53 protein-coding genes and 1 tRNA gene (1 of these 54 only partly in view) are annotated in these 55,218 nt (G+C 64.2%); 23 read left to right on the forward strand and 31 right to left on the reverse strand.

The window, feature by feature from the left end; all coding sequences use genetic code 11:
• Window positions 1–693 precede the first annotated feature (693 nt).
• Genes ACKI1H_RS14215 through ACKI1H_RS14225 form a run of 3 tightly spaced genes read left to right on the forward strand, consistent with a single transcriptional unit; the run spans window position 694 to window position 3,584 of the window.
• On the forward strand, window positions 694–1,398 hold the full coding sequence (locus ACKI1H_RS14215) for a response regulator (RefSeq protein ID WP_138526090.1): 705 nt from the start codon (window positions 694–696) through the stop codon (window positions 1,396–1,398).
• 3 nt (window positions 1,399–1,401) lie between these two features.
• A complete protein-coding gene (locus ACKI1H_RS14220) occupies window positions 1,402–1,962 on the forward strand; it encodes a GNAT family N-acetyltransferase (RefSeq protein WP_440468661.1) in 561 nt (186 codons plus the stop codon).
• Window positions 1,959–3,584 (forward strand): ATP-binding protein, encoded by a 1,626-nt coding sequence (locus ACKI1H_RS14225; protein ID WP_440468662.1) that lies wholly within the window; start codon window positions 1,959–1,961, stop codon window positions 3,582–3,584. Before ACKI1H_RS14220 ends, ACKI1H_RS14225 begins: the two co-directional genes overlap by 4 nt.
• 202 nt (window positions 3,585–3,786) lie before the next feature.
• Here the strand turns inward: ACKI1H_RS14225 and ACKI1H_RS14230 are convergent, their stop codons facing one another.
• The gene (locus ACKI1H_RS14230; protein WP_440468663.1) at window positions 3,787–4,215 is read right to left on the reverse strand and encodes a TOBE domain-containing protein; all 429 of its coding nucleotides are present in this window, start codon (window positions 4,213–4,215) and stop codon (window positions 3,787–3,789) included.
• Window positions 4,216–4,342: 127 nt separating this feature from the next.
• On the opposite strand from ACKI1H_RS14230, the gene modA reads away from it, so the two are divergent.
• The 3 genes from modA to modC are packed head-to-tail and all read left to right on the forward strand — an operon-like array spanning window position 4,343 to window position 6,909.
• Complete coding sequence (modA, locus tag ACKI1H_RS14235; protein WP_440468664.1) at window positions 4,343–5,098, forward strand: molybdate ABC transporter substrate-binding protein; 756 nt, start codon at window positions 4,343–4,345, stop codon at window positions 5,096–5,098.
• Window positions 5,099–5,117: 19 nt separating this feature from the next.
• Complete coding sequence (gene modB, locus ACKI1H_RS14240; RefSeq protein WP_138526086.1) at window positions 5,118–5,798, forward strand: molybdate ABC transporter permease subunit; 681 nt, start codon at window positions 5,118–5,120, stop codon at window positions 5,796–5,798.
• 7 nt (window positions 5,799–5,805) lie between these two features.
• Window positions 5,806–6,909 (forward strand): molybdenum ABC transporter ATP-binding protein, encoded by a 1,104-nt coding sequence (modC, locus tag ACKI1H_RS14245; RefSeq protein ID WP_440468665.1) that lies wholly within the window; start codon window positions 5,806–5,808, stop codon window positions 6,907–6,909.
• Window positions 6,910–7,100: 191 nt separating this feature from the next.
• Here modC and ACKI1H_RS14250 read toward each other — a convergent pair whose 3' ends face one another.
• The 3 genes from ACKI1H_RS14250 to ACKI1H_RS14260 all read right to left on the reverse strand — a co-directional run bounded on the left by ACKI1H_RS14250 (window position 7,101) and on the right by ACKI1H_RS14260 (window position 10,456).
• Window positions 7,101–8,474, reverse strand: a complete 1,374-nt coding sequence (locus tag ACKI1H_RS14250) for an OprD family porin (protein WP_138526084.1) — start codon at window positions 8,472–8,474, stop codon at window positions 7,101–7,103.
• A 220-nt stretch (window positions 8,475–8,694) separates the two neighbouring features.
• Complete coding sequence (locus ACKI1H_RS14255; RefSeq protein ID WP_440468666.1) at window positions 8,695–9,417, reverse strand: 4'-phosphopantetheinyl transferase family protein; 723 nt, start codon at window positions 9,415–9,417, stop codon at window positions 8,695–8,697.
• Window positions 9,418–9,655: 238 nt separating this feature from the next.
• Complete coding sequence (locus ACKI1H_RS14260; RefSeq protein WP_138526082.1) at window positions 9,656–10,456, reverse strand: dienelactone hydrolase family protein; 801 nt, start codon at window positions 10,454–10,456, stop codon at window positions 9,656–9,658.
• Between the two features lie 182 nt (window positions 10,457–10,638).
• On the opposite strand from ACKI1H_RS14260, the gene ACKI1H_RS14265 reads away from it, so the two are divergent.
• Together ACKI1H_RS14265 and ACKI1H_RS14270 are read left to right on the forward strand one after the other, a co-directional pair.
• Window positions 10,639–11,310: a polysaccharide lyase family 7 protein gene (locus ACKI1H_RS14265; protein WP_440468667.1), complete on the forward strand. Its 672-nt coding sequence runs from the start codon at window positions 10,639–10,641 to the stop codon at window positions 11,308–11,310.
• Window positions 11,307–12,515: a lytic murein transglycosylase gene (locus tag ACKI1H_RS14270; RefSeq protein WP_440468668.1), complete on the forward strand. Its 1,209-nt coding sequence runs from the start codon at window positions 11,307–11,309 to the stop codon at window positions 12,513–12,515. Before ACKI1H_RS14265 ends, ACKI1H_RS14270 begins: the two co-directional genes overlap by 4 nt.
• 352 nt (window positions 12,516–12,867) lie before the next feature.
• On the opposite strand, the gene ACKI1H_RS14275 is transcribed toward ACKI1H_RS14270, so the two are convergent.
• From ACKI1H_RS14275 to napE, 6 genes are read right to left on the reverse strand one after another with little or no spacing between them, the layout of a single operon-like run.
• Window positions 12,868–13,467 carry a cytochrome c3 family protein gene (locus ACKI1H_RS14275; protein ID WP_138526079.1) on the reverse strand — a complete coding sequence of 200 codons (600 nt, stop codon included), beginning with the start codon at window positions 13,465–13,467 and terminating at the stop codon, window positions 12,868–12,870.
• A 9-nt stretch (window positions 13,468–13,476) separates the two neighbouring features.
• The gene (locus tag ACKI1H_RS14280) at window positions 13,477–13,995 is read right to left on the reverse strand and encodes a nitrate reductase cytochrome c-type subunit (RefSeq protein WP_138526078.1); all 519 of its coding nucleotides are present in this window, start codon (window positions 13,993–13,995) and stop codon (window positions 13,477–13,479) included.
• 10 nt (window positions 13,996–14,005) lie between these two features.
• Complete coding sequence (napA, locus tag ACKI1H_RS14285) at window positions 14,006–16,510, reverse strand: nitrate reductase catalytic subunit NapA (protein ID WP_440468669.1); 2,505 nt, start codon at window positions 16,508–16,510, stop codon at window positions 14,006–14,008.
• Window positions 16,507–16,824 (reverse strand): chaperone NapD, encoded by a 318-nt coding sequence (locus ACKI1H_RS14290; RefSeq protein ID WP_280056143.1) that lies wholly within the window; start codon window positions 16,822–16,824, stop codon window positions 16,507–16,509. Before ACKI1H_RS14290 ends, napA begins: the two co-directional genes overlap by 4 nt.
• Window positions 16,817–17,299, reverse strand: a complete 483-nt coding sequence (gene napF / locus ACKI1H_RS14295; protein WP_138526075.1) for a ferredoxin-type protein NapF — start codon at window positions 17,297–17,299, stop codon at window positions 16,817–16,819. The genes ACKI1H_RS14290 and napF overlap by 8 nt, the downstream gene beginning before the upstream one ends.
• A gap of 9 nt (window positions 17,300–17,308) precedes the next feature.
• Window positions 17,309–17,476 (reverse strand): periplasmic nitrate reductase, NapE protein, encoded by a 168-nt coding sequence (napE, locus tag ACKI1H_RS14300; protein ID WP_138526074.1) that lies wholly within the window; start codon window positions 17,474–17,476, stop codon window positions 17,309–17,311.
• A 197-nt stretch (window positions 17,477–17,673) separates the two neighbouring features.
• On the opposite strand from napE, the gene ACKI1H_RS14305 reads away from it, so the two are divergent.
• From ACKI1H_RS14305 to ACKI1H_RS14315, 3 genes are read left to right on the forward strand one after another with little or no spacing between them, the layout of a single operon-like run.
• Window positions 17,674–18,285 (forward strand): outer membrane beta-barrel protein, encoded by a 612-nt coding sequence (locus ACKI1H_RS14305; protein WP_138526073.1) that lies wholly within the window; start codon window positions 17,674–17,676, stop codon window positions 18,283–18,285.
• A gap of 55 nt (window positions 18,286–18,340) precedes the next feature.
• Entirely contained in the window at window positions 18,341–19,018 is a 678-nt protein-coding gene (locus ACKI1H_RS14310; protein WP_138526072.1) for a response regulator, read from the forward strand.
• Entirely contained in the window at window positions 19,015–20,358 is a 1,344-nt protein-coding gene (locus ACKI1H_RS14315) for an ATP-binding protein (RefSeq protein ID WP_440468670.1), read from the forward strand. Before ACKI1H_RS14310 ends, ACKI1H_RS14315 begins: the two co-directional genes overlap by 4 nt.
• Window positions 20,359–20,470: 112 nt before the next feature.
• Here the strand turns inward: ACKI1H_RS14315 and ACKI1H_RS14320 are convergent, their stop codons facing one another.
• Window positions 20,471–20,866: a hypothetical protein gene (locus tag ACKI1H_RS14320; RefSeq protein WP_440468671.1), complete on the reverse strand. Its 396-nt coding sequence runs from the start codon at window positions 20,864–20,866 to the stop codon at window positions 20,471–20,473.
• 15 nt (window positions 20,867–20,881) lie between these two features.
• A complete protein-coding gene (locus ACKI1H_RS14325) occupies window positions 20,882–21,880 on the reverse strand; it encodes an AraC family transcriptional regulator (protein ID WP_440468672.1) in 999 nt (332 codons plus the stop codon).
• A gap of 364 nt (window positions 21,881–22,244) precedes the next feature.
• Here ACKI1H_RS14325 and ACKI1H_RS14330 point away from each other — a divergent pair, with 364 nt between their 5' ends.
• Window positions 22,245–23,546, forward strand: coding sequence for a dicarboxylate/amino acid:cation symporter (locus ACKI1H_RS14330; protein WP_138526068.1), 1,302 nt, complete (start codon window positions 22,245–22,247; stop codon window positions 23,544–23,546).
• A gap of 355 nt (window positions 23,547–23,901) precedes the next feature.
• On the opposite strand, the gene ACKI1H_RS14335 is transcribed toward ACKI1H_RS14330, so the two are convergent.
• From ACKI1H_RS14335 to ACKI1H_RS14345, 3 genes are all read right to left on the reverse strand, one after another.
• Window positions 23,902–25,293, reverse strand: a complete 1,392-nt coding sequence (locus ACKI1H_RS14335; protein WP_138526067.1) for an adenylate/guanylate cyclase domain-containing protein — start codon at window positions 25,291–25,293, stop codon at window positions 23,902–23,904.
• Between the two features lie 141 nt (window positions 25,294–25,434).
• Complete coding sequence (locus tag ACKI1H_RS14340; protein ID WP_440468673.1) at window positions 25,435–26,019, reverse strand: HD domain-containing protein; 585 nt, start codon at window positions 26,017–26,019, stop codon at window positions 25,435–25,437.
• A 150-nt stretch (window positions 26,020–26,169) separates the two neighbouring features.
• On the reverse strand, window positions 26,170–26,973 hold the full coding sequence (locus ACKI1H_RS14345; protein WP_440468674.1) for a helix-turn-helix transcriptional regulator: 804 nt from the start codon (window positions 26,971–26,973) through the stop codon (window positions 26,170–26,172).
• Between the two features lie 211 nt (window positions 26,974–27,184).
• Here ACKI1H_RS14345 and ACKI1H_RS14350 point away from each other — a divergent pair, with 211 nt between their 5' ends.
• Entirely contained in the window at window positions 27,185–28,549 is a 1,365-nt protein-coding gene (locus ACKI1H_RS14350) for an APC family permease (protein ID WP_440468675.1), read from the forward strand.
• 28 nt (window positions 28,550–28,577) lie between these two features.
• Window positions 28,578–29,675, forward strand: coding sequence for a DmpA family aminopeptidase (locus ACKI1H_RS14355; RefSeq protein WP_440468676.1), 1,098 nt, complete (start codon window positions 28,578–28,580; stop codon window positions 29,673–29,675).
• A gap of 238 nt (window positions 29,676–29,913) precedes the next feature.
• Here ACKI1H_RS14355 and ACKI1H_RS14360 read toward each other — a convergent pair whose 3' ends face one another.
• The 11 genes from ACKI1H_RS14360 to gcl all read right to left on the reverse strand — a co-directional run bounded on the left by ACKI1H_RS14360 (window position 29,914) and on the right by gcl (window position 44,383).
• A complete protein-coding gene (locus tag ACKI1H_RS14360; RefSeq protein WP_440468677.1) occupies window positions 29,914–30,912 on the reverse strand; it encodes a sulfate ABC transporter substrate-binding protein in 999 nt (332 codons plus the stop codon).
• A 228-nt stretch (window positions 30,913–31,140) separates the two neighbouring features.
• Window positions 31,141–32,796, reverse strand: coding sequence for a mucoidy inhibitor MuiA family protein (locus ACKI1H_RS14365; RefSeq protein ID WP_440468678.1), 1,656 nt, complete (start codon window positions 32,794–32,796; stop codon window positions 31,141–31,143).
• Between the two features lie 145 nt (window positions 32,797–32,941).
• On the reverse strand, window positions 32,942–33,793 hold the full coding sequence (locus ACKI1H_RS14370; protein ID WP_440468679.1) for an ion transporter: 852 nt from the start codon (window positions 33,791–33,793) through the stop codon (window positions 32,942–32,944).
• Window positions 33,794–33,870: 77 nt separating this feature from the next.
• A complete protein-coding gene (sstT, locus tag ACKI1H_RS14375; RefSeq protein ID WP_138526060.1) occupies window positions 33,871–35,115 on the reverse strand; it encodes a serine/threonine transporter SstT in 1,245 nt (414 codons plus the stop codon).
• A 192-nt stretch (window positions 35,116–35,307) separates the two neighbouring features.
• Window positions 35,308–36,144, reverse strand: a complete 837-nt coding sequence (dapF, locus tag ACKI1H_RS14380) for a diaminopimelate epimerase (RefSeq protein ID WP_440468680.1) — start codon at window positions 36,142–36,144, stop codon at window positions 35,308–35,310.
• Between the two features lie 33 nt (window positions 36,145–36,177).
• A complete protein-coding gene (locus tag ACKI1H_RS14385) occupies window positions 36,178–37,095 on the reverse strand; it encodes an urea transporter (RefSeq protein ID WP_440468681.1) in 918 nt (305 codons plus the stop codon).
• Between the two features lie 531 nt (window positions 37,096–37,626).
• Window positions 37,627–39,057: a pyruvate kinase gene (gene pyk / locus ACKI1H_RS14390; RefSeq protein ID WP_138526057.1), complete on the reverse strand. Its 1,431-nt coding sequence runs from the start codon at window positions 39,055–39,057 to the stop codon at window positions 37,627–37,629.
• Window positions 39,054–40,325, reverse strand: a complete 1,272-nt coding sequence (locus tag ACKI1H_RS14395) for a glycerate kinase type-2 family protein (protein ID WP_440468682.1) — start codon at window positions 40,323–40,325, stop codon at window positions 39,054–39,056. The genes pyk and ACKI1H_RS14395 overlap by 4 nt, the downstream gene beginning before the upstream one ends.
• A gap of 308 nt (window positions 40,326–40,633) precedes the next feature.
• Window positions 40,634–41,524, reverse strand: coding sequence for a 2-hydroxy-3-oxopropionate reductase (locus ACKI1H_RS14400; protein ID WP_138526055.1), 891 nt, complete (start codon window positions 41,522–41,524; stop codon window positions 40,634–40,636).
• Window positions 41,525–41,688: 164 nt separating this feature from the next.
• On the reverse strand, window positions 41,689–42,471 hold the full coding sequence (gene hyi, locus ACKI1H_RS14405) for a hydroxypyruvate isomerase (protein ID WP_138526054.1): 783 nt from the start codon (window positions 42,469–42,471) through the stop codon (window positions 41,689–41,691).
• Between the two features lie 136 nt (window positions 42,472–42,607).
• Window positions 42,608–44,383: a glyoxylate carboligase gene (gene gcl, locus ACKI1H_RS14410; protein WP_440468683.1), complete on the reverse strand. Its 1,776-nt coding sequence runs from the start codon at window positions 44,381–44,383 to the stop codon at window positions 42,608–42,610.
• Between the two features lie 357 nt (window positions 44,384–44,740).
• On the opposite strand from gcl, the gene ACKI1H_RS14415 reads away from it, so the two are divergent.
• Window positions 44,741–45,172, forward strand: coding sequence for a GlcG/HbpS family heme-binding protein (locus tag ACKI1H_RS14415; RefSeq protein ID WP_138526052.1), 432 nt, complete (start codon window positions 44,741–44,743; stop codon window positions 45,170–45,172).
• 111 nt (window positions 45,173–45,283) lie between these two features.
• Here ACKI1H_RS14415 and ACKI1H_RS14420 read toward each other — a convergent pair whose 3' ends face one another.
• Window positions 45,284–45,937, reverse strand: coding sequence for a TetR/AcrR family transcriptional regulator (locus ACKI1H_RS14420; RefSeq protein ID WP_138526051.1), 654 nt, complete (start codon window positions 45,935–45,937; stop codon window positions 45,284–45,286).
• 199 nt (window positions 45,938–46,136) lie between these two features.
• Between ACKI1H_RS14420 and moaA the strand changes: the two genes are divergently transcribed.
• The 5 genes from moaA to ACKI1H_RS14445 all read left to right on the forward strand — a co-directional run bounded on the left by moaA (window position 46,137) and on the right by ACKI1H_RS14445 (window position 49,950).
• Complete coding sequence (gene moaA, locus ACKI1H_RS14425; protein WP_440468684.1) at window positions 46,137–47,132, forward strand: GTP 3',8-cyclase MoaA; 996 nt, start codon at window positions 46,137–46,139, stop codon at window positions 47,130–47,132.
• A gap of 65 nt (window positions 47,133–47,197) precedes the next feature.
• Window positions 47,198–48,028, forward strand: a complete 831-nt coding sequence (locus ACKI1H_RS14430; protein ID WP_440468685.1) for a substrate-binding periplasmic protein — start codon at window positions 47,198–47,200, stop codon at window positions 48,026–48,028.
• A 59-nt stretch (window positions 48,029–48,087) separates the two neighbouring features.
• Window positions 48,088–48,423: a low molecular weight protein tyrosine phosphatase family protein gene (locus ACKI1H_RS14435; protein ID WP_440468686.1), complete on the forward strand. Its 336-nt coding sequence runs from the start codon at window positions 48,088–48,090 to the stop codon at window positions 48,421–48,423.
• Window positions 48,420–48,905, forward strand: a complete 486-nt coding sequence (locus ACKI1H_RS14440) for a hypothetical protein (protein ID WP_440468687.1) — start codon at window positions 48,420–48,422, stop codon at window positions 48,903–48,905. The genes ACKI1H_RS14435 and ACKI1H_RS14440 overlap by 4 nt, the downstream gene beginning before the upstream one ends.
• A gap of 82 nt (window positions 48,906–48,987) precedes the next feature.
• The gene (locus ACKI1H_RS14445) at window positions 48,988–49,950 is read left to right on the forward strand and encodes a formate/nitrite transporter family protein (RefSeq protein WP_440468688.1); all 963 of its coding nucleotides are present in this window, start codon (window positions 48,988–48,990) and stop codon (window positions 49,948–49,950) included.
• 34 nt (window positions 49,951–49,984) lie between these two features.
• On the opposite strand, the gene ACKI1H_RS14450 is transcribed toward ACKI1H_RS14445, so the two are convergent.
• Complete coding sequence (locus ACKI1H_RS14450; protein ID WP_138526046.1) at window positions 49,985–51,268, reverse strand: NAD(P)/FAD-dependent oxidoreductase; 1,284 nt, start codon at window positions 51,266–51,268, stop codon at window positions 49,985–49,987.
• A 185-nt stretch (window positions 51,269–51,453) separates the two neighbouring features.
• On the opposite strand from ACKI1H_RS14450, the gene ACKI1H_RS14455 reads away from it, so the two are divergent.
• A tRNA-Val gene (locus ACKI1H_RS14455) sits at window positions 51,454–51,530 on the forward strand.
• Between the two features lie 332 nt (window positions 51,531–51,862).
• On the opposite strand, the gene ACKI1H_RS14460 is transcribed toward ACKI1H_RS14455, so the two are convergent.
• Window positions 51,863–52,177 (reverse strand): hypothetical protein, encoded by a 315-nt coding sequence (locus ACKI1H_RS14460; protein ID WP_440468689.1) that lies wholly within the window; start codon window positions 52,175–52,177, stop codon window positions 51,863–51,865.
• A gap of 651 nt (window positions 52,178–52,828) precedes the next feature.
• On the opposite strand from ACKI1H_RS14460, the gene ACKI1H_RS14465 reads away from it, so the two are divergent.
• On the forward strand, window positions 52,829–53,284 hold the full coding sequence (locus ACKI1H_RS14465) for a DUF4946 domain-containing protein (RefSeq protein ID WP_246084936.1): 456 nt from the start codon (window positions 52,829–52,831) through the stop codon (window positions 53,282–53,284).
• Window positions 53,285–53,357: 73 nt separating this feature from the next.
• On the opposite strand, the gene ACKI1H_RS14470 is transcribed toward ACKI1H_RS14465, so the two are convergent.
• Both ACKI1H_RS14470 and ACKI1H_RS14475 read right to left on the reverse strand, forming a co-directional pair.
• Window positions 53,358–53,582: a hypothetical protein gene (locus ACKI1H_RS14470; protein WP_138526042.1), complete on the reverse strand. Its 225-nt coding sequence runs from the start codon at window positions 53,580–53,582 to the stop codon at window positions 53,358–53,360.
• 442 nt (window positions 53,583–54,024) lie between these two features.
• Window positions 54,025–54,378: a histone-like nucleoid-structuring protein, MvaT/MvaU family gene (locus tag ACKI1H_RS14475; RefSeq protein ID WP_045217791.1), complete on the reverse strand. Its 354-nt coding sequence runs from the start codon at window positions 54,376–54,378 to the stop codon at window positions 54,025–54,027.
• A 256-nt stretch (window positions 54,379–54,634) separates the two neighbouring features.
• Between ACKI1H_RS14475 and ACKI1H_RS14480 the strand changes: the two genes are divergently transcribed.
• A protein-coding gene (locus tag ACKI1H_RS14480; RefSeq protein WP_440468690.1) for an alpha/beta fold hydrolase crosses the window boundary here: on the forward strand, window positions 54,635–55,218 show its 5' portion. It continues 250 nt past the right edge of the window; only the first 584 of its 834 coding nucleotides appear in the window; its start codon is at window positions 54,635–54,637; the stop codon falls past the right edge of the window.

Below are 55,218 nucleotides of genomic sequence, written 5' to 3' on the forward strand. Positions count from 1 at the left end.
GCGATTGCAGCCGCGGGCTGGAATTCTTCTGGAACAGGGGGAATGACCCGAAGCGCCTCCCTGGCCCAACTCGGGTGCCGGCTTTACGGGCCGGGACCACAATACCTAGTGGTGTTGAACGTTACGTTGCAACACCCGTACCGCATTTCCATCGACATGAATCGCTCCTTGCGGGCTGGGCCGCGTGGCACATCAGTACGTCTGGAATACGTTGTGGTGGAACCGGAGGAGCCGTGGAACAGGCTCGGAATTTCGACTTTCTTCTTGTGTCCGGTTCGTAGTGGCAACCCCAAGATGTAGGGGTATACCGCAACGGGGATACAAGATAATGCGCTATGGGGGTGTTTGCAAGGCGGGGGGAAGGGGAAAAGCTGTGGATAAAATGTGCATGGAATGTGGGTGAAGCGGGGTAACTCGCGCAATCCCTGATGCTGACTGCCTTTCACCGTTCGTCGTGGTTGGTGAGAGATTTTTCACACATGTCAGAGGCGCTGCGCGGGGAGGAACACTACCACAATATGTAGTGTTTCTGTCGCAGCAGCCCTTGACCTTTTCGCGCAATGCCTGCTTACGCCGGTGGCGTGCCGCAGCGCGGGCAATCTGGCTACAATGCCGGCCGCTTTTGCGGGCTCGCTCTGGTAGCTCTCTATAGTAAGCAGGCCCGCGCTCGCTCATGGCGCATCAGGAGGCAAGGTGGAACAAGAAGCGCGCATTCTCATCGTCGAGGACGACCAGCGACTGGCCGAGTTGACCCAGGATTACCTGGAGAGCAACGGCCTGGCGGTGTCCATCGAGTCCCACGGCGGCAAGGCGGTGGAGCGGGTGCTGGCCGAGCGGCCGGACCTGGTGGTGCTCGACCTGATGCTGCCGGGGGAGGATGGGCTGTCCATCTGCAAGCGCCTGCGCCCGGAGTACGACGGGCCGATCCTGATGCTCACCGCACGCACCGACGACATGGACCAGGTCCAGGGCCTGGAGATGGGCGCCGACGACTACGTGTGCAAGCCGGTGCGCCCGCGCGTGCTGCTGGCGCGCATTCGCGCCCTGCTGCGCCGCAGCGAGCCGGCCGAAGCCGCGCCGGCAGTGGCGGGCAAGCGTCTGACCTTCGGCAAGCTGGTGATCGACAATGCCATGCGCGAGGCCTGGCTGGACGAGCAGACCATCGAGCTGACCAGCGCCGAGTTCGATCTGCTCTGGCTGTTGGCGGCCAACGCCGGGCGCATCCTCTCCCGTGAGGAAATCTTCAACTCCCTGCGCGGCATCGAGTACGACGGCCAGGACCGCTCCATCGACGTGCGCATCTCGCGCATCCGCCCGAAGATCGGCGACGACCCGATGCACCCGCGCCTGATCAAGACGGTGCGCAGCAAGGGCTACCTGTTCGTCGGGGAGCTCTGAGTCGTGAGCGCCGTGCCACCGTTCCCCGAGCTGCACGGCGAGCGCTTCCGCCTGCGCGCCTTCACCGATGCCGACCAGGCGGCGGTATTTCGCGCGCTGTCGCATCCCGAGGTGATCCGCTACTACGGCGTCTCCTACGCGACACTGGAAGCCACCCGCGAGCAAATGGAGTGGTTCGAGCGCATCCATAGGGAGAGCAGCGGAATCTGGTGGGCGATCTGCCGGCCGGAGGCGCCCGAGGACATTATCGGCGGCTGCGGCTTCAACAACTGGCAGCAGGAGCACCGTCGTCTGGAGCTGGGTTACTGGCTGCTGCCCGAGCATTGGGGGCAGGGCGTGATGGGAGAATGCCTGCCGCTGATCTTCCGCCACGCCTTCCGCGACATGAACGTGCACCGCATCGAGGCCGAGGTGGAGTCGGAGAACCTTGCCAGCGGCCGTTTGTTGCTGCGCCAGGGGTTCACGCTGGAAGGCCGGCGCCGCGAGTGCGAGGTGAAGGACGGCGTGTTCCTAAGCCTGGATAACTACGGGTTGCTCAACCCGGCGGCAGAGTCCCGGCCATGAAATCCATCTTCCTGCGTATCTACGGCGGCATGCTGCTGACCCTGGTGGCGGTTGCCGCGCTGGCAGTGCTGACCCTGCACCTGGTCAACGACGTTCGCGGCGAGCGTTACCGCGAGGACCTGGCGCGCGGCACCTTCCGCTTGATGGCGGACGAGCTGCTGCCCATGAGCGAAGTGGATCGCAAGCGTGCGCTGAGCCAGTGGAGTCGCCTGCTGGGTATTCCGCTCAAGCTCACCAGCCTGGATGCGTTGGGCATGGAAGGACGCAGCCGGGCGCGGCTGATGAACGACCAGGTGCTGGTGCAGGCCGGCGCGCCCCACGAAGTGAAGGTGATGACCCAGGTGAGTGCGGCGGAAGGGCTGATCCTCACCGGCGAGGTGGAGCAGGTCAGCGAGCAGCTGGCGCGCGCCACCATCTATTTGCTGATGGACGAACTCAAGCGCTACCCGGCCAGCGAGCAGCCCTATCACCTGGCACGTATCGTCCGCGACAAGCGCTTCGGCTTCGAGGTGCACCTGCTGCGCCTGAAGGAGGTCGACCTCGACGACGACCAGAGCCGCCGGGTGGAGGAGGGCGATACGGTGATGGCGCTGGGCAAGGGCGGCGATTCCATCCGCGTGCTTTCGGGCATCCTCGACACACCCTGGGTGCTGGAGCTGGGGCCGATCTACCAGATGAACCCTTATCCGCCGCAGTTGCTGACGATCATCGTGGTGGTGGCGCTGACCTTGATTGGCCTGACGCTCTACCTGTTGATCAGCGGCCTGGAGCAGCGCCTGCGCGGCCTCGAATCCGCCGCCACGCGCATTGCCCGCGGCAGCCTGGATACCCGCGTGGAAGTGCGCGGCGCGGACTCGGTGGGGCGCCTTGCCGGGGCCTTCAACCACATGGCCGAGCAACTGCATTTATTGCTGACGGTACAGCGCGAGCTGGTCCGCGCGGTATCCCACGAGCTGCGCACGCCGGTGGCGCGGCTGCGCTTCGGGCTGGAAATGATCGAGTCCGCGGAGACCGACAAGGCGCGGCGCAAGTACATGGAAGGCATGGATGGCGACATCCAGGATCTCGACCAACTGGTGGACGAGATGCTCACCTATGCGCGGCTGGAGCAGGGCTCGCCGGCGCTGAGCTACCAGCGCATCGAACTGGGAGCTCTGGTGGAGCAGGTGGTGGCGGAGATCGCCCCGCTGCGCCGGGAAATCACCGTTACCTGCGAGCCGGGCTCGCTGGTGCCGTTCGACCAGGGCAGCTGGATCGAGGCCGAACCGCGCTATTTGCACCGTGCGCTGCAGAACCTGATGACCAACGCGCTGCGCTATGCCGAGCGGCGGGTACGGGTGAGTTACCGAGTGAGCGTGGATCGCTGCCAGGTGGACGTGGAAGACGATGGCCCCGGCGTGCCGGAGGCGCAGTGGCATCGACTGTTCCAGCCGTTCTTCCGCGCCGACGACAGTCGCGCGCGGGTTACCGGCGGGCACGGGCTGGGGCTTTCCATCGTGCGGCGGATCATCCACTGGCACGGTGGTCGCGCGCAGATCGCCAGGAGCGAAGTGCTGGGTGGCGCGTGCTTCACCTTGATGTGGCCGCGTCGGCAGGCGCCCAAGGTTGAAGACATTATTTGACCTTGAAGTCAAAAAATGCAGAATGCTGCGGTGCCATCACATGGCTGATGGCACCCGCCGCTCCGCACTGCACCTTTCCTGACTGAAACGGCCCTCTTTAGAGGTATTGCAGTGTCACCGGTATCGTTATGTAATTTTTGCTATAACGAGCGCAGGGAAGGCGGGGCAGCAGGGCCTGTCAGTGACAGGCCCGCGCAGGGTTTCAGGCAGGAACACCGAGGATCACATGGGACGCTTTGATCACTGCAGTCGCTTTCACGCCAGCCGCCAGGCCGAGTTCGCTGACCGCATCGCGGGTGACCACGGCGACCACCTCGGTGCCGCCGGGCAGGCCCAGCACCACTTCGGCGTTCACCGCGCCATCGGTGACCGATTTCACCGTGCCGCTCAGGCAGTTTCGCGCAGACAGGCGAATGTCCTCGGCCTCGGTCATCAGCATGACCCAGGGCGCCTTGACCAGCGCGATGACGTCCTTGCCCTGGTCCAGGCCCAGGCTTTTCACGCTTTCCTCGGTGACGATCGCCACCAGCTCGCTGCCGCCGGGCAGGGCGACCACGACTTCCGCGTTGACCGCACCGTTGCGCAGTTGCTTGACGCTGCCCTTGAACACGTTGCGTGCACTGACTTTCATGAACCGACTCTCCTGGATTCGTATCAATGGCCGGCCTCGGGCCGGACACATCACGGGACTGAACTGAGGTTATAGCCCAGTCCCGGCCGTTCGACCTTTGAAAACAACAACCCACTGGAGCATCACGATGAAACACCGCTTCGCAAGTCTTTCCCTGCTGGTCGCTTCCTGCTTCACCCTGCACTCGGCGCTGGCCGATGAAGTGCAGGTCGCCGTCGCCGCCAACTTCACAGCGCCGATCCAGGCGATCGCCAAGGACTTCGAGAAGGACACCGGCCACAAGCTGGTCGCCGCCTACGGCGCCACCGGTCAGTTCTACACCCAGATCAAGAACGGCGCGCCGTTCGAGGTCTTCCTCGCCGCCGACGACACTACGCCGAAGAAGCTCGAGCAGGAGAAGGAAATCGTCCCCGGCTCGCGCTTCACTTACGCCATCGGTACCCTCGCGCTGTGGTCGGCCAAGGACGGCTACGTTGACGCCAAGGGCGATGTGCTGAAGAAGAACGACTACAAGCACCTGTCCATCGCCAACCCGAAAGCCGCGCCCTACGGCCTGGCGGCTACCCAGGTGATCGACAAGCTCGGCCTGAAGGACAAGGTGGCCGGCAAGATCGTCGAAGGCCAGAACATCACCCAGGCCTTCCAGTTCGTCTCCACCGGCAACGCGGAGCTGGGCTTCGTGGCGTTGTCGCAGATCTACAAGGATGGCAAGGTGACCAGCGGTTCTGCCTGGATCGTCCCGGCCGACCTGCATGACCCGATCCGCCAGGACGCCGTGATTCTCAACAAGGGCAAGGACAGCGCCGCCGCCAAGGCCCTGGTCGAGTACCTCAAAGGCCCGAAAGCCGCTGCGGTGATCAAGTCCTACGGTTACGAACTCTGACTCTCTGAAGGAACAGGCAATGCCCCTCACGCAGGAGGATTTCCTGGCCATCCGGCTCACCATTGAGCTGGCCGCCCTGAGCACCTTGATCCTCCTGCTGATCGGCACGCCGATCGCCTGGTGGCTGTCGCGCACCCGCTCCTGGCTGAAAGGTCCGCTGGGGGCGGTGGTGGCGCTGCCGCTGGTGCTGCCGCCGACGGTGATCGGCTTCTACCTGCTGATCACCATGGGGCCCCATGGTTTCATCGGTCACGCCACCGAGAGCCTGGGCCTGGGGCGACTGCCGTTCACCTTCGCCGGGCTCGTGGTGGGCTCGGTGTTCTATTCGCTGCCCTTCGTGGTGCAGCCGTTGCAGAACGCCTTCGAGGCCATCGGCAACAAACCGCTGGAGGCCGCCGCGACGTTGCGCGCGAGCCCTCTGGATACCTTCTTCTCGGTGGTCCTGCCGCTGGCGCGGCCGGGCTTCATCACCGCCAGCATCCTCGGTTTTGCCCATACGGTGGGCGAGTTCGGCGTGGTGCTGATGATCGGCGGCAACATCCCGGGCAAGACCCGCGTGGTGTCGGTGCAGATATTCGATCACGTCGAGGCCATGGAGTACGCCCAGGCGCACTGGCTGGCCGGAGGCATGGTGATCTTCTCCTTCTTCGTCCTGCTGGCGCTCTACGCGAGCCGCCGCAGCCGTTCGGCCTGGGCCTGAGGTGGGCATGCCGCAAGAGCTTTCCGCGCGCGCCATCGAGGCCCGCTTCCAGATCGCCTACTCGGGCTTCAGCCTGGACATCGACCTGCAATTGCCGGGCAAGGGGGTGACTGCGCTGTTCGGCCACTCCGGCTCCGGCAAGACTACCTGCCTGCGCTGTGTGGCAGGCCTGGAGCGTGCGCCCGTCGGCCGGCTGGTGGTGAATGGCGAGGTCTGGGAGGACAGCGCCACGGGTGTGTTCCTGCCCCCGCACAAGCGTGCGCTGGGCTATGTGTTCCAGGACGCCAACCTGTTCGAGCACCTGTCGGTGAAACGCAACCTCACCTACGGCATGAAGCGCGTGCCGCGAGACCAGCACCGCGTGGACCTGAAGCAGGCCACCGAACTGCTGGGCATCGGCCATCTGCTGGAGCGCATACCGGGGCACCTTTCCGGTGGCGAGCGCCAGCGCGTCGGCATGGCCCGCGCGCTGCTGACCAGCCCGCGCCTGCTGCTGATGGACGAGCCGCTGGCGGCGCTGGACCTCAAGCGCAAGGCGGAAATCCTGCCTTACCTGGAGCGTCTGCACGACGAGCTGGATATCCCGATTCTCTACGTCAGTCACTCGCCTGACGAAGTGGCGCGCCTTGCTGACCATCTGGTGCTACTGGACCAGGGCAGGGCCGTTGCCAGCGGCCCGGTAGTGGAAACCCTGGCGCGTACCGATCTGCCCATCTCCCACCTGGAAGACGCCGGTGTCGTCATCGACGGCCGGGTGCTGGAGCACAACGCCGACTACGGTCTGCTTACCCTGGCGCTGCCGCACTGCGAGCAGCGCATTCGGCTGGCCCATGCACCGATGGACAAGGGCAGGGCGTTGCGTATCAAGGTGCAGGCGCGGGACGTCAGCCTGAGCCTGGAGCCGGCGGCGCACAGCAGCATCCTCAACGTACTGCCGGCGACCGTGGTCGAGATCGTTTCGACCGATAACCCGGCCCACCTGCTGGTGAAGCTGGAGGTAGCCGGTACGCCCTTGCTGGCGCGGATTACCCGCTACTCCCACGACCAGCTCGGGCTGCACACCGGGCAAGCCGTCTGGGCGCAGATCAAGTCGGTAGCGTTGCTGGCGTAGGCTCAGCGCGTATCGGCTTTCGTAGGATGGCGTGGAGCGCAGCGATACCCATCGCTCCAACGCACCGACGGCATGGGTATCGCTGCGCTCCACCCATCCTACAAGTGCCAGGCGAGATGCAGCTTTGGGGCGGTATGACGAGCAAGAAAAAGGGCGGCCACTGGCCGCCCTTCTTCGATTCACCCTGCGCCTTACAGCAGCGGGATGGTGTAGCTGACGATCAGGCGGTTCTCGTCCTGGTCGCGCTGGCTGGGCACGCCCGGAGTGGTGGCTGCCGGCAGGCCGCTGCGCATGGTGGCGTTCTTCCAGGCCAGGCCCAGGCCCTTGAAGGTGCCTTCGGGTACCACGTAGCCCAGGGCGATATCGCGTTCCCACTCGCCCTTGTCGCCTTGCTTGGTGTCGATGTTGTCGGCGTTCAGGTAGAGCACGCTGAAGGTCAGGCCCGGTACGCCGAGGTCGGCGAAGTCGTAGGCATAGCGGCCGATCCAGGTGCGCTCACCGGCACGGTTGAACTTCAGCAGCTGGGCGTCGGAGATCAGGTAGGTGCTGGTGCCTTCGCCGTCGCCACGGTTGAGGTAGGGGAAGTCGCTGTCACCGGTCATCGTCTGGTAGCCGGCGCCGATGCTGTGGCCGCCCAGGGCGTAGGTGAACATGCCGCTGTAGACGTTGTTGTCGACTTCGCCCTTGAGGCTGTTGCCGCCGTAGTAGCCACTGCTGACGTAGCCGTCGGCGCGGCCGGAGGCGCTGCCGTTCTTGCCGTCGGAGTCGCTGATGAAGACGCGGATGTCCGATTTCAGCGTGCCCGGGCCGATCGCCCAGTTATGGACGAGGCCGAGGTAGTTCTGCTTGTAGAAGTTGTCCAGCTCGCCGTAGTAGTAAGACAGGGTCAGGTTCTTGGTCGCCTTGTAGTCGCCGCCGGCGAAGTAGAACTTGTTGCTGTCGCGGGAGCTGGCAGAGCTGCCGTTGGCGCCGGCGATGGACATGCTGCGCCAGTCGGTGGAGTTGCGGCCCTTGGTGTGGGTCAGCTGGCCGCCGGTCAGGGTCAGGTTGTCGATGTCGGTGGAGGTGACCTGGCCACCTTCGTAGGTCATTGGCAGCAGGCGGGCGTCGTTGTAGACCACCACCGGCAGCTTGGGCTGCAGGGTGCCGTAGCGGAATTCGGTCTTGGAGATCTTCGCCTTGGCGGTCATGCCGAGGCTGCTGAATTCGTCGACAGCGCTGCCATCGCTTTCCAGCGGGAAGATGGTGCCGGGTTGGCGATCGATGCCGGCCTTGCCGGACTTGCCGCCGCCATCCAGGCGCACACCGAGCAGGCCCAGGGCGTCGACGCCGAAGCCCACGGTGCCTTGGGTGAAGCCGGAGGAGTAATTGAGCATGAAGCCCTGGCCCCATTCTTCCTGCTTGCTGGGCGAGGCGGGCCCGTTGCGGTTGTCGGTGTTGATGTAGAAGTTGCGCAGGGTCAGGCTGGCCTTGCTGTCTTCGATGAAGCCGCCGGCGTGTGCCGATTGCGCGATGAGGCCGAGCGAGCTGGCCGCAATGGCGAGCGCCAGGGTGTTTCTGGTCATTACGTTTGCTCCGATGGTCATTTCTTTTTGTGGGGCCCCCAAGAACCAGACGTTGCCGTTTGGCTGTATATAATTCTATATACCGACAGACCTGCTGACGATTTCTCCGAAGGCAAAATCAGAGGATCAAAGGAGGTATGGGGACGTCTGGACAGCGTGCATGACGCCAAATTCTGACTTTTAAGTCAAGACTTTCAGATGTATCTGTCAGTCGAAGCGGTCAGATCGCTGCTTTTGACGAAGGAATGGCCACCAGGCTCAGCAGGCGTTCATCGAACAGGCTGAATTGCCCATCGATCTCCTTGCCGTGGTGCCATTCCTCCGACAGATCGGTGAGCAGGCGCAGGCGCGCATGGCCACCGGCAGACCAGCTCAGCAGCTCGGCGTGTTCAAAATAGAAGCGCTTGCGTACCAGCGGGAAGAGTGCCTTGAACAGGCTCTCCTTGAGGGAAAAGGTGAGGGTGACCTGCAGCGCCGTCTGCTGCGGATCGAGGCGTGCCAGTTCATCCGGCGTGAGGATTTCTGGGGCCAGCCGTTCCGCTCGTGCGGTTTCCAGGCGGTTCTCCACGTCCAGGCCGAGCCCGCGCCAGTAGCTGTCGTGCGCGACGATGGCCGCCGCCCAGCCGTCGCCGTGGGTGATCGAGCCGCAGAAGCCCACCGGCCAGACCGGCGCGCGTTCCTCATCCGTTCCCGGTACCCAGGCCGCCGAGCCTGCAGCCAGCAACGCCGCGCGGGCGCAGATTCGCCCGGCGAGGTACTCGGCCTGGCGCTTGGCGACGGAGCGCTGGATGCTGGCCGGCGCCTCGACCCGGCTCAGGGCAAAGTCCCCGGCCTGCAAGCGCTGGCGGTCGAAGCGGGTGCTGCGCAGCTCACAGCCGGCTAGTGGAATGGGCAGTAGCCAGTCGGCGTCGAGCGGGGTGCAGAAATCGGGGAGGGCGGTCATGGGAGCATTCTGCCGCGCCAGAACGTGGCTCACCAGTCACGCGGCACTTACATTCCTTTGCAAACCTTCACCAAAGGCGTACGGATTCGTCCGACAAGCTTTGACACACTGCGCACCGCGTTCCCAAGGGGACGCAGGTGAGGTTGTTGTTGGAGTGCCGCCAAGGCGGGCTCTGACCTTTACACTTGATTGAGTGCGGGAGCCCGAATGGGCTCCCGTTTTTTATTGCGCGGCGTTTTTACGCGCCCTCAGGCTTCACGTCGAAGATTTCCTTGAAGAAGGCCTGCAAGTCCGCCCAGGACTTCTGGTCGGCGGTCTTGTCGTAACCCACGTCCAGGCCATGGCCCTTGTGCTTGTCGGCATCGGGGCTGGTGAAGCTGTGCTTGGCTCCCGGCTGGATGACCAGCTTGTAGTCGGCCTTGGCGTTATCCATCTCGCTTTTGAAGGCTGCAACGCTTTCCGCCGGTACCAGGGTATCGGCGGCGCCGTGCTCGACCAGAATTTTCGCCTTGATCGCCCCCGGCTGTGCCGGCGTCTGGGTCGCCAGCACGCCATGGAAGCTGGCCACGCCGGCCAGTGGCAGCCCGGCACGGGCCATGTCCAGCACCACCTTGCCACCGAAGCAGTAGCCGATGGCGGCGATCTTGCTCGGGTCGGTCTGCGGCTGCTTCTTCAGCAGGTCAAGGCCGGCCTGGAAGCGTGCCTTGGCTGCATCGGCGTTCTTCAGCGCGTCGGCCATGAAAGCCTTGGCATCATTGGGGTGATCGGTGTGCTTGCCTTCGCCGTACATGTCGATGGCCAGTGCGCTGTAGCCCAGTTCGGCGAGCTGCCGGGCGCGGCTTTTCGCGTAGTCGTTCAGACCCCACCATTCGTGCACTACCAGCACGCCAGGACGGATACCGGACTTGGCGTCGTCGTAGGCGAAGTAACCGATCATCTTCGTGCCGTCAGCGGATTCGTAGGGAATTTCCTGAGTCTTGATCGCAGCGGAAGCGTTGGCCGCGAAAGCGAACAGCAGCAGGGCAGTGAACAGGCGCATGGTGAGTCTCCTGGGCGGGGAACATTGAAGATAGCCGCTGGCGCGGAAAACGCCCGTGTAGCCTGCACGCAACCGCTCAAGGGCGCGGCTGCCGGCCGAAAGATTGAACGCCGTATGAGTGAAAAGTCTGACAGCCTCGTCTACCCTTGCGCCCATGTCCTGACCCGCGAAGCGATAGGCCGATGTTGGACCTGAGCACCTGGAATCTCACCATTCCCCAACGCGGCCCGGCCGCGACCATTTCCACGGCGAAACTCGGCCGTGACTACGAGAGCCCGTATTTCCGCCGCAGCGCCGACGGCGTGGAGTTCTGGGTGCCGGTCAACGGCGCCCATACCAGCGGCAGCGAATATCCCCGTACCGAGCTGCGCGAGACCAAACCCGACGGCCGCCTGGTGACCTGGCGCTATCCGCTGGCGGAGAACCTGATGGTTGCTACCCTGCGTGTGGAGTCCGTGCCCTCCAGCCGGCGCATGGTCATCGGGCAGATCCACAGCAACGGCAGCGGCAGCGCCGAGGCCCTGCCGCTGGTCAAGCTGGTCTACCAGCAGCGCCTGGACAAGGCGCGGGTACAGGCGCTGGTTCGCGATCGGCCCGACGACATCACCACGCGGACCTACACCGTCTATGACGGCATCCCCCTGGGCGATACCTTTACCTACCGGCTGGGGGTCTCCAGCAGCGGGGTGCTGAGCGTGCAGGTCAAGGACGGCCAGGTCAGCCAGCAACTGGACACGAAATGGGCCTACCAGGGCCTGTATTTCAAGGCAGGGCTCTACCTGCAGGACAATCGCGGGCCCGCCAGCGAGGGCGGGCGCGCCACCTTTACCGATCTGAGCATTCGACACCAATGAAGACTTCCTCCACCGCACGTCGTGCCTGCCTGGCCTTGTCCCTGCTGCTGCCGGCGGCACTGGCGCAGGCCGCACCGGGCGACGATTTCGGTTCTTGCCTGAACCGCCTGCAGGGCGCCGCCCAGGCCAAGGGCGTCAGCGCCGCCAGCTTCGCGCAGTTCACCCAAGGCTTGCAGCCGGACATGACAGTGCTGCCGCTGCTGGACGCCCAGCCCGAGTTCACCACGCCGATCTGGGATTACCTGGCGGGGCTGGTGGACGACCAGCGCGTCGCTGATGGCAAGGCGCGGATGGCCGAACATGCCGACCTGCTGCGCAAGGTCGCTGCGCGCTATCAGGTCGACCCGGCCACGGTGGTCGCCGTGTGGGGTGTGGAGAGCGATTACGGGCGCATCACCGGCAAGCGTCCGCTGCTGGTGTCGCTGTCGACGCTGTCCTGCTACGGGCGTCGCCAGTCGTTCTTCCAGGGCGAGTTCATCGCCACCCTCAGGCTGCTGCAACAGGGCGATATCCGCGACAGCGGCATCACCGGGTCCTGGGCGGGCGCCTTCGGCCAGACGCAGTTCATGCCTTCCACCTATGCGCGTATCGCCGAGGACTTCGACGGTGACGGCCACCGCGACCTGGTGGGCAGCACCGCTGACGCCCTGGCGTCCACCGCCAACTACCTGCGCAAGGCTGGCTGGCGTGAGGGGCAGCCATGGGGCTACGAGGTGAAGCTGCCGGCGGGCTTCGATGCTTCGCTGGCCGGGCGTACCAAGCGCCGTGCGCTGTCGGATTGGACCGGCCGTGGTGTGACGCGCGTTGACGGCAAGCCGATACCGAGCATCGACTCCAAGGCTGCCATCCTGTTGCCGGCGGGCATCAGTGGCCCGGCCTTCCTGGTGCTGCGCAACTACGACGCGATCTATTCCTACAACGCAGCGGAGAGTTACGCGCTGGCCATCGCCCTGCTGTCCGACCGCTTGCGCGGCGAGCAGGGCCTGCGTACTCCCTGGCCGACCGATGATCCGGGCCTGAGCCGGGCACAGCGCAAGGAACTGCAGGAGTTGCTGATCCAGCGTGGTTACGACATCGGCCAGCCCGACGGCATGATCGGCGATGTGACGCGCAAGGCGATCCAGCAGGAGCAGAACAAGCGCGGAATGACGCCGGCAGATGGGCGTGCAGGGCAGAAGATTCTCAATGCGCTGAAGGGCGGCTGATGGTTACGTTCTGAGCAAGCAAAGCCCCGGCACTGCCCGGGGCTTTTCGTTGGTGGCGGGGATTGGGCCTGGCGGCGCCTGAAGGTCAATCGCGGACGGAGTCCGATCCTGCGCGGTCTCAGGTTTCGTAGAAGCAGCGCAAGCCCGTGCCTGCGCATTCCCCTCACCCCAACCCTCTCCCGGAGGGAGAGGGAGCCATCTGTGCCGGCTGACGCTAGGGTTTCCTCCTGCCCCGAACGGTCCCCTCTCCCTCTGAGCGGGGCGCGCAGCCAGGGCTAGGGTGAGGGCCGACCTGGGCACAGAACAATCTCGTAGCAGCGGACTCCGTCCGCGCTCGGGTTTCAGGCGAGGCTCACTGCCAGCCCTTCACCCCCGTCATGTCCGGCAGGTGGTGGGCGATGCCCTTGTGGCAGTCGATGCAGGTGGCCTCGCCCGAGGCCAGGGCGGTGGAGTGCATCTGCCGGGCGCGCTGGCTCTGGCGGGTGAAATCCATGAATTGGAAGTTGTGGCAGTTGCGGCATTCCAGCGAGTCGTTGGCCTTCAGGCGCGCCCATTCGTGCTCGGCCAGTTCGCGGCGGTGGTCGAGGAACTTCTCCCGCGTGTTGATGGTGCCGAAGATCTTGCCCCAGACCTCCTTGGATGCCTGCATCTTGCGCGCGATCTTGTCGGTCCATTTATGCGGTACGTGGCAGTCCGGGCAGGTGGCGCGCACGCCCGAACGGTTGGTGTAGTGAATGGTGTCCTTGAGCTCGGCGAAGACGTTGTCGCGCATCTCGTGGCAGGACGTGCAGAACTGCTCGGAGTTGGTGGCTTCCAGCGCAGTGTTGAAGCCACCCCAGAAGATGATCCCGGCAACGAAGCCGGCCAGTGTGAGGAAGCCCAGGCTGTAGTGCACGCTGGGCCGGCGCAGGACAACCCAGTAACCCTTGAGCCAGGCGAATAGTGCTTTCATGGCGCCTCCTCAGGGGTTGCCGGTGGATGTGCCGTCGTCGTTGCTGGCTGATTTCCCAGCGGCCGCTTCCTGCTGGAGAATCTTGTCGATGTCCTCGAAGGTATTGCCCACCAGCGGTTTCACGTCTTTCTGCGGCACGTGGCACTGCACGCAGAAGTACCGGCGCGGTGCCACGGCGGCCAGCACCTGGCCGTCGCGGTCCATGTAGTGGGTGATGCTGATCATCGGTGCCTGCACCCGCGCACTGTTGGCGCGGCTATGGCAGGACAGGCACTTGTTGCTGTTGGTGTCGATGCGGTAGCCGGCGATGGTGTGCGGGATGGTTGGCGGTTGCTCGGGGTAGGCCCGTTCGCGGCGGATATCCTTGTTCTCGTCGTTGGCCAGGGGCGGCGCCGGGCGGTCCTCGGCGATGGTACCGCCGGGGCGGCGACCATCCGGTGCCGGGGCGTCCAGGGGGTAGTTCACGTCGGCGGCCAGCGCCGGTAAGGCGATGAGCAGCAGGAGCAGGGCGGGCAGTATCGGTTTCATCGCGCGTTCCTCAGGCCAGGCTGACCAGTTCGATGCGCACGGCGCACTTCTTGTAGTCGGTCTGCTTGGAGATCGGGTCGGTGGCGTCCAGGGTGACCTTGTTGATCAGCTTGTTGGCGTCGAAGAAAGGTACGAACACCAATCCCTGCGGCGGTTTGTTGCGCCCGCGGGTCTCGATGCGCGCGCGGATCTCGCCACGCCGGCTGATCACCTTCACCTCGCTGCCGCGGCGCATCTTCAGGTCGCGCGCGTCGTCCGGGTGCATGTACACCACGGCATCCGGTACGGCCTTGTAGAGCTCCGGCACGCGCTGGGTCATCGAGCCGGTGTGCCAGTGTTCGAGCACGCGGCCGGTGGACAACCAGAACGGATACTCCTTGTCTGGCGCCTCCGCTGGCGGTTCGTAGGGCAGGGCGAAGATGATCGCCTTCTTGTCCGGGTAGCCGTAGAACTGCACACCACTGCCTGCGGTGACATAGGGGTCGTAGCCCTCGCGGTAACGCCAGCGGGTTTCCTGGCCTCTCACCACCGGCCAGCGCAGCCCGCGTGCCTCATGGTAGGCATCGAAAGGCGCGAGATCATGGCCGTGGCCACGGCCGAAACTGGCGTACTCCTCGAACAGACCTTTCTGGATGTAGAAGCCGAAGGCTTTGGCCTCGTCGTTCTCGAAGCCCTTGGCGATCTCGTCGTTCTCGTACGCGTCGACCTGGCCGTTCTTGTACAGCACCTCGTAGAGCGTCTTACCCTTGAGTTGCGGCGCCTTGGCCAGCAGCTCGGCGGGCCAGACTTCATCGGTGGTGAAGCGCTTGGAGAATTCCACCAGTTGCCAGAGGTCGGACTTCGCCTCGCCCGGCGCCTTGACCAACTGGTGCCAGAACTGCGTACGACGCTCGGCATTGCCGTAGGCGCCTTCCTTTTCCACCCACATCGCGCTGGGCAGGATGAGGTCGGCGGCCTGGGCGGAGACCGTGGGGTAGACGTCGGAGACGATCACGAAGTTTTCCGGGTTGCGCCAGCCCGGCAGCACTTCCTGCATGATGTTCGGCCCGGCGTGCATGTTGTTGCAGACCTGCGTCCAGTAGACGTTGAGCACACCGTCCTTGAGCATCCGGCTCTGCTGCACAGCGTGGAAGCCGATCTTTTCCTGGATGGTGCCAGCGGGCACTTTCCAGATTTTCTCGGCGGTTTCGCGGTGCTTCGGGTTGGTCACCACCAGGTCCGCCGGCAGGCGGTGGGCGAAGGTGCCCACCTCGCGCGCGGTGCCGCAGGCCGAGGGTTGGCCGGTGAGGGAGAACGGGCTGTTGCCCGGTTCGCTGATCTTTCCGGTGAGCAGGTGGATGTTGTAGATCAGGTTGTTCGCCCAGACCCCGCGGGTGTGCTGGTTGAAGCCCATGGTCCAGAACGACACCACCTTGCGTTTCGGGTCGGCGTACAACTCGGCCAGGGCTTTCAGGCGTTCGGCCGGCACGCCGGTTTCCTTGGCGGTGCGTTCCAGGGTGTAGGGCTTGACGAAGGCGGCGAACTGGTCGAAGTCGATGTCGCTCCAGGTGTTGGCCTTGTCGGCGTTCTTCGCTTTCTTCTCCAGCTCATCGGTAGGTCGCAGGCCGTAGCCGATGTCCTCGGCGCCGTGGGCGAAGCGGGTGTGTTTGTCGACGAAATCGCGGTTCACCGCGCCGCTTTCGATGATGTGGTTGGCGATGTAGTTGAGGATGTACAGGTCGGTCTGTGGCTTGAACACCATCGGGATGTCGGCCAGGTCGAAGCTGCGATGCTCGAAGGTGGACAGCACGGCGACCTTCACCTGTCCGGCGCTCAGCCGGCGGTCGGTGACCCGCGACCACAACACCGGGTGCATCTCGGCCATGTTCGAGCCCCAGAGCACGAAGGTGTCGGTGGCTTCGATGTCGTCATAGCAGCCCATGGGTTCGTCCATGCCGAAACTGCGCATGAAGCCCATCACCGCCGAAGCCATGCAGTGCCGCGCGTTGGGGTCGATGTTGTTGCTGCGCAGGCCGGCCTTGAACAGCTTGTTGGCGGCGTAGCCTTCCCAGACCGTCCATTGCCCGGAGCCGAACATGCCCACGGAGGTCGGTCCCTTGGCCTTGAGTGCAGCCTTGAATTTCTCGGCCATGATGTCGAACGCGGCGTCCCAGCTGATCGGCTGGAACTCGCCCTGCTTGTCGAACTTGCCGTCCTTCATGCGCAGCAGCGGGCGGGTCAGGCGGTCACTGCCGTACATGATCTTCGACAGGAAGTAGCCCTTCACGCAGTTGATCCCGCGGTTGACCTCGGCCTTGATGTCGCCGTGGGTGGCAACCACCTTGCCGTTGCGGGTGGCGACCATCACGCTGCAGCCGGTGCCGCAGAAGCGGCAGGGCGCCTTGTTCCAGTCCAGGCGGGTCATGTCCGCCTCGGTGACCAGGTTGCTGGCGGAACTGAGGATCGGCAGGCCGGCGGCAGCGGCGGCGATGGCGGCGGCGTTGGCCTTGGCGAACTGGCGACGGGTCAGGTTCATCTTGCACCTCCAGCCTGGGCGAGCGCGGGTTCGTGGTCGATCTGCGGAGCTTCAGGCAACTCGACTATCTCGTGGTAGATCAGCACCGCGTTGAGCACACCGGGCAGGTTCTGGATGGCGTTGAGGTTGTCGAGAAGGCTCGCTTCATGGGCCGCTTCCAGCACCACCACCAGCTTTCCCTGCGGACTCTGCTGGTGCACTTCGAGGTTGGGTAGGCGCTGCAGGTTGGCCTTTACGGCTCCCAGCAGCTCCGGACGCGTGTGAACGATCAGGCTGGCGATCTGGATGCTCTCTGGCATCTGGCTCTCAGGCATGGTGGGCCTCACGGTTCAGGTGGATGGCGTTGCCGGGGCAGGGCGAAACGCAGGCGCCGCAGCCGGTGCACAGGGTCGGGTCGAGTGTGGGCAGGGACGGGCCGCCCAGCTGCGGGCGGAAGCGGATGGCCCGCGGCTCGCAGGCATCGTCGCAGCTGCGGCAGTGGATGCCGGCATGGGCCAGGCAGCGCTCGTCGATCCGGGCGCGCCAGGAGAAGGCCTCGCGGCTCAGGTCGAACACCTCGGCTTCGCAGGCGCGAGCGCAGTCACCGCACAGGCTGCAGCCGGTGTGGCTGAAATCCAGCTGCGGGTAGCCGCCATCGCCGATGCGAAGCACCTGCTCGGGGCAAGCGTCGACGCAGGCATTGCAGCGCGTGCAGCCTTCGAGGAATTCGCTGTCGGTGGCAGTCCATGGCGGGCGACGTACTTCAGGCGCACCGCCCAGGCGCCGCAACAGGGCACGACGGGCGAGCATGGCGGCGCACTACGACGGCGGGCCGGGCGGCCCCACCATCAGCTGGTACATCCATACGATGAAGCCGTAGCCACCGACGATGGCCACGGACAGCAGAGGGAACAGGCAGATCACGAGGAACAGGAACAGCCGGGTTTCCTTGCCTTTATCCGTGCCGGGTCCGGTCTCTTCAGTCATTAGGTCAGCCTCCCGCCAACGACTGGAATTGAGCCTAGTCCCTGCGCTGTGTGTGGGCAAAAGCCTACGTGCGTTATTCTTTTTTCATACAGCGCTGTCGTTCAGCATTGGTTCAGCAGTCCGACAGGTTCGGTTCAGTGCCCTCTCCGTAACCTTCTCCCCGTCAACACATTACTGACCCCTACGGGAGAAACCCCATGAAAGCCATGAAGAAAATCGCCCTCGCCACTGCCATCCTCGGTGCCAGCGTCGCCGCTACCGCAGCTAACGCCGCCGACACCTTCGTCGGTATGACCTGGGGTGAAACCAGCAACAACATCCAGAAATCCGACGCGCTGAACCGCAACCTCGACAATCCGAAGTTCGACAGCGTGATCAACAACAGCGGCACCTGGGGCGTACGCGCCGGCCAGCAGATGGAGCAGGGCCGCTACTACATCACCTATGAAAATGTTTCCGACACCGAGAATGGCCTGAAGCTGCGCCAGCAGAACCTGCTCGGCAGCTACGACGCCTTCCTGCCGCTGGGCGACCAAGGCACCAAGCTGTTCGGTGGCGGCACCGCCGGCCTGGTCAAGCTGGAGCAGGACGCCAAGGGCTACAGTCGCGACAGCGATGTGGGTTACGCCATCGGCGCCCAAGCCGGTATCCTCCAGGAACTCGGCAAGAACGCTTCCGTGGAAGGCGGCTACCGTTACCTGCGTACCAACGCGAGTACCGAGATGAGCCCGCACGGTGGCAGCAAGGTGGGATCCCTTGACCTGCACAGCAGCTCCCAGTTCTACCTGGGCGCCAACTACAAGTTCTGACCGGTAACGCAACCGGGCCTGCGCGGCCCGGCTGCCTGACTCAGGGAGTACGCGCATGAAACTGCTGGTGGTGGAAGACGAGGCGCTGTTGCGCCATCACCTGTATACCCGGCTGGGCGAGCAAGGCCATGTGGTCGATGCCGTGGCCAATGCCGAAGAGGCGCTGTACCGCGCCAGCGAATACCATCACGACCTGGCGATGATCGACCTGGGCCTGCCCGGCATGAGCGGCCTGGACCTGATCCGCGAGTTCCGCAGCCAGGGCAAGACCTTCCCCATTCTCATCCTTACCGCTCGCGGCAACTGGCAGGACAAGGTCGAAGGCCTGGCCGCCGGCGCCGACGACTACGTGGTCAAACCGTTCCAGTTCGAAGAACTGGAGGCCCGTCTGAACGCGTTGCTGCGCCGTTCCAGCGGTTTCGCCCAGTCGAGCATCGAGGCCGGCCCACTGGTGCTGGACACCAACCGCAAGCAGGCGCTGGTCAACGGTGAGTCGCTGCAGTTGACCGCCTTCGAGTACCGCATCCTTGAATACCTCATGCGGCATCACCAGCAGGTGGTGGCCAAGGAGCGCCTGATCGAGCAGCTCTACCCGGACGACGACGAGCGTGACCCGAACGTCATCGAGGTGCTGGTCGGCCGCCTGCGTCGCAAGCTGGAGACCGCCGAGGGCTTCAAGCCGATCGATACCGTGCGCGGCCAGGGCTACATCTTCAACGAGCTGTGTAAATGATCCGTTCGCTGCGTCTGCGGCTGATGATCGGCGCGGCGATTCTCGCCGTGCTGTTCATGGCGGCGCTGCTCCCGGCTCTCCAGCGTGCGTTCAGTATCGCCCTGGAGAACGCCATCCAGCAGCGCCTGGCCTCCGATGTGGCGACCCTGGTGTCGGCGGCGCGCATCGACGGCAATGTGCTGAGCATGCCCGACCATCTGCCAGTAGAGGACTTCAATCTCCCGGAGTCCAAGCTGCTGGGCTACATCTACGACCAATCCGGCAAGCTGGTATGGCGCTCCACCTCAGCACAGGACGAGAGCGTGGAGTATTCGCCCAAGTACGATGGGATGATCGATATCTTCACCCGCATCAGCGACCGATCGGGCCAGGAGTTCTTCGTCTACGACGTGGAGATCGATCTGCTGGGCGGCAAGCGCGCGGCCTACAGCATCGTCACCATGCAGCCGGAAAGCGAGTTTCGCCAGTTGGTCAATGGCTTCCGCGAGCAGCTCTATGTCTGGTTGGGGGGCGCCTTGCTCTTGCTCATGGCGATGCTCTGGCTCGGCCTGGGCTGGGGGCTGCGCTCCATGCGCGGGCTGCGCTCGGAGCTGGATCAGATCGAAGCCGGCGACCGCGAGCGGTTGAGCGATGAACACCCCGACGAGATGCTGCGCCTGACCGACTCGGTCAACCGCCTGCTCGAAAGCGAACGTGCCCAGCGCGAGCGCTACCGCAACTCCCTGGGCGATCTCGCCCACAGCCTGAAGACGCCACTGGCGGTGCTCCAGGGTGTCAGCGAAACCCTCGCCGATGAGCCGAAGAACCGCGAGCAGGTGCAGGTACTGCAAACCCAGATCGAGCGCATGAGCCAGCAGATCGGCTACCAGTTGCAGCGCGCGACGATGCGCAAGAGTGGCCTGATCCGCCACCGCGCGGCCCTCGATCCCTTGCTGGACACCATCGGCGGTGCGCTGGACAAGGTCTATCGCGATAAGCGCGTGAAGCTGGAACGGGATATTCCGCCGGGATTCTCCCTGCCGCTGGAGAAGGGCGCATTGCTGGAAATGCTCGGCAACCTGCTGGAGAACGCCTACCGCCTGTGCCTGACCACTGTGAAGGTCAGTGCGCGCAAGGACGGCCGGATGTTCGAGCTGATCATCGAGGACGACGGCCCCGGCGTGCCGGCCAGCCAGCGCGAGCGCATCCTCAAGCGCGGCGAGCGGCTGGACACCCAACACCCCGGCCAGGGCATCGGCACGGCGGTGGTGAAGGACATCATCGACAGCTACGACGGTGAGCTGGCGCTGGAGGATTCCGCGCTGGGCGGCGCATGCTTCCGGATTCGCCTGCCTGGTTAGTCCACAGCGACCGAGATCGAGTGCATGGCGCTCTCCTTCAGATTGTGGCCGTGTCACTCCCCTGCTATGCGCGATCGAGCAGCTAACCCGTTGCCGGGGCATCGACCCGGTACTAGCGTGTCTGCTTAAGCTGGGTATGCAGCAATGCGCCTCGCAGGCCTTGTACCTGAAGCCATGCAATGACCAGCTGGACTAACCACCATGGAGTCCACGCTGAGGTGTTGGCTGTAAACACCACTGCAAACAGGGCATGGAGCACCAGGATCGCGGCGCATGTCCGGCTTTTTCGCAGCAAACCATACGCGAGCAAGACCAACCCGATCGCGATGCCTGTGCGGCCGAATCTCATTTCTGGCCCGGTACTAAGGAAGGCAATTGCGTAGGCCATTTTCGCCACGCTTCCAACGGCTCCGGCAAAGCCTTGCAATATCAAGCGGTTTGCCTGCCGGAGCTGTACGGCTTTTTCGTCGACGTCGCCCAGCGGCGTGGTGACAGGGGGAGTGTTCATGGCATTACCTGCTCATTATGAGTGCTGCGAACGATAAGCCCCCGGTGTCAGCCCCGTCCATTTCTTGAACGCCCGGTGGAACGCCGAAGGCTCGGAGAAACCGAGTTGGTCGGCGATGTCCTGGATCGAGTGTTCGTCGCGGCCCAGGTAGTAGATCGCCAGGTCGCGGCGCAGCTGGTCCTTGAGTTCCTGGAAGTTCGGGCCCTCCTCGCGCAGGTGTCGGCGCAAGGTCTGTGGGCTCATGTGCAGCTGCGCGGCGACCTGCTCCAGGTCGGGCCAGCTGCGACAGTCGCGGCCGAGCAGGCGGCGGATCTGGCTGGTCAGGCTGTCGCCGCCGTCGGGGCGGGCGAGCAGGTCGGCCGGCGAGTCCTTGAGGAAGTGCTTGAGTGTGCGTTCGTCCTGCAGCAGCGGCATGTCGAGGTAGCGCGCCTGCAATAGCAGGCTGGTGCTGTCGGCGGAGAAGCGGCGCGGGCAGGGGAACAGCAGGTCGTACTCGGCCTGGTGCTCGGGGGCCGGATAGCTGAAAGTGGCTTCCTCCAGGCGGATGCGCTGGCCGATCAGCCAGCTGGCCAGGCGGTGCCAGATCAGCAGCAGGCTCTCTGCGAGGAAGTGGTCGGGGTCGCGCAGGTGCGTTTCGTCCAGGGTCAGACGGGCACGGTCGCCGTCGCGCACCAGTTCGATCCGTGGGGCCTCGGGAAACAGCCCGTAGAACAGCGAGCCGCGCCCCAGTGCCTTCTCCAGCGTGCGGCAATGGATGATCGCGTTGCACATCATGGCGAAGGTGCCGCGCTTGCTCGGCAGGCTGCCAAAGCCCATGTACTCGTCGTCCAGCGCTTCCCAGAGGATCTGCATCAGCCGGCTGAACTGCTCGGGGTCGATCCGCGCGCGGGGCTCGTCGAGGAGGGCCGGGACGATGCCGGCACTACGCAGCAGCGCCTGGACATCGAGCCCCTTGCGCTGGGCCCCATGGACGGCGGCACGGACGAAATGGCTGGCAATGGTGCGTTCACGCATGAGCGGTCCTTGTTGTTCTGGCCGCACATCCAGGAGCCGTGCGGCAAACCCGATCGAACCTGATCGGAGTTCTACAATCTACGGTACGAAGGCCGTGGCGGATACCCGCCAGAGGGCGGGAAACCCGCCAGCTCGAAGGCGGGAATCCGCCATTTTCGAGGCCTTCCGTGCCGTGGCTTTTTACGGAAACTATTGAATTTGAAGGGATTACACATTTTTTAAAGGTCTGGCACAGCACTTGCCATATGCGATCAAGGCCTGCCGTTTGGCATGCCCTGAAAACAAATTCTCCCATTGCAGGGAGATAACGCGTTCGGTCTTGCACTTCCTTCACCGGAGGGCAGGCCCAGAGGACAGAGCTGCCATGACCAAGCAACCCTTCTACAAAAGCCTGTACGTGCAGGTACTGATCGCCATTGCCATCGGTATTGCACTCGGCCACTTCTACCCCGACACCGCCAAACTGATGAAGCCGCTGGGCGATGGCTTCGTCAAACTGATCAAGATGGCCATCGCGCCGATCATCTTCTGCACCGTGGTCACCGGTATCGCCGGCATGCAGAGCATGAAAGCGGTGGGCAAGACGGGCGGCATGGCGCTGCTGTACTTCGAAATCGTTTCCACCGTCGCGCTGATCATCGGCCTGGTCGTGGTCAACGTCGTCCAGCCGGGTGCCGGCATGCACGCCGACGTCGCCACGCTGACCGCCGAAATGAACAAGAACGCGGCGCTCACCGGCTTCATCGCTTCGGGCGAGAAGCAGAGCACCATCGACTTCTTCATGAACGTCATCCCGAGCACCGTGGTCGGCGCCTTCGCCAACGGTGACATCCTGCAGGTGCTGTTCTTCTCCGTGCTGTTCGGCTACGCGCTGCACCGCCTGGGCGACTACGGCAAGCCGGTGTTCGAGTTCATCGATCGCATCACCCACGTGATGTTCAACATCATCAACGTGATCATGAAGGTCGCGCCCATCGGTGCCTTCGGTGCCATGGCCTTCACCATCGGCGCCTACGGCCTCGGCTCGCTGGTGCAACTGGGCCAGCTGATGCTGTGCTTCTACATCACCTGCCTGCTGTTCGTGCTGATCGTGCTGGGCGGCATTGCCCGCGCCCACGGCTTCAGCATCCTGCGCTTCATCTCCTACATCCGCGAAGAACTGCTGATCGTGCTGGGTACCTCGTCCTCCGAGTCGGCCCTGCCGCGCATGATCGCCAAGATGGAGAAACTGGGCGCCGACAAGAGCGTCGTCGGCCTGGTAATCCCGACCGGCTACTCGTTCAACCTGGACGGCACCTCGATCTACCTGACCATGGCCGCCGTGTTCATCGCCCAGGCCACCGACACCCCGATGGACATCACCCACCAGCTGACCCTGCTGGTCGTGCTGCTGATCGCCTCCAAGGGCGCCGCGGGCGTCACCGGTTCGGGCTTCATCGTGCTGGCCGCCACCCTGTCCGCCGTCGGCCACCTGCCGGTTGCCGGTCTGGCGCTGATCCTGGGTATCGATCGCTTCATGTCCGAAGCCCGCGCCCTGACCAACCTGGTTGGCAACGGCGTAGCCACCATCGTGGTTGCCAAGTGGTGCAAGCAGCTGGACGAGAAGACCCTGTCCGCAGAACTGGCCGCTGGCCCCGGCAACTCCGCTGAGCTGCAGCCTTCCTGACGCGTTATCCAACGAGCAATTCGGCCCGGTGAACGTGAAGCGCCGGAGCCTTTCCAGCCCGCTCATTTGAGCGGGCTTTTTTATGCGCGGGTGGTTGGCGCGGCGGCGTGTCTTTTGTAGGAGCGAGCTTGCTCGCGAATCGTTTCCCGGCAGCTCCGGAGTTGGGTGGGTTCGCGAGCAAGCTCGCTCCTACAGTTGTGCCTTGGCTGCGTGCAGAGGGGGCTGGGTTTTGCAGAGGAACCGCCGGCGCGCACAGGAGTGGACTCTGTCCGCGATTGGCCGGGCGTCAGCGAGGAAGGTGTGCATCAACGAGAAAAGCGCACGCAGCGGCGTGCGCTGACGAAGCGGAAACGGATCAGAGAATGATCTTGTCCTTGAGCTTCTCCGCCGCCTGCTGCAGCGCCTGGATGACCCGTTCCTTGTCGTAGTTCTGTACGTTGTTGGTGTCCAGGTACATGGAGAAGCCCGGCACCTCGTGCTCGACGAAGCTGGGGTTGGAGCCCAGGTCGCGGCGGAAGTCGACCACCTGGTAGATCTGCACCGGTTTGCTGAAGCCCTTCACGGCGATCTGACCCTTGTCACGGCACATCAGCACGTCCTTCACCAGCGAATAGGTCTCGTGGCTGATGAGGATCTCGCCGGCCTCGGCGGCGCTTTCCAGGCGGCTGGCGAGGTTCACTTCGCGGCCGATGATGGTGTAGTCCATGCGTGTATCGGCGCCGAAGTTGCCCACGGTGCAGTAGCCGGTGTTCAGGCCCATGCGCACTTCCAGCGGCTTGGTGATGCCCTGGGCGCGCCACTGCTGGCGCATGACCTTCATGTGCTTGCGCATGGCCACGGCCATGGACACGGCGGCAACGGCGTCCTTTTTCGCGCCCTGGGTGGCCGGGTCGCCGAAGAACACCATCACGCAGTCACCGACGAACTTGTCGATGGTGCCGCCGTATTTCAGGGCGATCTTCGACATCTCGTTGAGGTAGTTGTTGAGCATGTCGGTGAGGGCTTCGGCCTCGAGTTCCTCGGACAGCTCGGTGAAGCCCTTGATGTCGGAGAAGAACACCGTGAGCTTCTTGCGCTGGGTCTCCAGACGCACCGTGCGCTTGCCGCTGAAGATCGATTCCCACACCTGCGGCGACAGGTACTTGGCCAGGTTGCTGGCCAGGCGCGCGGCCTTTTCCTGTTCCAGGGTGATGTCCGAGCGGGCCTGGGCCAGGCGTAGACCCTGCTGGTGCACGAAGAAGGCGGTGATGCAGATGTACAGCGTGGAGAACAGCACGCTGACCAGTGCGACGATGCTCGGCGTCTGGCCCTTGTAGGCCGGTGAGATCAGCGCGGCGCTGAGTACGGCGGCGCTCAGCGCCACCAGCAGCGCCAGGCCCAGCGAACGCAGGCCGCCGATGATCAGTGCGGAGAAGGCGAGGATCAGCACCAGCATCAGGCTGGGCACCTCGGAGAAGCCCAGCAGGGTGGTGGCAATGCCAGCATGCAGGGCGTCGATGAACAGCAGCACCAGGCGGGTACGTTGTGGGTTGTCGCGCTTGAAGCGGCGGCTGACCTGCTGGGCGAGGTGCGGGTAGAGCAGGGCGTACGGAATCATCCAGAGGATGTCGTAGCCGAAGTACTTGGCGAAGGTGCCGGCGGTAATGGTCGCGGCGATGGCGATATACGCCAGCACGCGGGAATGGTACTCGCGCAGAGGGGCGGGGGTGAGCGGGCTGCTGGCACGCTCGAGAACATTAGGCTTCATGCGCAAGAAACTTCCCTGGTGCGCGTAGGCTCGTAGCCGATTGCGCGTCTGATTTTGGGAGGAATCTTATTCCATGCGCAGCCCCCGGGCCAGCGGCGGTTCGCCACTCTTCGTCGCGGACCGCCGGTCACCACGGGACCCTCAGGCCATCGTGCCGTCGGGCTTCTGGTAGATCGAGCGGCGGGGCTGGGCGAAGACCCGGCGCAGCATGGGTTCGAAGAACTCCAGGGGCAGCACTTCGCCGTCCGGATCGAAGGCGGCGGCGTCGTAGCGGGCGCAGAATTCGATGGTCTGCTCGAACTGCGGGTGGTCCTTGAACTGCTCGCGCAGGTGTCGGTCCAGGCCCAGGTGATGGAAGAAGTAGTAGCCCTGGAAGATCGCGTGCTTCTCGATCATCCACAGGTTCTCCTCGCTGACGAACGGCTTGAGGATGGCCGCGGCGATATCGGCATGGTTGAACGAGCCGAGGGTGTCGCCGATGTCATGGAGCAGGGCGCAGACCACGTATTCCTCGTCGCGGCCGTCGCGGTGGGCCAGGGTGGCGGTCTGCAGCGAGTGGGTCAGGCGGTCCACCGGGAAGCCACCGAAGTCGCCGTCGAGCAGGCGCAGGTGGGCCATGATCCGGTCGGGCAGAAGCGCGGCGTACTGGCCGAAGTCCTTGGCGATGATCGCCCAGTCCTCGGCGCTGCCGTCTTCCATGTGGGTGAAGTTGGCGCGTGCGTTCATCAGGCTGTGCTCTCTTGTGATTGTCTTGGCGTGTCTGGATGGCACGGGTCCAGTCTAGAAGTCTGACGGGCACGCGGTAGTGTCCGTGCAGCGCCAGTGGGGTGTCCCGGTGGGCGCGAATGGTGCGGCATCAGCCGCACCGATGGGGCATCAGGGGTTTTCCGGGTCGTGCCCCAGCGACTGCAGGAACAGCGAGAACAGCTCCGGCTGCGAAGAGATGTCGAGTTTGTTGTACAGGTGGCGGCGGTGGACCTTGATGGTCTCCGGCGAAATGGCCAGGCGCTCGGCCATGGCCTTGGAGGAATAGCCCCGCAGGATCAACCGGGCAATCTCCAGCTCGCGCTCCGAGAGGACGCCGGCACCGAAGTGGCTCAGGGCGTCACGCACCTGCACCGCCACACCGTCGCTGGTGCCCGGCAGCAGGCGCTGGCTGCGTTGCTGCCAATGCTGCTGCATCAGCGCCAGCACCCAGGGGCAGAGCATCGCCAGCAGGCCGGTCTGCTCGCCATCGAACAAGCGGCGCATACCCAGCGACAGCGACAGAGCGCCCTGGCCGGGCAGCTGGAGGATGAATTGCACCTCGTCCTCCAGCACGTTGTCGTGGAAGTAGCTGAGGAAGTACTCGCTTTGGCGGAACTGGTCCGGGGCAATTTCCTCCAGGCGGTACAGCCCGCTGGGCACGCCCTCGCGGCAGGCCTGGTAGAACGGGTCGAGCTGGTACAGGCCGTCGAGGTAAATGGCCATGGCGGCCGGCCCGGCGGTGGGCTCGGCGTCGTATTCCTCCAGCGCCACCGGGGTACCACCGGCCGGGTAGAACATCGCCAGGGCGTTATCGAACGGCAGCCACTGGTGCAGTAGCAGGACCAGTTGCTTCCAGAAGCGCGGCTGGCCGATCTGCTCGATGGTACGGCCGAGGTTGGCGTGCATGCCGACTTCGCGGAACAGGGTGTGCATCGGCGGGGTATCTCCGGAAGGGCATGGCGAGGATTCGGCTCACGGTTTCCTCCTTTTACCGGGGCATCGTCAAGAGGGCGTAACCCCAAATGGTGATTGGCCAGCACCCCCGCCATGCCCAGACTGCACCCCATGCAGCGCCCCGGACAGAGGGTGCGACAAGGTCTTCGTTCCTGCCTCAACCACCAATAACAACTCGAGGAAAAACGATATGAGCGCTTCTTCTGCGCCAGCGAGCGGGCTCAAGCCCAGCCTGGGCGTGCTCGACGTGGTCGCCATTACCGTCTCGGCGGTCACCCCCGCCAGCTCCGTTTTCGTCATCGCTCCCTTCGCCATCCAGCAGGCCGGCAGCGGCGCCTTCCTGGCCTTCGTGTTCGCCGGCTTCCTGGCGCTGATGTTCGCCTGGTGCTACGCCGAACTCGGCCGCGCCCATAACTCCGCCGGCGGCGAGTACGTCTACGCCAAGCGCGTGTTTGGCGGTCTCGCCGGCTACGCCACCTTCCTCACCGTACTGGTCTCGCTGCTGTTCATCCCGCCGGTACTGGCGACGGGCGCGGCGACTTACCTCAACAACGCCCTGGGGACAAACTTCGACACCCAGACCGTCGCCCTGGTGATAGTCGCCGCCAGCTACGTGCTGGGCATCCTCAACATCCGGGTGAACGCCTGGATCACCGGTGTGTTCCTGCTCTGCGAAGTGGCGGCGCTGCTGGTGATCGTGGTGCTCGGTTTCGGCCACGTCAGCCAGCCGGTGACTGTGCTGGTGCAGCCGCAGCATATCGACGGCGGAATACTGGCCGCTGCGCCCTGGGCGCTGGTGATCGGCGCCGTGGGTACCGCCCTGTTCTCCTACAACGGCTTCGGCGGCGCAGTGCTGCTGGCCGAGGACATGAAGTGCGGCGGGCGCAACGTGCACCGCGCGGTGATCTGGTCGCTGGTGCTGGTGGTGGCGATCGAGATCATCCCGCTGACCGCATTGCTGCTGGGCGCGCCTTCGCTGAAAGACATGATTGCCAGCCCCGATCCGGTCGGCTACCTGCTCACTGCCCATGGCAATGAAACGCTGTCGCGGCTGGTCAGCGCCGGCATCTTCCTCTCGGTGTTCAACGCTATCGTCGCCATCGTCATCCAGGTCGGCCGGGTGATTTTCAGCAGTGGCCGCGACGAGCTGTGGACACCGCTGATGAACCGGGCCTTCACCCGTATCCACCCGCGCTGGGAGTCGCCGTGGATCGCCACGCTATTCCTCGGCGTGCCCTCGGCGGCGCTGAGCTTCAGCTCGAACCTGGAGGAGCTGACGTCCTTCACCGTGCTGCTGCTGGTGATGGTCTACCTGGTGGTGGCGCTCTGCGCGCTGTTCAGCCGCGTGCTGCGCCGCGACCGCGAGCATCCGTACCGCATGCCGCTGTGGCCGTTGCCAGCGATGCTGGCGGTGGTCGGCGCCGGTTACCTGTTGCTCAACCTGCTACTGGATGCCTCCTCGCGGGACGTCATGATCATTGTCGGAATACTGGCCGTGTCGGTGATTTTCTACAGCACTTACGGCAAGCTCAGCCCGGCCTTCCAGAAGCTCTGAAACCCTTCGCGAACACCAAGGAGAGAGCATGCGCGCTCGTCAACTCGGCATCACCCTCGGCCTGGGCACGCCCGGTGAGTTCAACGCCATCACCGATGTCCCCGGCATCCGCGTCGGCCACAGCACCCTGATCGGCGAGCGCGATGGCCGCGCCGTACGCACTGGGGTCACGGTGGTCCAGCCGCGCGAAGGGGCGGCGCGCCAGCAACCCTGTTTCGCTGGTTGCCATGTACTCAACGGCAACGGGGATGCCACGGGGCTGGAGTGGATCCGCGAGGCGGGCCTGCTGACCACACCCATCGCCATCACCAACACCCACAGCGTGGGCGCGGTGCGCGATGCGTTGATCGCTGCCGAGCATGCCGAACTGGCGGACCCGTCGGTGTACTGGTGCATGCCGGTGGTGATGGAGACCTACGACGGGCTGCTCAACGACATCTGGGGCCAGCACGTCGGCGCCGAGCAGGTGCGTGAGGCGCTGGCCGCCGCTGAGTCCGGCCCGGTGCGGGAAGGCCCGGTGGGTGGCGGCACGGGGATGATCTGCCACGAGTTCAAGGGCGGCATCGGCACTTCCTCGCGCAAGCTGCCGGCGGAGCAGGGCGGCTGGACCGTGGGCGCGCTGGTGCAGGCCAACCACGGCCAGCGCCGCGAGCTGCGGGTGGATGGTTACCCGGTGGGTCGCCAGCTGGGCGACCTGCCGTCGCCCTTCGCCGAGCAGGGTACGCCGGGCATGGGCTCCATCGTGGTGATCCTGGCCACCGATGCGCCGTTGCTGCCGCACCAGTGTCAGCGCCTGGCGCAGCGTGCCTCGTTGGGGATCGCGCGCACGGGAGGCGGGACCGACGACTCCAGCGGCGACATCTTCCTCGCCTTCGCCACTGGTAACCGCGACCTGCCGCCGGCGGACTACGGACGCAAGAACCTGCCTTTCGCCACGGCCCTGGAGATGGTCAACAATGACCATATCTCGCCGCTGTTCTCAGCCGCTGCCGAGGCGGTGGAGGAGGCCATCGTCAATGTGCTGCTGGCCGGCCAGGACATGCGCACCGATGACTGCGTGCTGGTGCCTGCCCTGACTGGGGAGCGACTGCTGGCGGCATTGCGCGAGGTCGGTTGGAAGGGATGACGTGGTGCGTTCGCAGGATGGTGTGGAGCGAAGCGATACCCATCGATTGGCCCGGTGCCGATGCAGCATGGGTATCGCTGCGCTCCACCCATCCTACGAGTCTCGCGAATGGATTCCCCGGCGATTCCGTTGCTGGGCGGGCTCGCGAGCAAGCTCGCTCCTGCACGCGGATGCTGTGCCATGAAAAAAGCCGGGGCTGCTGGGCAGCTCCGGCTTTTGACTTTCCCGTACCAGTGAATCAGTTCGGGGTGTAGATCTGGTCGAACACGCCACCGTCGGCGAAGTGGGTCTTCTGCACGGTGCGCCAGTCACCGAAGGTCTTCACCACGGAGAAGAAGTCCACCTTCGGGAAGCGGTCGGAGAACTTGGCCAGCACTTCGGGGTTGCGCGGGCGCAGGTAGTTGTTGGCGGCGATGGTCTGGCCTTCGTCGGACCACAGGTACTTCAGGTAGGCCTCGGCCTCGGCGCGGGTGCCTTTCTTGTCGACCACCTTGTCGACCACGGCCACCGGCGGCTCGGCTTCGGCGGAGACGGTCGGGTAGACCACTTCGAAGCCGCCACGGCCGAACTCGCGGGCGATCATCTCGGCTTCGTTCTCGAAGGTCACCAGCACGTCGCCGATCTGGTTCTGCATGAAGGTGGTGGTCGCCGCGCGGCCACCGGTGTCCAGCACCGGGACGTTCTTGAACAGTTGGGCGACGAATTCCTTGGCCTTGGTTTCATCGGCGCCATGCTTCTGCGCGTAGCCCCAGGCGGAAAGGTAGGTGTAGCGGCCGTTGCCGGAGGTCTTGGGGTTCGGCACCACGACCTGGATACCTGGCTTGACCAGATCGTCCCAGTCCTTCAGGCCCTTGGGGTTGCCCTTGCGCACGATGAACACGGTGGCGGAGGTGAAGGGGGCGCTGTTGTTCGGCAGGCGGGTCGCCCAGTCCTTGGGCACCAGGCCGCCGTTGTCGGCCAGGGCATCGATGTCGGTGGCCTGGTTCATGGTGATGACGTCGGCCGGCAGGCCGTCGATCACCGCGCGGGCCTGTTTGCTGGAACCGCCGTGGGACATCTGGATGGTGATCTTCTCGCCTTTCTCGGCCTGCCAGTGTTTCTGGAAGGCGGCGTTGTAGTCCTTGTAGAAGTCACGCATCACGTCGTAGGAGACGTTGAGCAGGGGCTGGGCGGCCTGGGCGGCGGAGGCCAGGGCGAGGCCGGCGGCCAGCAGCGAGGCGCTGAACAGACGTTTCACGAGCAGTTCCTTTTGGCAGTGTTGTTGGGTGTCGATTATGCCGACAGGTTATATGCCACTTAAATACTTAAAGGCTATTTGCTTATGCGGGGAGCAGGGCTCGCAATCCCCTCGCGATCTTCTCCCGCACCCGGCTTTCGATCCTGTCGCCAGGCTCCATGCGCCCGCGAAATGGCCGATTGCCCGGCAGCCTAGCAGGCTTGCCGGGCAATGACTGCCCCTGCGGCCTCAGTCCAGCCCGCTGACCTCCAGCTCCTTGGGATACTCGACGCTGAACCTGAAGGTCGTGCTGCGTTTCTCGCCCGGTTTCAGCTGCCAGTCCCACAGCAGCTTGCCGTCGTCCTCGCGAGCGAAGGACTGGTCTTCGGGCTCCAGCAGGGCGACCTTGATCTGCTCATTGCGCGAGATCGGCAACTGGTCCTTGAACTGCAGACGCTGCTCGGTCTTGTGGTTGTTCTGGGCGTCGATGCGGAACTCATACGTGATGCGTTTGCGGCCGCCGGTCAGACCGGTGTAGTCGGTGTAGCGGTTGACCAGCTTGCGCTTGATCGACATCGCTTCGTCGCCGCCCAGGGCCAGCTCGAAGGTTTCGCCTGGCATCACCGCGCGCAATTGGCCGCTGGCGACGAAGGTGTTGCCCAGGTAGGTGTTGAGCGTACCCGGCAGCAGCGGATAGTCGCTGGCATTGCGGGTGTCGGCCTGCAGGTAGGCGGCTTCACGCAGCGACGGTGTGGCCAGGTAGCGGAAGGTCGCGGGCAGCTTGAACTGGGCGATGGCGACCTTTTGCGAGCTGCCGTCGCTGTTCAGTGTGGCGTGGGTCGGGATATGAAACGAGGCGCTGGTGGTGGCGCCGCTGACTTCGGCGACGGCTACGGGCATCTCTTCCAGCGAACCGGCCACGGCCATTTCGTCGGCGGCGAAGCGCTGGGCCTTTTTCGCCTCCAGCGCCATCATCGGCGCGGCTGGCGCCGGGGCGGGCCTGGCAGCCATCACCGTGCGCGGGTCGAAGGTGTCGACGAACCACGGCGAGAGCGCCGGCACGTTGCTGCCCAGATTGGGGCGGGCGGTGGACAGGGTGAGGTCGACGTCGGTCCAGTCCTCGCCACTGCTCTGACGGACGATGCCCTGGTAGATCATCTCGATCTTGTCCTCGCCGTCGCGCAGGCGGGCGTCATAGGCCGGGCGCCAGGAAGCGTCGTACAGCGTGTAGCTGAGCTGCAGCTGGACTTGTGCCGGCTTCTCCAGCGCCACGCGCAGGATCGCGCGCTTGTAGTGGGTGCCGTCCCCGGCCAGGTGGCTGCGCTGGCTCTCCAGCTCCTGCTTGCGCTGTTGCAGTTCCTCGCTCTGCTGGTCGAGCTTGCGTTGCTCGTCGAGGATGTGGCCCAGGTTGCCCTCGCTCATCTGCAGCAGGCTCTTCAGTTCGTCGATGCTTGGCAGTGCCTGGTTCTTGCCCGGCTTGGTGCTGCTGGCCTGGATGTCGGCGAGGAACTGCTTCTGGTTCTCCAGCACGCTGCCACGGTCGCTGATCTCGCGTTCCTGCCGTTCGATGTCGCGCAACTGCGTGTCCAGAAGTTGCAGACGATTGTCCTCGGAGGGCGGCGAAACCTGCGGCGCGCTGCTCACGTCAAGCAGGGTCGCGGCCGCGCTGGCGCTGAGCGAGGCCTGCAGGCTGTTGTCGTCGATGCGCAGGGGCAACTGCTCCAGGGCGATTTCGTGCTGGCCGGCGGGCAGTTGCAGAGTGGCTGTGCGGGTGACGATGGCACGGTCGGTATAGACGGTCACCGCGCTGATGCGGCTGTCGGCTACCTGGGGGGCGGCCAGCAGCGAGGGACTGGCCAGCGCACCGGCCATGGCGAGAATCAGTGGGTGGAGTCGAGAGGGCATGTGCTCACCTCGCGGCCTGGAAGGCGGCCGGCACTGCGGAACGCCACCATGGCGTCCGTCCATGCCGCTTGTGACGAAGAGGGCGGGAGCAACGGGTTGAGCGTGGGTGAAGGCAGGCCGCAACGGACGACGAACGGTCGCCAGGTCAAGGGTGGACAGATTCATCCATCCGCGGGAACAGCGGGTTACCGCAGCGCGAGCAGAACGCCGCTTCGGCCTCGTGGCTGGCCTTGGCACAGGCCGGACAGGGCTTGGCCAATTGCCCTGGCGTGCGCTCCTGGCGCATGGCGTTGTGCAGTTCGGCGCTGAAGATGCCGGTGGGTACGGCGATGATCGAGTAGCCGGTGAGCATCACCAGGCTGGCGATGGCCTGACCCAGCGGGGTCTTCGGCGTGATGTCGCCAAAACCCACGGTGGTGAGCGTGACGATGGCCCAGTAGATACCGCGCGGGATGCTGGTGAAGCCGTGTTCGGGGCCTTCGACCACGTACATCAGCGAGCCGAACACCGTCACCAGGCTCATCACCGAGAGAAAGAACACAGTGATCTTCTGCCGGCTGCCGCGCAGCGCGGTGAGCAGGAAGTCCGCCTGACGCAGGTACTGGCGCAGCTTGAGCACGCGGAACACCCGCAGCACGCGGACGATGCGCACTACCAGCAGGTACTGGGCATCGGGGTAGAAGATGGCGATCACCCCCGGCAGCACCGCCAGCAGGTCGACCAGGCCGTAGAAGCTCAGGGCGTAGCGCAGGGGCTTGGGCGAGCAGTAGAGGCGCGCCAGGTATTCGATCAGGAACAGTCCGTTGATCACCCATTCGATGTCGCTGAGCAGGCCGCCGTAGGCATGGTTGATCTCGTCGACGCTGTCGAGGATCACCACCAGCAGACTGGCGAGGATGACAATCAGCAGCGCGCTGTCGAAGCGTTGCCCGGCCGGCGTGTCGGACTCGAAGATGATGATGTAGAGGCGCTGGCGAAAGCTGGGCGAGGCGGCCATGGGCGAATCCGGCGAAAGGATTCAGACACCATAGCCGAGATGCGCCGGGGCGGCCGTGGCCGCCCCGCTGGCGAGGATCAGGCGCGCTCGCTCGCCTGCTGCTCGTCCACGTCGCCCTCGGCCAGGCAGGCCGCGGCGGTGAACAGCACGTCGGTGGAGGAGTTCAGCGCGGTCTCGGCCGAGTCCTGCAGGATGCCGATGATGAAGCCGACGGCCACCACCTGCATCGCCACTTCGCTGGAGATACCGAACAGGCCGCAGGCCAGCGGGATCAGCAGCAGCGAGCCGCCGGCCACGCCGGAGGCGCCGCAGGCGCAGACCGAGGCGACCACGCTGAGCAGGATGGCGGTGGGCAGGTCGACGGCGATGCCCAGGGTGTGTACCGCCGCCAGCGTCAGCACGCTGATGGTGATCGCCGCGCCGGCCATGTTGATGGTGGCACCCAGCGGGATCGACACCGAGTAGGTGTCCTCGTGCAGGCCCAGGCGCTGGCACAGCTGCAGGTTGACCGGGATGTTGGCCGCCGAGCTGCGGGTGAAGAAGGCGGTGATGCCGCTCTCGCGCAGGCACATCAGCACCAGCGGGTACGGATTGCGGCGGATCTTGGCGAAGACGATCAGCGGGTTGATCACCAGCGCCACGAACAGCATGCAGCCCAGTAGTACGGCCAGCAGGTGCAGGTAGCCGATCAGGGCGTCGAAGCCGGACTCGGCGATGGTGCCGGCCACCAGACCGAAGATGCCCAGCGGAGCGAAGGCGATCACCACACGGACGATCAGGGTGACGCCATTGGCCATGTCATCGAGGAAGTCGCGAGTGGTCTGGCGGGCGTGGCGCAGGGCGATGCCCAGACCGATGGCCCAGGCCAGGATGGCGATGAAGTCGGCCTCCAGCAGTGCCTTCACCGGGTTGGTGGTGACGCTGAAGAGCAGGGAGCGCAGGACTTCGCCGATACCGCCGGGCGGCGCCAGTTCGCTGCTCGGCGCGTGCAGTACCAGGTTGGAAGGGAAGGCGAAACTGGCGATCACCGCGACCACGGCCGCGGAGAATGTGCCGATCAGGTAGAGCATCAGGATCGGCCGGATATGGGTTCGCTGCCCTTGCTTGTGGTTGGCGATGGAGGCCATCACCAGCACCAGCACGAGGACCGGAGCGACCGCCTTCAAGGCGGAAATGAACAGCTTGCCGAGCAGGCCGACCGCCTGCGCGCCTTGCGGCCAGAGCAGGGCGAGGGCGATGCCGCAGAGCATGCCGATGAAGATCCGCAGGACCAGGCTGGTGCCTTTGAGTCGCTGCAGAAGCGTGGGGGAGGGAAGCGTCATGACATCTTTCGCTGCGTGAATGAGGGGACGCACCCGTGGTCGGATGCGGAAGGGGGCGGATTATGCCGCCTGCATCCGGGAAATGCGCGGTTACCCGTCGATTGAGCCAGACGGCGGACGTTATGCCGCAGTGTGGGCGAGGGTGAGCGCACCGGCATTGATCCATGCCGGTCGCAGTGGCAATAGCGGGGCTTAGCCGAGGTCGGCGAAAGCTTCCGGGTCCAGGTCGATGCCGGCGACGCGTTGCACGGCGCCACGCATGGTGACCTTGAAGTCATCCTCGACACGGATGTTCAGCAGGCCGCCTGCCAGATGCAGGTCGATGCGTTCGTCGCACAGGCCAAGCCTGCGTGCCACAGAGGCCGCCGCGCAGCTGCTGGTTCCGGAGGACAGCGTATAACCGGCGCCGCGCTCCCAGATTTCCACGCGCAGCGCGTCGCGGGACAGCCACTGGACGAACTGCACGTTGGTACGGCGGGGAAACAATGGATGGTTTTCCAGCAGCGGGCCGAGGCGGCAGGCCAGCTCGCGGCTGGTCTGTTCGACGAACACTACGCAATGCGGGTTGCCCATGGAGACGGCGTTGATCCTCAGCGCCACGCCGTCGATTTCCAATGGGTAGTCCAAAGCTTCAGGCGCATCGATCAGCACCGGAATCCGCGCACAGGCGAACTCGGCATTGCCCATGGACACCTCCACGGTACGGCCGTCGTCGAATACCTGGCTGGTCACGGTGCCGCCGGCGGTGACGATGTCGAAAGGCTGCCCTGCGACCAGGCCGCAGTCCCACAGGTAGCGGGAGAAGATGCGCAGGCCGTTGCCGCTCTTCTCCGCCTCGGAGCCGTCGGGGTTGAGGATGCGCAGGCCGAAGGCGGCATCCGTGTGGTTCGCCACCAGGATGCCGTCAGAGCCGATACCGTGGTGGCGGTCGCAGATGCGTCCGATCTGGGTAGCGGTCAGGGCGAACGGCGCGTCGCCGGCATAGACGAGGTAGTCGTTGCCCAGAGCCTGGTATTTCACGAAGTTCATCGGTGCGATCCGTCGCCGGAAGAAGGCCCTCGACTATACACGCGGGCCGCTGTTTTCCCTTTGCGGATCGCGCAATAGCGCTTCCAGCGCGCGCTGGCCAAGAATCACCAGCCAGCAGGCGAGGATGAAGGGTGCGGTGAACGCGGGCAAGCCGACGAGGGCGAAACCGGGTTGCAGCAGCACCGCCAGGAGGATGCCGCACAGCGGAGCCAGCGGGCTGCGGAAGCGCAGCGACAGGGCGATACCGGCGAGCGCGCCGTTCAGGCCGAGCAGGCCGGCCTGCGCTGAGGCGGCCGGCAGGTCGAACAGCGGCGCCAGGGCCAGTGCGCCGACGGTGCCGGCCAGGGCCCAGAAGGCCGCGCGGCGCTCCACCAGCAGCAGGCCGAGGGCGATGGTCAGGCCGGCCAGTGGTTCGCCGAGGAAGATCACTTCGCCGAAGCCCAGTGCGGAGGAGTCCAGCAGCGGGTTCACTGCGCCACACGACAGGCAGGCGGCGCCGGCCGCCGGCACCAGGCCGATGGCCTTGCCCAGCGCGCTGGACACCCAGCCCAGCAGCACGAAGGCCGAGGTATAGGCTGGCAGGCCGAAGCGCCGGCGCGATTGGCGCAGCAGCACCGCCTGCACGGCGACGCCGGTGAGTATCGCGGCGATGGTCAGCATCACCAGTCCCAGCGACCACTGGAACAGGAAGGGCAGCAGCAGACCGATGAGGATCGGGTTGTAGTCGTGCAGGCCGGCGTCGATGTCCGCCTGCGGTTCGCGCACGAAGCGTGCGGTGAGCGGGCCGAGCAGCGCCCCGAGCAGAGCGCCGGGCAGCAATGGCGGCGCGGCCCAGGCGATGGTCAGCAGCAGGATCAGGCCGAAGCGGGCGTCGGCCTGCAGGTAGATCTGGCCGAAGCCGATCAGCCGGGTCGAGAGGAACTGCTTATTCAGGATCGAAGTCAGGGGCATGGTGGTTCTGGGCAGTTGAAAGTGACTCCGCAGCGCCTCGTTGAGTGTGGGGCATCGAGGCCCCATCGACGGGCGCTGCGTGAGAACGGTGTGACGTCGCGATACGGGACGGCGCCACGGGTCTGGAAAAAGAAAAGAGGTTGTCGGCGGGATCACCGCCAACAACCTCAAAGTTCCATGGCCAGCATTGGGAGTTGCTGCGTGGGGGCCATGGACCGACAAGCATTCGGTGCTCATGTTTCTGCTGCTGAAGCACTCAGTAGCAAGGTCAAACCCGGACGGACGGGGACGCGGCCCCGTATTCCCGGCCCCGTCCGTCCGGGAGTGACTCGGTGCGGAGGCACGCGGTATGGCGTGGCTCCTGAACTCGGTGTTTCTCCTGTCAGCCCGCTTTCCGTCTCCCCAGCCCTCTCCCTGAAGGGCGAGGGGGCCGCTCGGCGTTGCCGGTAACTCCGGCGTTCGCTTGCTGCCGCTCAAGTTCCCTCTCCCGCTTGCGGGAGAGAGTTGGGGAGAGGGACTCTCAGGCTTGAATCAAACTTCCAGTGCCGGCGCCACCGTCTCGATCCGCAGCATGTTGGTGCTGCCCGGCTGGCCGAAGGGCACGCCGGCGGTGATCACCACGGTGTCGCCACGGCGTGCCATGCGCTGGGCCAGGGCGATGTCCAGGGCGGTGGAGCAGATCTCGTCGACATGGGCGAGCTGCGCGTTGACCACCGAATGGACGCCCCAGGCCACGGTCAGGCGGCGGGCGGATTTCAGTTGCGGGGTGAGGCTGAGGATCGGTGCCTTGGGCCGTTCGCGGGAGGCGCGCAGGGTCGAGGCGCCGGACTCGGTGTAGTTCACCAGCACCGCCACTGGCAGGATGCGACTGATCCGGCGGATCGCGCAGCTGATGGCGTCGGAGACGGTGGCGTCCGGTTCCGGACGGTTGATTTCCAGCGTTGCCTGGTAGTCCGGCTCGGCTTCGACCTGGCGGATGATCTTCGCCATCATCTCCACTGCCTCGCGCGGATACTGGCCCGAGGCGCTCTCGGCGCTGAGCATCACGCAGTCGGCGCCTTCGCTGACGGCGTTGGCCACGTCGGTCACCTCGGCGCGGGTTGGCGCCGGGGAGAAACGCATGGATTCGAGCATCTGCGTCGCCACCACCACCGGGCGTCCAAGCTGGCGGCAGACCTGGATGATGCGCTTCTGGATGCCCGGCACACTCTCGGCCGGCATCTCCACGCCGAGGTCGCCACGGGCGACCATGATCGCGTCGGAGAGGCGGGCGATGGCTTCGATGGACTGCACCGCCGAGGGCTTCTCGATCTTGGCCATGAGGAACGCCTTGTCGCCGATCAGTGCGCGGGCTTCCTCGATGTCTTCGGGGCGCTGCACGAAGGACAGGGCGACCCAGTCCACGCCCAGCTCCAGGCCGAATTCCAGGTCACGGCGATCCTTGGCGGTCAGCGGGCTGAGCTTGAGCACGGCTTCGGGAACGTTGACACCCTTGCGATCGGACAGCTCGCCGCTGTTCATCACGCGGGTCTCGATGGCGTCGCTGTGGGCATTGAGCACCTGCAGGCGGATCTTGCCGTCGTCCAGCAGCAGGCTCATGCCCGGCTCCAGCGCCTGGATGATTTCCGGGTGGGGCAGCATGACACGCTGCTGGTCGCCCGGTGCGTCGTTGAGGTCGAGGGTGAAGGTCTGGCCCTTCTCCAACTGCACCGCACCTTCGGAGAAACGACCCACGCGCAGCTTCGGCCCTTGCAGGTCCATGAGGATGCCGATGGGGTAGTTCAGCTCGGCTTCCACTTCCCGCACCCAGGCGAAACGCTGGGCGTGGTCGCTGTATTCGCCGTGGCTGAAGTTCAGGCGGAACAGGTTGGCGCCGGCTTCCACCAGCGCGCGGATGTCGTCGCGGCTTTTGATCGCCGGGCCCAGGGTCGCGAGGATTTTTACTTTCTTGTCAGGAGTCATTTGTCGTTCTCGAGGACCAGGATGGCGCGGAAGTCGTTGACGTTGGTTCGGGTCGGCTTGGTGATGACCAGGTCGCCCAGTTCGGCGAAGAAGCCGTAGCCGTTGTTGTTGTCGAGCTCGTGCAGCGGGTTCAGGCCGGCCTTGAGGGCGCGGTTGTAGCTGCACGGACTCATCAGGGCACCGGCGTTGCTTTCCATGCCGTCGATGCCGTCGGTGTCCCCCGCCAGGGCCCAGATGTTCGGTTCACCTTTCAGGTCGGCGGTGAGGCTGAGGAGAAACTCGGCGTTGCGTCCGCCACGGCCATTGCCGCGCACGGTCACGGTGGTCTCGCCACCGGAGAGGATCAGGCACGGTGCTTTCATCGGCTGGCCATGCTTGCGGATCTGCCGGGCGATGCCGGCGTGGACCTTGGCCACCTCGCGGGACTCGCCTTCCAGGTCGCCCAGGATCAGTGTCGGGATGCCGGCGGCTTCAGCCTTGGCAGCCACCGCGTCGATGGAGTGCTGGGGCGTGGCGATCAGCTTGAAGTGGCTGCGCGACAGGCACTCGTCACCGGGTTTGACGGTCTCCGAGCGCGGGTCTTCCAGCCAGGCGCGGACGTTCGCCGGGATGTCGATGGCGTAGCGCTTGAGGATCGCCAGGGCGTCGGCCGAGGTGGTCGGGTCGCCCACGGTGGGGCCGGAAGCGATCACCGTGGCCTCGTCGCCGGGCACGTCGGAAATCGCATAGGTGTAGACGCTGGCCGGCCAGCAGGCGCGGGCCAGGCGGCCGCCCTTGATGGCGGAGAGGTGCTTGCGCACGCAGTTCATTTCGCTGATGGCGGCGCCGGATTTCAGCAGTGCCTTGTTCACGCCGCGCTTGTCGTCGAGGCTGATGCCTTCGGCCGGCAGGGCGAGCAGGGCAGAGCCGCCACCGGAGAGCAGGAAGATCACCCGGTCGTTTTCGCTGAGGCCGCTGATCAGCTCCAGCACGCGGCGCGCGACGCGTTCACCGGCATCGTCCGGCACCGGGTGCGAGGCTTCCACCACTTCGATGCTGCGGCACTCGGCTCCGTAGCCATAAGGCGCGACCACCAGACCCTGGACCTCACCTTTCCAGTGCTTCTCGGCGACTTCGGCCATGGCGCCGGCAGCCTTGCCGGCGCCGATGACGATGGTGCGGCCGCCCTTATCGGTGGGCAGGTGCTGCGCCAGTACCTGGGCCGGATGCGCGGCGGCAATGGCGGTGTCGAACAGCTCGCGCAGGAAGGCGCGTGGGTCGAGGCTCATGACAGGCTCCCGTGATTCTTCTTGTGGTGTATCCATGGCTCAGTCGCCTTCGCAAAAGGAGACTCAGCGATGGATTCGAACGCCCCGGCCGGCGAGGCCGTGATTCCCACCGGCCGGGTGTTCGAGTCGCTTTGCAGCGTGGCGGGCGACGCCACTCCCATAACGTCGCCCATCACTTTGCTCTTGCTGGCGTTATCCGCCGTACAACCTGCTCTTCGTAGGATGGTGTGGAGCGAAGCGATACCCATCGATCCTGATGCCCTGAATGATGGGTATCGCAAGCTCCACCCATCCTACGAATGCACTTCTCAGTCCTTGCGGATGGAGAAGTTGGCCATGTGCTCCAGGCCCTTGATCAGGCCGGAGTGGTCCCAGTTGCTGCCGCCGATGGCGGCGCAGGTGCTGAACACCTGCTGGGCGTTGGCGGTGTTGGGCAGGTTCAGGCCCAGTTCGCGAGCGCCGGCCAGGGCCAGGTTGAGGTCCTTCTGGTGCAGGCTGATGCGGAAGCCCGGATCGAAGGTGCCCTTGACCATGCGATCACCGTGCACTTCGAGAATGCGCGAGGAGGCGAAGCCGCCCATCAGCGCTTCACGCACCTTGGCCGGATCGGCGCCGTTCTTCGCAGCGAACAGCAGGGCTTCGGCGACTGCCTGGATGTTCAGGGCGACGATGATCTGGTTGGCCACCTTGGCGGTCTGGCCATCGCCATTGCCGCCGACGCGGGTGATGTTCTTGCCCATGGCCTGGAACAGCGGCAGGGCGCGTTCGAAGGTATTCGGGCAGCCGCCGACCATGATGCTCAGGGAAGCGGCCTTGGCACCGACTTCACCGCCGGAGACCGGGGCGTCCAGGTACTGCGCGCCGGTGGCCTTGATCTTCTCGGCGAAGGTCTTGGTGGCGGTGGGGGAGATCGAGCTCATGTCGATCACCACCTTGTTCGGGCCCACGCCTTCGGCGATGCCGTCCTTGCGGAACAGTACATCTTCCACCTGCGGGGTGTCCGGGACCATCACGATGATGAACTCGGCTTCCTGGGCGACTTCCTTGGGGTTGGCCAGGGCGACGGCGCCGCCGTTGGCCAGCTCGGCGGGAGCGGCATCGTGGTGGGTGGAAACGAAGATCTGGTGACCGGCTTTCTGCAGGTTCAGTGCCATGGGCAGGCCCATGATGCCGGTGCCGATGAATCCGATTTTGGCCATGAGGAATTCTCCTGGTTGTTCTTGTTGGGCATTCGGCTCCCTGCGTACCCAAGGAGTCGATGTGCAGGCCGTAGGATGGGTGGAGCTTGCGATACCCATCACCCAATGGTGCAGGGATCGATGGGTATCGCTGCGCTCCACGCCATCCTACGAAGTGAGTCGGGTCACACCACGTTGTGGCTCTTCAGCCAGCCGAGGCCGGCTTCGGTAGTGGTCTTGGGCTTGTATTCGCAGCCGACCCAGCCGCGGTAGCCGATGCGGTCCAGGTGGTCGAACAGGAAGCGGTAGTTGATCTCGCCGGTGCCCGGCTCGTGGCGGCCGGGGTTGTCGGCCAGCTGCACGTGGTTTATCGAGGCGAGGTTCTTCTCGAGGGTCCGCGCCAGGTCACCTTCCATGATCTGCATGTGGTAGATGTCGTACTGCAGGAACAGGTTGGCGCTGCCGACCTTCTCGCGGATGTCCTGGGCCTGTTTCGTGGTCTGCAGGTAGAAGCCGGGAATGTCGATCGTGTTGATCATTTCCATGACCAGCTTGATGCCTGCGGCTTCGAGCTTGCCGGCCGCGAACTCCAGGTTGTTCAGGAAGGTGTTCTCGATGGTCGCGCAGTCGTAACCCTGCGGACGGATGCCGGCCAGGCAGTTGACCTGGGTGTTGCCCAGGACCTTGGCGTAGGCGATGGCCTTATCGACACCGGCGCGGAATTCCTCGACGCGGTCCGGGTGGCAGGCGATGCCGCGCTCGCCTTTCGACCAGTCGCCGGCGGGCAGGTTGAACAGCACTTGTTCGAGCTGGTTTGCGTCCAGGCGGGCCTTGATCACCTCGGCCTCGACGTCATACGGAAAGAGGTACTCGACACCGCTGAAACCGGCGCGCGCGGCGGCTTCGAAACGGTCGAGGAAGTCCACCTCGGTGAACAGCATGGACAGGTTGGCGCAGAAACGGGGCATGGGGTCACTCCTGTTGAACGGGTGGTGCGTGGTGCTCGGCTTCTTCAAGAAAGAGAGCAGGGGGTGGGGGACTCCCCGCCAGGAAATGTCCACCCCCAGCTCCTCCCCGAGGGGAGGAGTCGTTCGGTCCGGCTAATCAGTCGAGCAGCGAGATGGCCGTCGGCGCGTCGACGCCTTTCAGGGCCAGCTCTTCGAACTCGTTGACCGCGTTGATCTCGGTACCCATGGAGATGTTGGTGACGCGCTCCAGGATGACCTCGACCACCACCGGTACACGGTGCTGCTGCATCAGCTCGCGAGCCTGGGCGAAGGCCGCGCCGATCTGGTTCGGGTCGAATACGCGGATTGCCTTGCAACCCAGACCTTCCACCACCGCGACGTGGTCCACGCCGTAGCCATTGAGTTCCGGGGCGTTGACGTTGTCGAAGGCCAGCTGCACGCAGTAGTCGATCTCGAAGCCGCGCTGCGCCTGACGGATCAGGCCCAGGTAGGAGTTGTTCACCAGCACGTGGATGTACGGCAGGTTGAACTGTGCACCGGCGGCCAGCTCTTCGATCATGAACTGGAAGTCGTAGTCGCCCGACAGCGCGACGACCTGACGGCTCGGATCGGCCTTGACCACGCCCAGGGCTGCCGGAATGGTCCAGCCCAGCGGGCCGGCCTGGCCGCAGTTGATCCAGTGGCGCGGTTTGTAGACGTGCAGGAACTGCGCGCCGGCGATCTGCGACAGGCCGATGGTGCTGACGTAGCAGGTGTCCTTGCCGAAGAATTCGTTCATCTCTTCGTAAACGCGCTGCGGCTTGACCGGCACGTTGTCGAAGTGGGTCTTGCGCTGCAGGGTGCGCTTGCGCTCGCGGCAGGATTCGACCCAGGCGCTGCGGTCTTTCAGCTTGCCGGCGGCTTTCCATTCGCGGGCCACTTCCAGGAACACGTCCAGGGCGGAGCCAGCGTCGGAAACGATGCCCAGGTCCGGGGTGAACACGCGGCCGATCTGGGTCGGTTCGATGTCCACGTGAACGAACTTGCGGCCCGCGGTGTAGACGTCGACCGAGCCGGTGTGGCGGTTGGCCCAGCGGTTGCCGATGCCGAACACCATGTCCGATTCCAGGACGGTGGCGTTGCCGTAGCGGTGCGAGGTCTGCAGGCCGCACATGCCGGCCATCAGCGGGTGATCGTCAGGGATGGTGCCCCAGCCCATCAGGGTCGGGACCACCGGCACGCCGGTCAGCTCGGCGAATTCCACCAGCTTGTCGGAAGCGTCGGCGTTGATGATGCCGCCGCCAGCGCAGATCAGCGGACGTTCGGCGTCGTTGAGCAGGGCCAGGGCTTTCTCGGCCTGGGCGCGGCTGGCCTTGGGCTTGTTCACCGGCAGCGGCTCGTAGGCGTCGATATCGAATTCGATCTCGGCCATCTGCACGTCGAATGGCAGGTCGATCAGCACCGGGCCGGGACGGCCGCTGCGCATTTCGAAGAAGGCTTTCTGGAAGGCGTAGGGCACCTGGCCCGGCTCCAGCACGGTGGTCGCCCACTTGGTGACCGGCTTGACGATGCTGGTGATATCCACGGCCTGGAAGTCTTCCTTGTGCATGCGCGCACGGGGAGCCTGGCCGGTGATGCAGAGGATCGGGATGGAGTCGGCGGAGGCCGAGTACAGGCCGGTGACCATGTCGGTGCCGGCCGGGCCGGAGGTGCCGATGCACACGCCGATGTTGCCGGCGTTGGTGCGGGTGTAGCCCTCGGCCATGTGCGAGGCGCCTTCCACGTGGCGGGCCAGGACGTGATCGATGCCACCGAGTTTCTTCATGGCCGCATACATGGGGTTGATGGCGGCGCCCGGTACGCCGAAGGCGGTATCCACGCCTTCGCGACGCATGACGAGTACGGCAGCCTCGATTGCTCTCATTCTGGCCATATTTTGTTCCTCGGTTCTTATACTGATTGTGTACAAAAGTTGAGGCGATTCTAGGCAGGCAATTCGACGAAGGTCAAGACGGGTTGTATACGAGGGACTGAGCGGTCATTTTTTCCTGTAAGCCTTCTATTTCGTGGCTTTCGGCGAAAACCTGAACGCAGGGTCAAACTATCGTTTGAAAAAATGTATACAAAAATAGATGTGAATTGTCCTTTTCAGTTGCTTTGGGTGAGACCTTCGGCTACTAGATTGCGTACAAATTTCTGATACGCGTGTGCGCAGCTTTGATTTCTGCGCGCGACGTTGCCCCGGCTTATCCACCTTGATCGGTCTTATCAACTTGAAGAGGAAAACCCCATGAGCACCCTGAGCCTGGAAACTGCACTGGACATCACCCGCCACGCCCTGGTCGCCAGTCGCGAGCTGTCCACCGCCCCATTGACCATTGCCGTGCTGGATGCCGGCGGACACCTGTTGAGCCTGCAGCGCGAGGATGGCGCGAGCATGCTTCGTCCGCAGATCGCTATCGGCAAGGCGTGGGGCGCGGTGGCGCTGGGCAAGTCGTCGCGCGTACTGGCGGCGGACGCTCAGCAGCGCCCGTCGTTCATTGCCGCGGTGAACACCCTGGCGCAGGGCAACGTGGTGCCCGCACCGGGCGGCGTGCTGATCCGCAATTCGGCCAATGAAGTGATAGGCGCCATCGGCATCAGCGGCGACGCCTCGGACATCGACGAGCAATGCGCGATCCGTGGCGTGCAGGCGCTGGGCCTGGTCGCTGACGCGGGCTGAGTCAGGAAGGGAAGGGCGCGCAGATCACCGCGCGTCACTCCTACGCGTTTCCGCGGCACCAGTAGGATGGGTGGAGCGAAGCGATACCCATGCGGCAGCGGTTGAAAACCGTTAGATCGACAACGGCCGCAAACGCCCCTGCGGCTTGGGCTCGCCTCCATTGTCCGGCGCGGTACCACGCAGCACCAGGCGGGTAATGGTATCGGTGGCGGCTTCGAAGTCCGCGTCGCTCAGGCTGGTCTTGCCGGTGACCATGGAGATCTGCCAGTCGAAGTCGGCGTAGGTCTGGGTCGCCGCCCAGATGGTGAACAGCAGGTGATGCGGGTCCACCGGCGCCAGCAGGCCGCGATCGATCCAGCTCTGCAGGCAGGCGATGTTGCGCTGCGCCTGGGCGTTCAGTTCGTCCAGGTATTCCTTGGGCAGGTGCGGCGCACCGTGCATCAGCTCGCTGGCGAACACCTTGGACGCGTGCGGCAGCTCCTGGGAAATCTTCACCTTGGAACGGATATAGGCGCGCAGCGCCTCGCTCGGCTCATCGTCTTCGCGGAACGGCGCGGACGCCTGCAGCAGCGGCTCCACCACACTTTCCAGCACGCAGCGGTAGAGATTTTCCTTGGACTGGAAGTAGTAGTAGACGTTGGGCTTGGGCAGCCCGGCGCGAGCGGCGATGTCGCTGGTCTTGGTCGCCGCGAAACCCTTCTCGGCGAATTCCTCGCTGGCTGCTCGGAGGATGAGGCGCCGGTTACGCTCGCGAATGCTGGTCATTGGCTGGTCTTCTTTCTTGTATTGCGTGGTCACCCAACTAAGCCGGGCATGGTAGCACCGGGCTCCGGAAGCCCTCAACTCAAGGCTTGTACGCATTTTCCTGACTCGCGAGTCGGTTTTGTGTGTACAGCGACGGCGTTCTAAGGTATTTCTAGCGCACTTTCGTTCGGCACCTGCCATCCGGAACTTCCCACTGCCCATGTCCGATTCCCAGTTGGTCGACCCCTTCGGTCGACGCATCACCTACCTGCGCCTGTCGGTTACCGACCGCTGCGATTTCCGCTGCACGTACTGCATGAGCGAAGACATGCAGTTCCTGCCGCGCGACCAGGTGTTGAGCCTGGAAGAACTCGAAGCTGTCGCCGACGCCTTCATCGGCCTGGGTGTGAAGCGCATTCGTATCACCGGCGGCGAGCCACTGGTGCGCAAGGGGCTGACCGGTCTGTTGGCCCGGCTGGGCACACGACCGGAGCTGGACGATCTCTCCATCACCACCAACGGCTCGCAATTGCGCGAGCGTGCGGCCGAGCTGCGCGCTGCCGGCGTGCGCCGCCTGAATATCAGCCTTGATTCGCTGCGCCGCGAACGCTTTGCCGCCTTCACCCGTTCCGACAAGCTGGAGCAGGTGCTCGACGGCATCGACGCTGCCCGCGAGGCCGGCTTCGAGCGCATCAAGCTCAATGCCGTGGTGCAGAAGGGGCGTAACGACGACGAAGTCTGCGACCTGGTGGCCTTCGCCCTGGAGAAGGGCATCGATATCAGCTTCATCGAGGAAATGCCGCTGGGCAGCGTCAGCAGCCACGAGCGCAAGCAGACCCTGTGCAGCAGTGACGAAGTCCGCGCGCAGCTTGCCGAGCGTTGGCAATTGCTGCCGACGCCGGAGCGCAGTGGCGGTCCGTCGCGCTACTACCGCATCGACGGCTACGCCAGTCGTATTGGCTTTATCTCCCCGCACAGCCACAACTTCTGCGGCGACTGCAACCGGGTGCGGGTGACCGCCGAAGGCAAGCTGGTGCTCTGCCTGGGTCACGAAGGTGCGCTGGACCTGCGCCAGCTGCTGCGCGAGCACCCCGGCGACAGCGCTCGCCTGCGCGAAGCACTGATGCAAGCGTTGCAGCTCAAGCCCGAACGCCATCATTTCGAAGTCGATCAGCAGGTGCAGGTGCTGCGCTTCATGAGCATGACCGGCGGCTGAGTCCGCCACGGCGGACGCCCGACCCGCCGGACAGAACAAAAACAACAGGCAACAAGGAGAGTCGTTTGAAGCTCAAGGCATTCTGCTGCGCGCTCGCCAGCATCCTTTCCAGCGGTGTATCAAGTGCCGCCATGGCGCAGACCTACGTCGTTGGCGTCGAGAACCTCGCTTTCGCCCCGCACTACAGCACCGATGCGCAGGGCAATTACCAGGGGTTCGCCCGCGAGGTGCTGGATCTGTTCGCCAGCACCAGCGGCATTACCCTGGAATATCGTCTGTTGCCGGTGGATGCTCTGCTGCCGGCCTTGCTGTCCGGGCAGGTCGATCTCAAGTACCCGGACAACCCCAACTGGGCGCCCGAGCAGAAAGCCGGGAAAACCCTGCGCTACAGCCAGCCGGTGACCGAGTACGTCGATGGCGTGCTGGTGGCGCCGGAGCGGCTGGGGCAGGGCGTCGCTGCCTTGAAGCGGCTGGCGCTGGTGGATGGCTGGACGCCGCGCGGTTATGAGCAGCAGGTGCAGTCCGGGCAGATTGCCCTCGCGCCCAGCGCCGACCTCAAGCAGATGATTCATGCCGCGCTGAAGAAGCAGGCCGACGGCGTCTACTTCAACGTAGTGGTCGCCATCTATTATCTGGACAACGTCCGCGCGAAACCGGGAGCACTGGTGTTCGATCCTTCGCTGCCCCATACGCGCAGCGCCTTCCACCTGTCCACGGTGAAGCAGGGTGAGCTGATTGAGCGCTTCGACCGCTTCCTGGTCGACCACGCCACGGAGGTGGCCGCGATCAAGGCCAAGTACGGCGTCGAGGCGAGTCTCGATTCCGAGCACCTGGGCGTCGAGCAGTGGAAAGTGGATTTCCTCGAGCGCCAGAAAGCGAAACAGAAGTCGCCGTGAGCCGCCTTCTTCCCTAGAATCGCCGCTGCCGTTTGCGCGCCAGCCGTAGGGAGGATGAAGTGCGCCGCGCTTTGTTCATCTGCAGCCGCAATCGTCTGCGTATCCCGACTGCCGAAACCGTCTTCGCCAGCTGGCCGGAGGTCGAGACCGACTCCGCCGGGCTGGCGCCGGACGCGGAAGTCCCTCTGAGCGCCGAACAACTGAATTGGGCCGATCTGGTCTTCGTCATGGAGCGTCGGTATCGGCAGGCGTTACTGCGCCGCTTCCCAGTGGCGATGCGCGGCAAGCGCCTGGTGTGCCTGGATATCCCGGACGACTACGCCTATCTGCAGCCCGAACTGGTGCTCCTGCTGGAGCGCAAGGTTGGGCCTCTCCTGCGGCAGGAGGGTGCGTGAGCGAGATCCGTATTCCCCTGCGTGAAGGCACGCTGATCTGCCCCGGTTTCCGCATCCAGGCCCAGCCCGAACCTTCGCTGGCCATTGATGGCGACTTGCTCTGGGCACTGGAGCAGTCGCAGTGGTGCCCGCTGCTGGTTTCGCTCCAGGAGCGTGACGGCGCACAGTGGGTCACGCCGTTGCCGCTGGCGCAGCAGGCAGGTTTCGACCCGCACCGGGTGATTGGCTGGCGGGACGAGCCAGTGAGGATCGAGCAGCCCGAAGGCGTCGAGGATGCCGAGGCGGCTATCCACTGGTGGCGCGGCGGCAGCGTCGAAGATGTGCGCGGGCGCGTCAGTCATCACTCCTGGGGACGCCTGCTGCGCCTGGAAGGGCCGGGGATCGGCCCCGAGCACATTCTCTTTCCGCGCGGCCACGGCTGCGTCTATGTCGGCCACCTCGACACTGACTGGCGCCAGTTGCGTTTCGAACCGATCAGTTGATCAAGCGCGTTCCGCAAGTTTCCGGAACCGAAGCGGCTGGAGCGCAGCCTAATTCTGCACTGCCCCCAGCGAGGTGCTTTGCATGGCCACGGAAAAACCCCCGGCACGCGGCGGCGCCCAGTCGCGCGAGCGTGCCAAGCCGAGCGCGTCGACCGCCAAGCGCAAGCCCGCATCGCGAAGCTCAAAACCAGGCAGCGACACGGCGGACGATCTTTCCGCAGAGGAACGCCGCAAGGTCGAAAAGAGCCAGCCGCCCCGCGCATTGGTGCTGCACGAAGTTATCCGCCTGCAGGGCAATCACGAACTGGAGCGCACGCTGGCCGCGCTGTGGTGGTCGGCGCTCGCCGCGGGTTTGACCATTGGCCTGTCGCTGATGGCCATGGGGTTGTTCCGCGCACGGCTGCCGGACCACGACATGGCGGTTATCACCACGAGCCTTGGTTACCCGGTGGGTTTCCTGGCGATCATTCTCGCGCGCCAGCAGCTGTTCACCGAGAACACCCTGACAGCAGTGTTACCGGTGATGAGCGAGCCGACGCTGGAAAAGTTCGGCCAGTTGCTACGGCTCTGGTCGGTGGTGCTGGCGGGCAATATCGTCGGTGCGCTGTTGTTTGCCTACGGCATGCTGCACCTGCCGATCTTCGACACCAAGGCCGACCAGGCCTTCCTCGATATTGGCCGCGAAGTGATGGAGAACGACCATTGGCAGATGTTTTCCAAGGGCATTGTCTCCGGCTGGATGATCGCCACCATGGTCTGGCTGGTGCCGGCGGCCGAGAGCGCCAAGGTATGGATCATCTTCCTGGTCACCTACCTGATGGCGCTGGGCAGCTTCAGCCACATCGTGGTCGGCACGTGCGAGGTCGGCTACCTGATGTTTGCTGGGGAAGTGGGGCTGGCGGCGTTCGTCATCGACTTCGCCCTGCCGACGCTGGCCGGCAACATCGTGGGGGGCAGTCTGATCTTCGCCTTGATGAGCCACGCCCAGGTGCGCAGCGACACCTCGCCGCCGGAGAAATCCCCGAAAAGAAAAACGGCGCCCTGAGGCGCCGTTTTTTCGTGCGGTGTGAAGCGAGGCGTCAGATGCCCAGCTTGTCGCGCATGGTGTAGTACCAGGCACCGATCGCGGAGAACGGAACCTGGAACATGCGGCCGCCCGGGAAGGGGTAGTGCGGCAGGGTGGCGAAGGCATCGAAACGCTCGGCTTGGCCACGCAGGACTTCGGCCAGCAGTTTGCCTGCCAGGTGGGTGTAGGTCACACCGTGGCCCGAGCAGCCTTGGGAGTAATAGATGTTGTCGCCGATACGGCCAACCTGCGGCAGACGCGAGAGGGTCAGCAGGAAGTTGCCGGTCCAGGCGAAGTCGATCTTCACGTCCTTCAGCTGCGGGAAGACCTTGAGCATCTTCGGACGAATGATCGCTTCGATGTTCGACGGATCGCGCGCGCCGTAGACCACGCCGCCACCGAAGATCAGGCGGTTGTCGCCGGTCAGGCGGTAGTAGTCGAGCAGGTAGTTGCAGTCTTCGACGCAGTAGTCGGTCGGCAGCAGGGATTTGGCCAGGTCGGCGCTCAGCGGCTCGGTGGTGATCACCTGGGTGCCGCACGGCATGGACTTGGAAGCCAGTTCCGGCACCAGGCCGCCGAGGTAGGCGTTACCGGCGACCACGATGAACTTGGCTTTTACGCGGCCCTTCGGGGTGTGCACGACCGGGTTGGCGCCACGGTCGATCTTCACGGCAGGGGACTGCTCGTGGATCACGCCGCCCAGGGATTCCACGGCTGCGGCTTCGCCCAGGGCGAGGTTCAGCGGGTGGATGTGGCCGCCGCTCATGTCGAGCATGCCGCCGACATAGCTGTCGGTGCCGACGACTTCACGGATGCGCTTGGCGTCCATCAGTTCCAGCTGGGTGTGGCCGAAGCGTTCCCACAGCTTTTTCTGCGACTCCAGGTGGCCCATCTGCTTGGTGCTGAGGGCTGCGAACACGCCGCCGTCCTTCAGGTCACACTGGATGTTGTACTTGGCGATGCGCTCGCGAATGATGCGGCCGCCTTCGAAGGCCATGTCGCCCAGCAGCTTTGCCTGCTTGGCGCCCACGCTGCGTTCGATGACGTCGATGTCGCGGCTATAGCTGTTGACGATCTGGCCGCCGTTACGGCCCGACGCACCGAAGCCGACCTTGGCGGCTTCCAGCACGGTGACCTTGAAACCGTTTTCCAGCAGGAACAGGGCGGTCGACAGGCCGGTGTAGCCTGCGCCGATCACGCAGACATCAGTTTCCACCTCGCCCTGCAGTTCAGGGCGGGCCGGGACCGGGTTGGCCGAAGCTGCGTAATAGGAAGAGGGGTAAGAGGTGTGCGGCATAATGCACCTGTGTTTGTTATTTTTTACGAGATGTGCGGATGCTACCTGAGTCGAATCACACCGGCTAGTGCCCGTGCAAAATAATTTACGGACGGTCGAACATAAAAAAATTCACTTTTTCAGTGGCTTAGCGAAAAAAGTGCTTGACCAAGAAAAACGATCGCGTAGAATGCGCCCCACACGACAGGCACATAGCTCAGTTGGTTAGAGCACCACCTTGACATGGTGGGGGTCGTTGGTTCGAGTCCAATTGTGCCTACCAAACATGATCGCTTCGGCGATTTCAAAAAGGGCGATCCGAAAGGATCGCCCTTTTTGTTTTGGGCGTTTTCCGGGTGTCGGGAAGGCGCTGCCTGGTCTGCTGTTTCGAGGCTCTGTACCTGCCGGGGGCTTGATCGCCCTTTCCCGGCGCTGTTCAAGGTATCAGGTCGCCGGCTGGGGACGGTGGTGTGCTCAGTGTGCTCGTCCGGTCGCTCCTCCTTTATATGGAGTCATGGGCTCGGTGCGTTTGTGTGGGGCTTGCGGTCTTCCCGGGCTGGCGATGCTGTGATGGATAGCCGGATCTTGTGCGCGAGGAGGGGCCTGGGCGGGGCGCTAATTCATCGCGCTTCTGCGTTCGCTGTAGGCTTCGTACTGCCGGCATTTCTGCTCGGCGTTGGCAGATGCCTGGTCCGGAGTCTGATCTCCGTGATAGCCGAAGCGCACGAAGTACCTGACGATCATCTGGGTATCCGCGTCGAGCTTGGCGCTTCCCTCGTGAACGGCTGCCATGGCTTGCTGTTCGGTTTTTCCTTCGTTTCGGTATAGGGCCCCCGCGCGTGCGAAGAGGCCTATGCCAGTGCAGAAGTCGGAGGCTTGCGCTTCGGCTGCAAGGGTCATGAGCAGGAGCAATGCTGTGAGCTTTTTCATATGACCTCACCGAGCCTGCGATTTCGCTTCGACTGTAAGTATGGAGCCTGCTTCGGTCTTCTGCTTGTCCGGTGGGTGAGTGCGACGAAGTCTTTATCTCTCTTTCAAGTGTGCCTGCCCGTGTGGTTGGCAATAGCGGTAAACAAAAACGCCCGATGCGGTGCATCGGGCGTTTTTCCTATCGGCGGTTTTCGAAGCCCGGCCCGCTGCCGTGGCCGCCACCTCCGTGATTGCCTCCGCCACCTGGTCCGCCGAATGGCGGGAAGAATGGCCAGCAGCCGGAGAGTAATACCAGGGCGGTGAGCAGAGCGGCTTTGGTCAGCTTGGATAACATCGAGGCACCATGGGGCATGAAAAAAATCGGCGCAAAGTAGACCTGCCGGCGGCGCTGGTGTCTCGAAGAATTTGGTATCGGCAAGGTAAGTATTGTGTCGGCGCTGATGCATCATTGGCTGCGAGGGTGTCCGCGCTGGGTGGGCGGCTCGATTGCGCGAGCCTCTCGCTTGACCTTGGAAAGGTGATGGAGCCGCGAAAGTCCGGGGTTGCCTGCTATGGTGTTCCCTTGAGGTGTGCTCGGAGGTGGTGATGCGCGGTCTGCGATCCTGTTTGTTGCTCGGCGTGTTGTGTGTGCCCATATCGGCGTTGGCGGATATGCAAGTGATCTGGCCGCAGGGCTGGGAGGTTTCGCGTTCGCCAGCGGATGCGACGGCTGATGCGCCTGTGGTTCGTCAGCGTGGTGTGCGAATGGCGGAGGATGGCTCCCAGGATCTGGTCATGGAAGTCACCCGTAGTCGCCTTGGCTCTGCTGCCAAGGTCAGTGTCGAGAATGTCATTGTCGAGATGCGCAAGGCGCTGCAGAAGGACTTCATGCGCCAGGGGTTCCAGGCTGCGTGCAGCAAGCCGCTGGATGCGAAACTGGGTGGGTTGGCGGGGCTGGAGGTGCATTGTGGCATCAGCCAGAACGGTACTGAGGTGCTCAAGCAGACCGTGCAGGTCGCGTTGGGTGATGGCGCGGCGTATTCGCTGACCTATGCAGCACCATCGGAGCGTTACGCGGCCCTGATGGCGGAGATCGAGTCGGTGAAGGAGGGCATCAGTCTGAATTGATCGTTGCCTCTATCTATATAGAAGGCAGAAAAGCAAAAGCCCCGCTCATGCGGGGCTTTTTTCGTTTTCAGGCTCAGGCAGCGATGGTGGCTTGCACTCGCTGGATCACCGCGCTCAGCGGTGCCTCGCCCAAGTACTGTTGAGGGTAGAGGCGTTCAGTGTGCTTGGCGATGCCATGCTCATTCACCAGGGTGAAGCTGAAGCCGTGCTTGCGCTTGGCCTGGATAACGCAGTTCAGAGGGGCGAAGGCCGCCGAGAGGGTGCGAATCGCCTCCTGGATTTGCAGGGAGGTTTTCATTGTCTTGTCTTTCCAAATAGGTAACGGTCCTATGACCGTCGAAATCGTCAAAAGCTCCGGGTGCGATCTGAGAATGCAGAAAACGTATGACCGGAATATGGCAGCGATTGGAAACTTGAGGGTCTGTTCGCGTCAGGCTGCGATGTTGGGTGAAAGCAGAGAGTCTGACGTGGGGCGCTGATCGCTCGGGCAAGTGTTCCTGGCGCGGTTGGCGTGCTCTGGAATCGATGCGGAGGATGCGCTGGCCGTGGCCCTGTAGAGCCCAGCTTCTGCCCTGGATCAGGTAGGGAGTGCTGGGAGGGGCGACCTTGGGTTTGGTGTTCGCTTCGGTGATTATAAGGATTTCTGCTAACGATGGCTAGTTTTTATACAGCCGTCGGTCAGATCCTTGCAGGAGGGGCGGAAATTCCGCGGAGCGGGAGCGCTCCGCGGAAGATCGGTCTTACTGCAGCCAGGACTCCACGGTGTCGCCACCGTATTGCTGCTTCCAGGCTTTCAGGGTCTTGTGGTTACCGCCCTTGGTCTCGATGGTCTCGCCGTTGTGCGGGTTCTTGTAGACCTTCAGTTGGCGGGTGCGGCGCGGCTGTTGCGCAGCAACGGGCTCGGTAGAAGTCTGCGGGTCGAGAATGTCGATGACATTGCGCAGGTTCATGCCGTACTGGTCCATCAAGGCTTGCAGTTGATCCTTGAACTCCAGTTCTTTTTTCAGGCCGCCATCGCTCTTGAGTTTCTCGAGCAGGGCGAGTTGTTCCTGGAGTTTGCGCTCGGCTTCGCGGAATTCCGCAAGTTTGGACATCTGGGTGCTCCCGTATGCAGGATTGATTAGTACGGCGCGATTCTGTGTTGTTGTGATTGTTCGCGTCAACTGAATATATGAATTGTTGCGATTGGGAAAACACACTTTAAATGTTAAGGGTGCATGAAGGGTTGGCCGATTAATTGATCGATGAGGGATAATGCGCAGGCTAAAGGGCGCGGCGGGATTTCCCGTTGAACAATAGTCCCTGCGAATCCTGTGTGCTTTATTGTGGTGCGTTGCGTGCGAGTGCTGGATGAATAACGAGATAGTGCAATACCAGGTCAATAATTATGCACTGACGTGCCAGGTTGCCGGGCGGGGCGTGCCGCTCCTGCTGGTGCACGGGTCGCTCTGTGATTACCGCTACTGGCAGGGGCAGGTCCAGGCATTGTCGGCTCGTTATCGTGTAATGGTGCCCAGCCTGCGTCATTACTTCCCTGAGCAATGGAACGGCGCGGGACCGGGCTTTACGACGGAGCAGCATGTCGATGATCTGCTGCTGTTGCTCGATCAGTTGCCGGGGCCTGTTCATCTGCTGGGGCATTCACGCGGCGGTAATATCTGTCTCCGTGTGGCGCTGGCGGCTCCGCAGAAATTGCTATCGTTGACACTCGCTGATCCCGGCGGGGACTTTGCCGATGATGTTTTTACCGAGGTAGATATCGAAGCGCCAGTATCTCCCGTGGAGCGCAATCAGTTTCGCCAGCAGGCGCTGGAGATGATTCGCACAGGGGCAGTGGAAGAGGGGCTGAAACTTTTTGTCGATACGGTCAGTGGCGCCGGAGTCTGGTCGCGGTCTTCCCGGCAATTTCGCGAAATGGCGACGGCTAATGCCAT

It is taken from the genome of Pseudomonas sp. YH-1, assembly GCF_051990045.1.
Taxonomy (GTDB): domain Bacteria; phylum Pseudomonadota; class Gammaproteobacteria; order Pseudomonadales; family Pseudomonadaceae; genus Pseudomonas; species Pseudomonas nicosulfuronedens.

Excerpts from the sequence above, each read along its gene's own strand:
- ACKI1H_RS14365 (WP_440468678.1), bottom strand. The coding sequence starts at position 32,796 with ATGCCCTCTCGACTCCACCCACTGATTCTCGCCATGGCCGGTGCGCTG.
- ACKI1H_RS14335 (WP_138526067.1), bottom strand. The coding sequence starts at position 25,293 with ATGAAGCCTAATGTTCTCGAGCGTGCCAGCAGCCCGCTCACCCCCGCC.
- ACKI1H_RS14260 (WP_138526082.1), bottom strand. The coding sequence starts at position 10,456 with ATGCGCCTGTTCACTGCCCTGCTGCTGTTCGCTTTCGCGGCCAACGCT.
- moaA (WP_440468684.1), top strand. The coding sequence starts at position 46,137 with ATGTCCGATTCCCAGTTGGTCGACCCCTTCGGTCGACGCATCACCTAC.
- ACKI1H_RS14225 (WP_440468662.1), top strand. The coding sequence starts at position 1,959 with ATGAAATCCATCTTCCTGCGTATCTACGGCGGCATGCTGCTGACCCTG.
- ACKI1H_RS14250 (WP_138526084.1), bottom strand. The coding sequence starts at position 8,474 with ATGACCAGAAACACCCTGGCGCTCGCCATTGCGGCCAGCTCGCTCGGC.
- ACKI1H_RS14460 (WP_440468689.1), bottom strand. The coding sequence starts at position 52,177 with ATGAAAAAGCTCACAGCATTGCTCCTGCTCATGACCCTTGCAGCCGAA.
- ACKI1H_RS14395 (WP_440468682.1), bottom strand. The coding sequence starts at position 40,325 with ATGAGCCTCGACCCACGCGCCTTCCTGCGCGAGCTGTTCGACACCGCC.
- napE (WP_138526074.1), bottom strand. The coding sequence starts at position 17,476 with ATGACTGAAGAGACCGGACCCGGCACGGATAAAGGCAAGGAAACCCGG.
- napA (WP_440468669.1), bottom strand. The coding sequence starts at position 16,510 with ATGAACCTGACCCGTCGCCAGTTCGCCAAGGCCAACGCCGCCGCCATC.
- modB (WP_138526086.1), top strand. The coding sequence starts at position 5,118 with ATGCCCCTCACGCAGGAGGATTTCCTGGCCATCCGGCTCACCATTGAG.
- ACKI1H_RS14470 (WP_138526042.1), bottom strand. The coding sequence starts at position 53,582 with ATGAAAACCTCCCTGCAAATCCAGGAGGCGATTCGCACCCTCTCGGCG.
- modC (WP_440468665.1), top strand. The coding sequence starts at position 5,806 with ATGCCGCAAGAGCTTTCCGCGCGCGCCATCGAGGCCCGCTTCCAGATC.
- ACKI1H_RS14400 (WP_138526055.1), bottom strand. The coding sequence starts at position 41,524 with ATGGCCAAAATCGGATTCATCGGCACCGGCATCATGGGCCTGCCCATG.
- ACKI1H_RS14465 (WP_246084936.1), top strand. The coding sequence starts at position 52,829 with ATGCAAGTGATCTGGCCGCAGGGCTGGGAGGTTTCGCGTTCGCCAGCG.
- ACKI1H_RS14445 (WP_440468688.1), top strand. The coding sequence starts at position 48,988 with ATGGCCACGGAAAAACCCCCGGCACGCGGCGGCGCCCAGTCGCGCGAG.
- ACKI1H_RS14420 (WP_138526051.1), bottom strand. The coding sequence starts at position 45,937 with ATGACCAGCATTCGCGAGCGTAACCGGCGCCTCATCCTCCGAGCAGCC.
- hyi (WP_138526054.1), bottom strand. The coding sequence starts at position 42,471 with ATGCCCCGTTTCTGCGCCAACCTGTCCATGCTGTTCACCGAGGTGGAC.
- ACKI1H_RS14330 (WP_138526068.1), top strand. The coding sequence starts at position 22,245 with ATGACCAAGCAACCCTTCTACAAAAGCCTGTACGTGCAGGTACTGATC.
- pyk (WP_138526057.1), bottom strand. The coding sequence starts at position 39,057 with ATGACTCCTGACAAGAAAGTAAAAATCCTCGCGACCCTGGGCCCGGCG.
- ACKI1H_RS14270 (WP_440468668.1), top strand. The coding sequence starts at position 11,307 with ATGAAGACTTCCTCCACCGCACGTCGTGCCTGCCTGGCCTTGTCCCTG.
- ACKI1H_RS14315 (WP_440468670.1), top strand. The coding sequence starts at position 19,015 with ATGATCCGTTCGCTGCGTCTGCGGCTGATGATCGGCGCGGCGATTCTC.
- modA (WP_440468664.1), top strand. The coding sequence starts at position 4,343 with ATGAAACACCGCTTCGCAAGTCTTTCCCTGCTGGTCGCTTCCTGCTTC.
- ACKI1H_RS14305 (WP_138526073.1), top strand. The coding sequence starts at position 17,674 with ATGAAAGCCATGAAGAAAATCGCCCTCGCCACTGCCATCCTCGGTGCC.
- ACKI1H_RS14450 (WP_138526046.1), bottom strand. The coding sequence starts at position 51,268 with ATGCCGCACACCTCTTACCCCTCTTCCTATTACGCAGCTTCGGCCAAC.
- ACKI1H_RS14275 (WP_138526079.1), bottom strand. The coding sequence starts at position 13,467 with ATGAAAGCACTATTCGCCTGGCTCAAGGGTTACTGGGTTGTCCTGCGC.
- ACKI1H_RS14255 (WP_440468666.1), bottom strand. The coding sequence starts at position 9,417 with ATGACCGCCCTCCCCGATTTCTGCACCCCGCTCGACGCCGACTGGCTA.
- gcl (WP_440468683.1), bottom strand. The coding sequence starts at position 44,383 with ATGGCCAGAATGAGAGCAATCGAGGCTGCCGTACTCGTCATGCGTCGC.
- ACKI1H_RS14415 (WP_138526052.1), top strand. The coding sequence starts at position 44,741 with ATGAGCACCCTGAGCCTGGAAACTGCACTGGACATCACCCGCCACGCC.
- ACKI1H_RS14345 (WP_440468674.1), bottom strand. The coding sequence starts at position 26,973 with ATGCACACCCTGTTCCGCGAAGTCGGCATGCACGCCAACCTCGGCCGT.
- ACKI1H_RS14340 (WP_440468673.1), bottom strand. The coding sequence starts at position 26,019 with ATGAACGCACGCGCCAACTTCACCCACATGGAAGACGGCAGCGCCGAG.
- ACKI1H_RS14280 (WP_138526078.1), bottom strand. The coding sequence starts at position 13,995 with ATGAAACCGATACTGCCCGCCCTGCTCCTGCTGCTCATCGCCTTACCG.
- ACKI1H_RS14265 (WP_440468667.1), top strand. The coding sequence starts at position 10,639 with ATGTTGGACCTGAGCACCTGGAATCTCACCATTCCCCAACGCGGCCCG.
- ACKI1H_RS14290 (WP_280056143.1), bottom strand. The coding sequence starts at position 16,824 with ATGCCTGAGAGCCAGATGCCAGAGAGCATCCAGATCGCCAGCCTGATC.
- ACKI1H_RS14320 (WP_440468671.1), bottom strand. The coding sequence starts at position 20,866 with ATGAACACTCCCCCTGTCACCACGCCGCTGGGCGACGTCGACGAAAAA.
- ACKI1H_RS14325 (WP_440468672.1), bottom strand. The coding sequence starts at position 21,880 with ATGCGTGAACGCACCATTGCCAGCCATTTCGTCCGTGCCGCCGTCCAT.
- dapF (WP_440468680.1), bottom strand. The coding sequence starts at position 36,144 with ATGAACTTCGTGAAATACCAGGCTCTGGGCAACGACTACCTCGTCTAT.
- ACKI1H_RS14355 (WP_440468676.1), top strand. The coding sequence starts at position 28,578 with ATGCGCGCTCGTCAACTCGGCATCACCCTCGGCCTGGGCACGCCCGGT.
- napF (WP_138526075.1), bottom strand. The coding sequence starts at position 17,299 with ATGCTCGCCCGTCGTGCCCTGTTGCGGCGCCTGGGCGGTGCGCCTGAA.
- ACKI1H_RS14370 (WP_440468679.1), bottom strand. The coding sequence starts at position 33,793 with ATGGCCGCCTCGCCCAGCTTTCGCCAGCGCCTCTACATCATCATCTTC.
- ACKI1H_RS14310 (WP_138526072.1), top strand. The coding sequence starts at position 18,341 with ATGAAACTGCTGGTGGTGGAAGACGAGGCGCTGTTGCGCCATCACCTG.
- ACKI1H_RS14475 (WP_045217791.1), bottom strand. The coding sequence starts at position 54,378 with ATGTCCAAACTTGCGGAATTCCGCGAAGCCGAGCGCAAACTCCAGGAA.
- ACKI1H_RS14230 (WP_440468663.1), bottom strand. The coding sequence starts at position 4,215 with ATGAAAGTCAGTGCACGCAACGTGTTCAAGGGCAGCGTCAAGCAACTG.
- sstT (WP_138526060.1), bottom strand. The coding sequence starts at position 35,115 with ATGACGCTTCCCTCCCCCACGCTTCTGCAGCGACTCAAAGGCACCAGC.
- ACKI1H_RS14350 (WP_440468675.1), top strand. The coding sequence starts at position 27,185 with ATGAGCGCTTCTTCTGCGCCAGCGAGCGGGCTCAAGCCCAGCCTGGGC.
- ACKI1H_RS14385 (WP_440468681.1), bottom strand. The coding sequence starts at position 37,095 with ATGCCCCTGACTTCGATCCTGAATAAGCAGTTCCTCTCGACCCGGCTG.